This is a genomic window from Leptospira ainazelensis (genome assembly GCF_016918785.1).
Taxonomy (GTDB): Bacteria; Spirochaetota; Leptospiria; order Leptospirales; family Leptospiraceae; genus Leptospira; species Leptospira ainazelensis.
Window position 1 is genome coordinate 1 of the sequence record NZ_JAFFPT010000006.1, and the last position, 57671, is coordinate 57671.

A 57671-nucleotide genomic window follows, 5' to 3' on the forward strand; every position below is an offset into this window, starting at 1 on the left:
CAAATTAATTACGTCACTCAACCGGTCAAACCGTTTTTGAAAAAATTAACCGAATTTTATAAAAATTTTAAATAGGCCAAATCGATCGCAAAGGATTTATCTTTGTTTGATTGTTGATTCCGATTCTAATCAAGATCGTCCAATTCTATTTGGTTTTATCGGGAGCCGGATTTTCAGATGTGATTCTCCGTTCTTCCATTTAAGTAAAAAACATTTCAGGATTATCATCCTGAAGGATTTAACTTCAATGAATCTATATATTTATCCTTCGACAATTCCATTCTTCTAATTCGTTTAATAAGAATCTTGTGAAACGTTTTTGTTAAGCGAAGTCACTTGTCGGGGAGTCATAGAATGAATCATTGGACCGTACAATATTTACTTTTCGCAGGACGAAAGATTTGCTTTCAGTTGCTTCGGCTCATTTGCGTTTTTCTGATTTGTGCAAACTGTTTGGGAAATCGTTCCAGTTCTCCATTTTTCGGTTTTATCGGTTCCATTTTTGATCAAAGCCCCTCCTTTGGTTCTCATTCCGTATCGGGTCAGGTGATCGGACTGAACGGTCCGGGTTTGGTATTAAAGATTCAAAATTCTGAAAATTCAAATTCGGAGACGTTGGCTATTTCTTCGAACGGTAAATTTCAATTTCCCTCGCTCCTTCCGCAAAGATCACAATATACGGTTACAGTGGTCTCCACTCCTCTCGCGCAGGTTTGCTCGGTTCGGAATGCGACCGGACTTATCGCAGCTTTCGATATCGATTCTCTTGTCGTAGTTTGTTCTTTCTCCTCCTATTCCGTTAAGATTAACGTTAGCGGTTTGTTCGGAACAGGACTTGGTCTTGTCGTTAAGAACAACGGAACGAACCCGATTACGATCGATTCTTGCTCTACTTCTTCCTGCTCTTATACGTTTTCCGCTCCGATTGCAGACGGAGGAAATTACGACGTGACCGTTGAAACGCCGATCGGAGGTCCCCCTTCTCAGGTATGTTCCCCGAGCGGAACGAATAGCGGATTGATCTCGGGATCCGACGTCGTCGTAAATATCGTCTGTTCTCGAACTAATTACTTGGTTTCGGTTAACGTAAAAGAACTTACGGGTGACGGACTTGTCATCCGAAACAACGGAGAGGACCGACTCATTCCGAGACCGACATGGACTCCACCCGCGGCGATCCCAGAGGTATTGGATACGTTTACCATTCCGATCGCCGATGGCGGTAGTTATAATATCAGCATTCCGCAACAACCGAGCAGACCGGGTTTGAATCAAACCTGTTCGGTTCAGGCTCCTAGTTCCGCCGTCGGTTTTGTCTGGGGATCCAATGTCACCATTCAGGTGATTTGTTCAGTTAGTTTATATAAGGTTCATCTAAATGTTACCGGACTTTCAGGCAGTAATCTGAAGATTCAAAATAACCTGGAACAAATATCGATTCCGTCTAACGGAACCTACACGTTTTCGACGGAAATTGCCGATCGCGGCGCCTACAGCATAGGTTTTCCGCAACAACCGGGCGCACCTGGTTTGAATCAAACCTGTTCCGTTTTTGGAACCCCGCCCGCCGATCCTCCCTCTGTCGGAACGATCGACGGGAGTGATATAACCGTTTTGGTCCTCTGTTCTACGAATTCCTATGACGTACACATAAAAGTGATAGGGCTTGCGGGAACAGGAAGCGCGACGGGGCCGATCTTCAAAAATAACTCCGAACAAATTCTAATTCCTGCTTCCCCCTCGACGGCGACTTACACGTTTCCGACGAGAGTCGCGGATGGCGGGAGTTATAGGGTTGTGGTCGATCAAGATCCGATCAATCCGAATCAAAGCTGTTCTCCTACAGGCTCGGTTCCTTATGAAGGAAGTATTTCCGGTTCGGGAATTACTGTCGAATATACTTGCGTCACAAATTCTTATTTCGTAAAAGTAAACGTAACCGGTTTGCAAGGACTGGGGTTAAAGTTAACGAATAACGGAGTCGAAGAGTTAAGGTTCGATTCGGACGGAATCGGAACGTTTCCTACGGCGATCACCGATCATTCCAACTATGTCGTTACGATTACCGAACAACCCACGGTAGCTGCGCCCTATTCTTATTTATCTCAAACCTGTTCGTTCGATACAAGTCCGCCTTCGATCGGAACGATTGCCGGTGGATCCATTACCATTCCGGTGGTTTGTTCCAAGGTTTTGGGATTTACATATTTTAATTTTCCGAATTCTTTCACCGGTCTTGAAATGGACGTTTTTGGTATCGTCACTTCTGATTCAAAAATCAAAATCGATCTTCCGTTCGGTTCCGTTTTAGCTAGTTCGGATCCTGCCGCCAATCTCATTGCCGGTTTTGCGCTCTATTCTTCCGGCACTTCAGCTCGTATTTCAGCGGTTCCGCAAATTTCTGAAGTAACGGGAAATCCATTCGACGATATTGGTTCTTTCGTTTATACGATCGTTGATGATTTGATCCCTACGCTTACAAAAGATTATTTGCTTCTGCTCCGAAAAACCATTCCTATTTCGGGAACCGGGATTGGAATGGTTTGTTTTGATAATTCCGGAGGATACTCTTGTGACGACGGCCTGGGAGGTCTTTTGTCAGGATTTCCGGCCCAGTATGGGAATTTTATTTATCAGCGATCTTTTGGCGGACCCGAAACGATCGGCCCATCCTATCATCATACTACGAAGGATAAAATTACGGGACTTGTTTGGAAGACCTGTCTCCAAGGACAAAGCGATGTCACGGCACCTAATTATTGCAGCGGTTCCGGTGTCTCCATGAAATGGCCCGTGGCACAATCCTCTTGTGTTGCTTTGAACTCGGGAAGCGGTTATGCGGGAATTAAAAATTGGAGGCTACCTAAAATTTCAGAGTTGGCAACCTTGGTATTTTACGGCACAACTTTACCACCTTTGATTCAATCGACTTACTTTCCGAACCAAGGAGGAAGTATCGATCTTTGGTCGAACACTCAAAACTCGGATGGAACCGGGTCTTGGTTTCTCCAGTTTTCGGACGGATTCTCCTATGACGCGAATAACAGTTCCGGAGCCGGCGGAGATTCGTTTCGGGTTCGTTGTGTCTCCGGAGGACAGTGGCCTCGTGGAGAAGGACTTTTGACGTCCACTTTGATAGATCGAGGAGACGGAACGATCGAAGATACGCTTACGAAACTACGTTGGCGTAAATGCTCGAAAGGACTTAGCGGGACGGGGTGTTTGACCGGAAGTTTTGCGCCAAGCAATTGGAAGAATGCGCTTTCCCATTGCACCGGTTTGGGGCTTGGTCCCGCCGGAAATCCTTGGAGACTTCCGAGCGTCAATGAACTGAGGACTTTGGTGGACCATAACTTTAACGATCCTGCACTAGTGGAAAGATCGGGAAACTTTTTTCCAAATACTCAAAATGGAGACTATTGGACCGCGACAACGTTTCTACCCGATTCTACGCAGGCATTTATCGTTTCTTTCGCAGATGGGACTGTGGAAGCATATTCAAAAACGGGAGTTACGAAGGAAGTCAGATGTGTAACCGAAAACGAATGAGATATTCGTTATTTCAAACGTGAACAGGTTCCATTCAGTATCCGTTTTTCGAAATTAGAAACGGAACAGACGAAATCGATTTAAACGGAAAAATGAGCTTGGAAAAGAATTTAGGATCGAATACACTTTGCGGGTTTGATCGTTTCGTTTTGACCGTTTTGAAAAAGGAAACCGAATGATTCGTATGATGCTTCTTTTTTATTTGAGTGGCGGACTCGCATTTTTGCTGGGAGTTTCCCAGATCATCAACGGTTTTGCAAAGCGGAATTGGATTCTTTCTAGTTTGTTCTTTTCGATGAGTTTTTTTCTTCTAAAGGGGGTTTTTCTACTCGAAGGATTTTTGCGTGAATATTCTCACTTTTTCTTACTGGAAATTTTCCTAACTCTTTCCGTCGGTCCGCTTCTTTATCTCTATTTTAATCTTTTGATCGGAGACGAAATTCTCCAAAAAAAAAGAATCTATCTGAACTTTATACCTGCGGTTTTTTATCTTCTGTTTTGGATGATTCATACTTTGAAGATCAGTATCGGTAACGAGTCCTTTCGTGATGTCGATTCTAATTATGAAAGCAGTTACGGACTATTGTATGTTTTCGTGCCGATTTCGCCTGCGGTCTACGTTTTCATATTGGCGAGGAAATATTTTCAGATTTTTAAGAACGATTTTTTCAAAGGAGGTTGGCCGATTCATATTCAGGCGATTTTTATTCTAGCTATGATCGCTTGTTCGGTCGGAGTTCTGCTGGGAGTCAGGACTTTGTCGGGAATCGATAAAATTTCGTTCGAAAGACTCTATTGGGCGCTTCTATTATCCTTGAGCGCGATCGTTTATTATACGTTCTTTATCAGCCAGAAATTTCCGATCACATTTAACATTGTTTCAAAAACGATACGAAGAATCCAGTATGAGAGGACCACTCTAAAAAACGTGGACGTAGTTTCGATCGAACAAGGGATCGTCAGATTGATGAAAGACGAAAAAATATTTTTAGAAGAGGATTTGACGCTGAAAAATTTGGCGGATCGATTGTCGATGACCCCGCATCAACTTTCCGAATTTTTGAACGTTCGTTTGAATTTGAATTTTAACAGCTTAATGAACGTTTATCGGATCGAGGAGGCAAAACTCTTACTTCGGCAAAGACCGGATCTGAACGTTCTCAACGTTGCATATGAATCCGGCTTCAATTCCCTATCGGCATTTCATACCGCATTTAAAAGAAACGTTGGAATGAGTCCGAAAAGTTTTAGAAAAAATATAACGGAAGAATCAGGACGTAGTCGCCGGATTGAACCTAAGCGTTGATTCTAAAATAAATCACGTCCCCGTCTTGGACGACGTATTCTTTTCCTTCGATTCTTAACTTACCCTCTTCTTTTACCTTTGCCTGGTTTCCTGCCCGATCTAGATCTTCATAACTCATCACTTCGGCCCGGATAAAACCTTTCTCAAAGTCGGAATGAATCACGGCTGCGGCCTTGGGGCCGGTGCTGTTTACGGGTGTGGTCCAAGCCCTGACTTCCACTTCTCCAGCGGTGAAGAATGTGATTAAACCCAAAAGTTTGTATGCGGTTTTGATCATACGATCCAAGCCGCTTTCAGTTTCACCGATCTCTTGGAGAAAATCGAGTTGTTCGTTTCGGTCGAGACCGGAGATTTCTTCTTCAAAACGACCGCAGAGAATGACGAGTTCGGCGTTTTCTTCTTTTGCCATTTGGCGAATTTGCTGAAGAAGCGGTGTGTCTTTTTTTGCCGCGTCTTTATCGGCGATGTTTGCGACATACATCACGGGTTTGAGCGTGATCAGTTGGAAAGTCTTCGCCAGTTTTTTTTCTTCCTCTTTCATATCCGGAAGAGCGAGTCTTGCGGGTTTTCCGGCCTTTAGAAGATCCAGGATCTTTTCCAAAACGGACGCGATCTCCTGGGCTTCTTTGTTCCCATTCTTCGCATTTTTTGCGGCTCTTTGATACTGTTTGTCGGCGCTGTCCAAATCCGCAAAGATCAATTCAAGATTCACAACCGCAGCGTCGTCGACCGGATTTACTTTTCCGTGAACGTGTGTTACGTTGTCGTCTTCGAAAGCGCGCACAACGTGACAAATCGCGTCCACTTCTCGGATATGGGAAAGAAACTTATTTCCAAGTCCTTCCCCTTGGCTCGCGCCTTTTACAAGACCGGCGATATCGACAAATTCGATGATGGCGGGAACGATCTTTTGAGGTTTTACGATTTCAGCAAGACGATCCAATCTTGAATCCGGAACTTCTACGATTCCCTTGTTCGGTTCGATGGTGCAGAATGGATAGTTTTCCATCTGCGCGCCCGCTTTTGTAAGGGCGTTAAAAATAGTGGATTTACCTACGTTGGGAAGGCCGACGATGCCGCAATTCAGACTCATGGAGTCCAGATTTTCCGGACAGGGGTCAACCGAAAAGTAAAATCGGTTATTCCAGATCCCAGGACTTTCCGGAACCGTCGCCGTTCAGCGAAAAACTTTCCTGTTTCAGACGGATCAACCGGTTTCCGCGAAAGAAAAAATTTAAAACGGAGATTCCATTTGGAATCGAAGGGGACGCGCAGCCCGTGTAATAAATTCCTTCGCTAAAACGCAGATCCTGCGGTTGCGGCAAAAGGCGAATCCAAGATGAATTTTCGGTTTTTCCTTCCAAAAGAGAAGCCCATTCTTCCACGCTTTTTTCTCCCAATAAAAAAGAAACTCGATCGAGTTCGAAAGGAATTTCTTGGGGATCGGTGTTCGTGGAGAACCAAAATTTTAAAGAATCAAAACTCAGTTCCCAAGAAGCCTTTCCCAAAGAAATCGTAGCCATCTCTTCTTTCGATGGTTTTTCTTCCGATTTTGATTCTTGAATTTTAGAATTCTTTTTGTCCTTGGAAGTTTTGCTTTTCTTTTCGTTTAGAGTTTTTCCGGAAACGGTCTTTGACTTTTGCGATTCGGGAGTTTTGGCTTTGTTCTTTGAAGAATTCTTCGCAGACTTGGAAACTTTCGATGAATTTTTTTTTGAAGGAGATTTCTTTTGCTTTTTAGGAGCCTCGACCTTTTTTTCAACGACAAAGGAAATCCAAGGAATGTTTCCGGACACATTGGCGTCGGGCAGATTCTCTTTTGCTTCTTTGGAAAAGATGTAGAGATCATAGCCGTTTTCGGTCGCGTGTGCGAGTTGCTCGGTCGGAGTATCGTTTGCAAAGGCGCCAAAACCCACCAAGAATGCGGTTCCATTCTCCTGAATTCTTTGCGCCTTGAGCCTTTTGAAAAATAAGGAAGTCGATTTGTAATACCGAATCTTATCGGCTTTCAAGGAAGGTTCACAAACGAGCGCGATACTCACCGGACGATCCTTGAGGCCTCCAGTTTCCGAAAATATATGGGAAACTTCGAAGACAAAGAGGATAAGAACCGCGAGAACGACTCGTTTTAAAACCGGATCCTTCATCGAATTAAGAAAAAAGTCCGACCGATTTCAAAAGAGAAGTTTGGAATTTTAGATAATTCTTCTTTTCCATTTCTTCAAAGCGCGCATAACGTGTTTTGTAGTCAGGGTCTTCCGCAGCCAAAACTCCTTTCATATCCGCGAGATGGGATTCTTCTTCCTTGATGATCGATTTGAGGCTGACCGCGATTCCGCTATTTTCGAGGATTTGATCGTATTCCTGATAAAGAAAATCCGCTCTTTCTTCGATGAGATGGGTTACATAGAGATAGGAAAGGACTGATTGTTTTTTGCCTCGGATTCCGGAAGTGTTTAGTCCTTTGAGAACGAGCGCGTCCAGTCTTTGGAAATACGAAAACGCCGGAAAACCGCAGTGAAGATTTTCGGGTTTATAATCCGGACAGGAGCCGGGAGAAACTCGTTCGCTCATCCGTTTGAAAAAATGAGCGTGTCTTGCTTCTTCGGATGCGTGTCTGAGAATCATTTCCCCCATTCCGGAATCGCTTTGGGTCATTAGAATCTTTCGGGATCCCATGTGTTCCAAAAAAGAAATCGTGTTCAACCAGCGGGAATGAATCTTTGGATCTTCTATGATTTTTTTTAAAAAAATACGAATCGACTCCGTTGAAACCGGAACCGCGGTTAGAGTTTGGGTCATAAGCGTATCCTTTTGAGAGCGGAGAAAAAATCATCGATTTTTAAGCTTTCTCTTTGATTTTGTGTAGGAAAAGAATTTTGGAGATCATTTCGATTTTCAACACAAGGCAAGAGTCCGACCCAAACTATGAATTTTAGTCTAACATCCCTGAAGCAGTATGGAAGTCTCATCAAGTTTTCACACACTCTTTTCGCGCTTCCTTTTGCGGGAATTGCATTCGTTCTGGCATTTCTCAAAACCTACGGAAAATCTTTATTGGAATGGTCGATCCTTTCCTTTCTTATCTTGATTTCCATGGTTTTGGCGAGATCTGCGGCCATGGGATTTAATCGGATCGTAGATCGGGATATCGACGCGAAAAATCAAAGAACCGTGGATCGGGAAATTCCTGCCGGAAAAATTTCGACTCGTTCCGCCGTGCTTTTTGTCGTTTTATCTTCGATTGGTTTTTTGATTGTGAGTGCGTTTATCAATTCGATGGCGTTTGCACTTTCGTTTCCGACCCTCTTGATTCTTTTGGGTTACTCTCTTGCAAAACGTTTTACTTGGCTTTGTCACTGGATTCTCGGTTTTTCGATCGGTTTGGCACCGCTTGCGACTTGGGTTGCGATTCGTCAAGAAATCGTCTTAGAGCCCCTTCTCTGGACTTTCGGACTCGCGTTCAACCTTGCGGGTTTTGATATTCTCTACGCGCTTCAAGACCAGGACTTTGATAAAAAGGAAGGATTGTTTTCGGTTCCGGCAAAGTTCGGAAGAAAAAATTCTCTCTGGATCGCTGCGGCCAATCACATTCTTTGTGTCGTTCTTTTATTCGCGGCGGGAATCGTATCCGGTTTGGGGCCGATCTTTTTATTTTTTCTTTTGATCACTTCCTATTATCTTTTCCAAGAACACAAGATTGTGAGACGCTCGGGTGATAATTTTTTTCCGCCGAGGTTTTACCAGATCCATTCTTACATTTCTCTGATTCTTTTTGGAGGATTGCTCGTGGATCGATTTTTTTACGGGGTGATTTTGGGAAGTTAAGGTAAGAATTGGATTCTGATTGGATCCAATATCGAGTCGAACTAACAAAAAGGGATTCCTAAGAATTCTTAAAACGAATCGAGAGTTTTTTTTGAAAAATTTTGAAACGTTCTTTGCAATCGACGTTTGTTTCCAAGGTGGAATTTGTAGGAGCTCTTACGGTTTCTCCTCGAGATAACTTCTATTTTGAGAATTTGCAAAAAACAAAATCGATTCGTTTTTTTCCGATAAAAACCGTGACTAAGATTTTTCAACAGATTAGGAGCTCCGATGAAACTTGTTTTAGGAATGGCCGGTGCGAGCGGCTCCATCTACGCGGAACGATTTATCCGCGCACTTTCCACGATCGAAGGTTCGACTTTTCTCATCTGTAGTCCGGCTTCACTTCGCGTTTTTCGAGAGGAAATGGATTGTAAGGTTTCTTCTTCCAAAGAACTCTTGGAATTTATTTTTACCAAATATAAAATCGCAAATTCTTCCCATCAATTTTTGATCCGTAATTTTTCGGACATCGGAGCCGATATCGCTTCCGGATCCAACCCTTGGAAGGCGATGGTGGTTCTTCCTTGTTCCATGAAAACGATCGCTTCGATTAACGCGGGTTTGACGGAGAATCTGATCGAAAGGGCGGCCGACGTAACTCTAAAAGAAAGGAGAACCCTTGTTTTGGTTCCGAGGGAAGCTCCTTACAACCGAATTCATTTGAAGAATATGTTGGAACTCCACGACGCCGGAGGAACGATTCTTCCCGCCTCGCCCGGATTTTATCAAATGCCTAAAACGTTGGATGATCTGGGAGATTTTATCAGCGAAAGAATTTTTAGACTTTTAGGTATAGAATTGGATCTATATCCGAGATGGAATCCAAAAAACCAAGAAGAGTAACTAACGTTTTGTTAAGCGTAGTATTCGATATCGTGGATTTTTTTCTTCAAAGTGGACGCGTCTTCATAGTTTTCCTTTGAAATCGCGTTGAACTTTTGAAGATAAAGACCGATCAATTCTTCTCCGGTTTGTCCGGGTAAGGAAAGAGCCTTTTTAAAATTATCCAAATCGAATTCCGGATGTTTTGTTGAAAAGTTTTCCACCAATTGATCCATTTTGATCAAGGAAGCTTCTCTTGCGATCCCGGTCGATCTTCTGATCTTTAACGAAAGATTTGCGAGTGCGTCGAGGTATTCCCGGACTCCGCTTTCTTCTTCCGGAAAATGAACCTGTCCGGTTCCGACTTCGCGATTTTTACAGATTTCCACATATTTGATCACTACACTGTTGAATTGATCCATTCTTTCTTGAATGTAATCGTTAGACGCTTCTTTGGAAGCGGGCATTTCGAAATCGCGAATTTTGATAACGTCGTATTTGTCTATATTCTCGGATATGACCCTTTTGAGCTCGTCGTAACTGTCCAGAGAAACCGGCGGGAAAGTTACTACGGGAAAGTTTTCCCCGATTTTCAGAAAGCTCACCACAACGTTAGACGCGATGATCTTTCCTCCGGGGCTGAGAGGGTTTTCACCAAACACGTTGCAATAAACTATTAAATTGCCCGTTGGGTTCTTATCGGATCCCTTTTCAAACTTCAAGGTTCACCTCCCGTCTCATAATGTACAACAGACTCAAATCCTACTATTATTCCCACTTTTTTATTTCTTCATTGAGATGATCGAAGATACTTTTGTAGGCTTGATAGATTGGACCGTTTTTATCTTTTAAAATTACAGGTTTTCCGTCTTCCCCAGCGTTCATGATCTCCATTGTCAAAGGGATGCCACCTAAGAAACGCGCGTCCGAAGAATCTGCCAATCTCTGGCCTCCTCCTTTGCTAAATATGGCAGAAGCATGTCCGCATTTGGGGCAAATGAATTCGCTCATATTCTCTATGACGCCTAAGATCGGAACTTTCACTTGAGTAAACATCGCCGATGCGCGGTTAGCGTCTAACAACGCGACAGACTGTGGAGTTGTTACGATCACGGCTCCGTTCAGATCGATGAGTTGTGCGAGAGAAAGTTGAACGTCGCCCGTTCCGGGAGGAAGATCGATAAAAAGATAATCGAGATCATCCCAGACGATATCGTATAAGAACTGTTCGATGGCCTTTCCGAGCATCGGACCTCTCCAAACGACGGGTTGTTTTTCATCGATCAAAAAAGAGAAGGAAATGATTTTGAGTCCATCTTTTTCAAGTGGATAAATTTTATCTTCTTCGGCTTTTAAGGCAACGCGGCCGTTGACTCCGAACATCTTTCCAACCGATGGACCGTAGATGTCGGCGTCCAAAACTCCCACTTTGTATCCGAGAGAAGCCGCCATAGCGGCTAAATTGACGGTTACGGTTGATTTTCCGACTCCGCCTTTTCCGGATCCGATCGCGATCACATTTTTAACACCCGGAATTTTATTAGAATCATCTAATATGAGTTTTGGATCGACTTCGAATTTGATCTTTACCTTGCCTACACCTTCGAGTTTTGTGAGCGACTGACGGATTTGAGCCTCGAGACCGATCTGAATTCTTCTGTCTTGATTCGGCGTTTTGAGAAGAATGCTAGTTTCCCCTTCCTGAATATCGAGCGCTCCTACCATTCCAAGAGAGACTATGTCTTTCTTGAGTTCGGGATGTTTGATTTTGGTAAGTTCTCTTTGAATTTTTACTGCTTCGATGGCGGCCATTTTATTCCTTTTCTGAATACGAAACTAAGGGAGCTTCCGTAAATTTAGACTGTTCTGGGTTGTAAGTATATCTTTGAATTTTAAGATTTCGTTTTTCGATTTCCAAAAGATGAAATCCGCACTCGTGTCTCGAATCGGAAAGCCGGGTACTGGACGCGGAGTTTACCACATAATACGGCATCTGCTGCCCCGGAACTTTGACCCAATTTGTATGCACGTGGCCGTGTAAAAAAGCGAGAGGTGGAAAACTTTTAAGAAGAGAGGCGATCTCTTCCCGATTTCGCAAACGATGGTGAACCGTCTCCTGTCTTTCTTCCGGGTTCCAGATCGGATGATGACAGACCAATACGTAATCTTCGATCTTTTTTTCCCTAAGAATTTTTTGAGTCTCGGATACGACCTCGGGTTGAATTCTTCCATACGCATCGAGAATCGAAAGAGGCAGACTGGAATCCCACCCTACAAAATATACGCCGCCGATTTTTTTAATACGAATATAATCTGCGTTATGTGAAATGGTATCGCCTGAAAGTTTCGAAAAGTATTTTTCGAAAAGAGGATGTTCGCCTACTGCTTGTTTTGTGTAACGATCGTGATTTCCGGGGATATAAAAAACACGATCCTGAGGAAGTTCGCTTAATATTTTCCCCGCAACCTGAAATTCCTTTTCGTGAGAGACGTTTGTGATGTCCCCGGATATGACGATCGCATCGGGTCTCAAGGTTTCGACACTTTTCAAAATGGAATTCCAAATATAAGAAGGATATTTTTTCTTTCTTCGAAGCGTGTAGTTTAGATAACCTACGATCATCTTTCCTTTTAATTGGAAGAAAGGAATTTGTGTAGGGAAGTGAAGATCTGAGAGGTGAAGAATTTTCATTCGGATTCAAAAAGTTCCAGAATTCCTAAAACGTCGCCCTTGCGAACGATGGATCCCTGCTCTTTTATAATTTGCGTTAGTTTCCCTTTCACCGGAGACTCCATTGGGAAGCAAGCCTTGTCGGTAACGAGCTCTAAAATTTCTTGACCGGGAGTTATGGAGTCACCAAGCTTCGAATTCCAGTGAACGAGTTCGATCTTGTCCGTATCTCCGAGGTCCGGTGTGATCAATTCAAAAATGCCGGATTTTGGTTTCATGATTTAAAACAAACTTGCGTAAAAGACTTTGCGCATCAATGATACCTAAAAAACTCGGTGGGGATATATGGCAAACCAGAAAACAGCGCTCAAAGGGAGCGAGATCCTGAAAAATATCGAGGATCTCAAAAAGAGAAAATTCTTTCACCTTGAGCTCAAAGGTCTGACAAAACCTACGAGAGATATTCTTTCCGAGCTTGTAAACGGAATTTTAGATGAAATCGGAGCCAACCCGTTAGCCGGCTTTCATCTCTTTAGCGGTTTGATGGAAGCGTTGTTAAACGCAATCAAGGCAAACATTCGCCACATTATCTTCCGAGATGAACTCCTAAAAAAATTAGAACAAGGAGAGACCAGTCGTCAAGACGCGGAAGAACTCCTAGAGATCATCATGGAAACCTCGCTCTTACGGGATGCGATGCACCGTTATATCGTACCCGATAAGGTGAAAAAACAGGTTCAAACGGTTCTTTCTTTGGAAGATAAAATCAGAACTAAAAAGAAAGTTTTAACGGAAAGCGAGAAGGTTTTTCTTTCCGACGTTCGCAGCAAGATTGAAAAATACAATATGAACATCTCCTTGAAGATTCGAATCACCAAGGAAGAATTGAGTTTTAGAATTCGAAACGATTCTCCGATCCATCATTTGGATTTTGAAAGAATTCAAGAATCCAGACAAAAACACAAAGAACTTTTCGATCAAGGAAATTCCGCCGATTTTTTTCGCCCCGAATTTTTAAACGAAAAAGAAAGCGCCGGTTTTGGAATTGCGATGATCGACGAAGGATTTTACAGCATCGGTCTCAATCCTCTCGATCTTCTTACGATCACATCCGGAGCGAGAACTACAACGGTGTATATGAAATATCCGATTTCCGGATTGAAAATGGATTTCTGATTTTCTCTTTTTCGAATCTAAGTAAAAATCTCGAATACGATCCGAAAATGAAAAATTTACTTCGGATCGAGGCGGTAGATTTTGCCGCTTCCAAAATCGGTAAGATAGATTTTGCCGGAAGCGTCTTTTCCAAAGGAAGAAATCAAAACCGGCCATTTTCCCAACGTATAAACTTTTTTCGCAGGTTTTCCGGATTCGTCGGGCAAATCTAAGGCCCAGATTCTTCCGGAAACAAAATCCGCAAAAACGTATTTTCCGTTTAACTGCGAAATCGATTTGTTTGAATATACGTAACCGCCGGTGATCGACTGCCCTTCTTCTCTTCCGTATTCGTAGATCGGATCGATAAGACCCTTTTCATCGCAGTTTTGTTTTGGATCAAAGCAATGAGTCGCCTCCTTTGTATTCCAACCGTAGTTCTTTCCTTTTTCGATGATATCCACTTCTTCCCAAAGATCCTGACCTACGTCGGCGAGGATCAATCTTCCTTGGGGATCAAAGCCGTATCTCCAAGGATTTCGAAAACCGTAAGCGAACGTTTCCGGCGCACAACACGAGTCGTTTACAAACGGATTGTCCGCAGGAATCTTATAACCTTTTCCGTTTTCCGTTGTATTTACGTCGATACGCAACATACTTCCGAGCCATGTTTTTGGATTTTGTCCGTTTTCTTTAGGATCGTCTTTCCATCCTCCGTCGCCCCAGCCTACATATAAGAATCCGTCCGGACCGAAGGCGAGTTGTCCCGCGTTGTGATTCGGGTATGGTTGAGCCACTTCCATGATAATTCTTTCGGAAGTAATCTTAGAATTTGGTAAATCTTTTGGAGAAGACACGATCCATTCTGAAACTCGGCTTGTGTCCTTTCCGCCAACTTTCAGAACGTAGTTGAGATAGAGTTTTCCATTCTTTGCAAAATCGGGATGAAAGGCCAAACCGAGAAGACCTTGTTCCGCTTCGGATAATACATTCAAAGTTAATAATATTCCAGTTTCATTTTTTCGGACTTTTCCCCAACGGAGTTTTCCTTTTTGTTCGGCGACAAGAAACGTTTCGGATTCTCCCGGAGGAAATTGGAGGTCAGTAGGTTGTGAAAAACCGGAGGAAACTTCTTTGAGAGAAATGAGAATTTTTTCCTTTTGTTCGTCTTTCCCGGAAAAATTCGGTTGGATGAGATTGGGATCACCTTCTGCCTTGTATGTGTCCGGAGCGCCTAACACTTCTACCAAGGTCTTTTGAACCCATTCGCAACCGTTTGAAAAAATCAGAACGATCGCAAAGGAGAAATAGATAAGAATTTTTTTAAAAGAGATTGGGATACAAAGCATAGCGCAAAGCATCCCTATTTTGGAAAGTTCGTCAAATAGAATCTATACTCTTAGTTTCAAAAATCATTTCTTGAAAACGAAAGATTCAAAGATTCTAATTTTGCTTAGAGAATGTATTGACTCAGATCCTTGTCCTGAATCACACCTTGGAGTCGATCCAGGACATATTTTCCGTCGATTTTTACGTTTCGTTTTTCTTCCGGAAGATCGGGGCCTTCAAAACTCAATTCTTCCAAAAGACGTTCTAAGATCGTATTCAATCTTCGGGCGCCTATGTTTTCGTGTTTTTCGTTCATGTCGTAGGCGATTCTTGCGATCTCTTGGATTCCGTCGGTTGTGAATTCCACACGAATCAAATCCGTTGCAAGAAGCGCTTCGTATTGTCTTGTCAGCGAAGAACGAGGCGCGGTAAGAATTTTTTCTAAATCTTCTCTGGATAATTTTTCCAGTTCGACGCGGATCGGAAATCTTCCCTGTAACTCGGGAATTAAATCCGAAGGTTTGGTCATGTGAAACGCACCCGCCGCGATAAAAAGGATATGATCGGTTTTTACGGGGCCGATCTTTGTGTTTACGGTGGCTCCTTCCACGATCGGTAACAGATCTCTCTGGACACCTTCTCTCGAAACGTCCGCTCCGGTTTTTCCTTCTCTTCCTGCGATCTTATCGATCTCGTCTAAAAAGATAATTCCCATCTCTTCCACTCTTCGAAGCGCTTCTCTTTGTACCTTGTCCGGATCGAGCAACTTTTCCGCTTCGAATTCTTCCAAAGCCTTGAGGGCCTCGGGAATTTTCAGTTTTCGCTTTTTATTTTTTTTGGGGAGCATATCTCCCAGAACATTCTGCAATTGATTGTCTAAGTCGTCTAAATTTCCCGCTCCAAAAACCTGCAACATCGGAATCTGAGAAGCGCTCGGATTCGGCAGATCCAGTTCCACCTCTTGTTCGTCCAGTTTTCCGGTTTTCAATTTTTTTCTCATAAACTCTCTGGTTTCGAGAAAGTGTGTTTTTCTTTCTTCTTCATCCGCGATTGGAGTATTCGAAAAACCTGATATTTGCGTGGAGGTTTGTTTGGATTCTCCCGGAAAGGGGAGCAGAATATCGAGTAAGGCTTCCTCAGCTTTTTGTTTTGCGGTTTCTTCGACCTTGGTTCTGAATTCCTGTTTTACAAGATTCATCGAAATTACGGCAAGATCTCGGATCATGGATTCCACGTCTCTTCCGACGTAACCGACTTCTGTGTATTTTGTGGCCTCCACTTTAAGAAAGGGGGCCCCGCAGAGTTTGGAAAGTCTTCTTGCGATTTCAGTTTTCCCAACGCCGGTTGGTCCGATCATGATGATGTTTTTAGGATAGATCTCTTCCTGCATTTCGGGATCGAGTTTTTTACGGCGAGTTCTGTTCCGTAGCGCGACGGCTACGGCTTTTTTTGCGTTTTTTTGTCCGATGATATGTTCATCCAGCTTGGTTACGATCTGCCGAGGTGTGAGTTCCTCTTCGGATGAAAGGATGAGTTCCTGGTCTTTGTGAGAATCTGTCATATATATTTTTTTTAAAGGATTTCTTCGATGGTAATATGATCGTTGGTGTAGATACAAATATCGGCTGCGATTTTCATGGAAGATTCTACGATCTCTTTTGCGGAAAGTTCGGTGTGATCGTAAAGCGCTCGAGCGGCGGCTAACGCGTAATTTCCTCCGGATCCGATCGCGATCACACCTTCATCGGGAGAAATCACGTCTCCCGTTCCGGAAATCAAAAACGATTCGTCCTTATCGGCTACGATCAAAAGGGCTTCCAATCTACGAAGCATACGATCCATTCTCCATTCTCTTGCGAGTTCGACGGCGCTTCTGGAAAGACTTCCTCCGAATTCCTGCACTTTCTTTTCAAAAAGTTCAAAAAGTGTGAATGCGTCCGCGGCGGATCCGGCAAAACCGGAAAGAATTTTTCCGTCATAGAGTCTTCTTACTTTTTTCGCGGATTGTTTCATGACGGTGTTTCCCATAGAAACCTGACCGTCTCCTCCGATGGCGACTTTTCCGTTTTTACGGACGCAAAGAATGGTAGTGGAACGAATTTTATTTTCTGGCATGGGGATGAGCTTTTCTATAAACCTCTTTGATTTTTTCCTTACTCACGCTCAGATAAATCTGAGTTGTGGAAAGCGAAGAATGCCCGAGCAATTCCTGCACCGCCCTAATATCCGCTCCCGCGTCCAAAAGATCGGTAGCAAACGTATGTCTGAATTTATGGGGAGTGATGGTCTTTTCCCATCCCATTTTTTTTCTTCTTTCATTCAAAATATAACGTACGCCTCGGGTCGTCAGTTTCTTTCCTTTTTGATTCAGAAAAATTTCCTCAGTCTCAGGAAAAAAATGAGTCCTGTATTCTAAATATTTTTCCAGAGAATGGATTGCTTCCTTTCCAAAGTATACAAATCTCTCTTTTTGACCCTTTCCAAGGACTTTGAGAATGGTTAGATCTTTGGAAAGCGCCGAAAGTTTCGCGTTTACCAATTCAAAAACGCGAAGTCCGGAAGAATACAAAACTTCGATCATCGCTCGATCTCGAATATCCAAAATTTCAGACGTTCGTTCCGCTTCGAAACTTAGGATTTCTTCGGTTTCTCCGATTCGAAAGTTTTTTGGAATATCTCTTCGAACCCTTGGAAAACTGATCTGCACCGCGGGATTGGAAGTAACGAGATCGTCTCGGAGCAATACTTTGTAGAAGGTTCGAAGAGAGGATAATTTTCTACTTTGGGATCGTCGATCCAGTCCGTTATTTTTTGCGAGATAAGCAAAGTAAGAACGAATGTCCACGGGTTCGATCTGTAGGATGTCCAACTGTTCCTTTTCACAAAAATCAAAAAAGAATTTCAGATCGATGCTGTAAGCGTTGAGCGTGTTTTGAGAATAATTTTTTTCGATTCTAAGATACGTTATGAATTTTTCAGCCGCCAAGTTCTGAGAAGCCGATGAAAACTGAGGAAGTCGAAATGGATAATCGCCCAATGGAATACTCCGTTTTAAATTGAGTTCGATCGTTTTGAATTTTAATCCCGGTTTTTTTAAGTCCCAAAGGGTTTTCAAACGAACGAAAAAACGGGCGAATCTCTATCTCCTTTTTTGAAAAGGAAGAATATCGACTTCGCCTGTCCTATTTAGTATCGGTGAGTTTCTGAAATCCGTTTTTCCTTTCTCGGATCCAATCGGAGATTTTTTGCAGAGAGGCTTTGACGAGTTCCGGAATTTTTTCCTTTTCCTCCGGTTTAAAATTGGAAAGTACGTATTCGGCCACTTCCGCAGAGTCTGCGGGTTTTCCGACTCCAAAACGAAGACGAAAGAATGAGTTGGAACCCAACTTTTCCACGATATCCCGGAGCCCGTTGTGGCCCGCGTGACCGCCACCTCCCTTCAATTTCAGTTTTCCAAATTCGAAATCGATTTCGTCGTGAATCACAAGAATATTCTCCGCAAGAATTCCATTCTTCTTTGCGATTTCAGCGACGGCTTTCCCCGAAAGATTCATAAATTCCAGGGGTTTGAGATAAAAAAGAGTGATTCCATCCTCGTCGGTTCGCGCGAGAGAATACTTCGAGTTTTCTTGATAACTTCCGGAGGATGAATTTAGAAAAGAATCCAAAATCACAAAACCGATGTTATGTCTATTGTTTGTGTATTTTTGACCGGGGTTTCCGATCCCAACGAGTAACAGTTTTAGGTTTGCCATGGTTGAAGGATCTGATTGAGCATTTTTTCGGTCGCGTGAACGGCTGCAATCGTTTGATCCGGATGTACTCCCATCGTTTTGAAAGTTAGGTCTTCTTCTAAATCCTGGGATTTATTCCAGGTGATCATAGTTTCCACGAGCGCGTCCGTTTTTCCACCCGGAGGGATTCTTACCTCGTAATCGACCAGTTTTGGGACCGTGATCCCAAGTCGATTTGTGATTTTTGTAAGCGCGTTCATGAATGCGTCGTAACCGCCGTCCCCTTCGGAAATTTCTTTATGAACTTTTCCTTGGTATTCGATTTCGATCTGTGCGTGTGGTCGGATTCCGATTCCCGAATGTATATTACAAGACTTGATTGTGATTACTTTTTCTCCGGTTCTTCCGGAAACGTCCGCTATGATAAACGGAAGGTCTTCCGGAGTCACGAGTTTGTTCTGGTCTCCGAGTTCGATCACCCTTTCCAAAACTTTTTGGAGAATCACGTCGCTCAACACCATTCCCAACTGTTTTACGTTTTCGGAGATGCTGGCCTTACCCGCAAGTTTGCCTAACGCGTAACTTCTTTTTCTGCCGAATCGTTCCGGTAAAATCGGATTTGCGTAGAGATTTCCTTTTTTATCACCGTCCGCGTGAACACCGGCGGTTTGTGTAAAAACGTCTTCCCCGACGATCGGACGATTGGCTGAAATTCTTTTTCCGCTAAAAACTTCCACGAGTCGACTCGCTTCTGTGATCGCGGGTTCGTTGATTTGAGTCGTTGCTTCCGATTTATCATGGATCGCCGTGATCAAGGCTTCCAGAGGAGTGTTTCCCGCCCGTTCTCCCAATCCGTTTATGGAAGCGTGTAAACCTCTGGCTCCGGCGCGAATCGCTTCGAGACTGTTTGCAACGGAAAGATCGTAGTCGTTGTGTCCGTGAAATTCAAAATGAAGATTTGGATACTTTTGCACAAGCGAATCTACCCCTCGGAAGGTTTCCGATGGAGAAAGAACGCCTAACGTGTCGGGAAGAAAGATTCTTTCAATATTCTCCTTGCTTAAGTGTTCCACAAGAGACAATACGTAATCGGGACTGTTTCTAAAACCGTTGGACCAATCTTCGAGATAGACGTTGACTCGAAGTCCGTTCTTTCTTGCATATTCGATCACAAAGGAAATATCCGTGAAAAATTCCTTCGGAGTTTTGTTTAATTGTTTCTCTAAATGATGGAGAGAACCCTTGGTCAGAAGGTTCAAAACTTTGGCGCCACTGTCTCGGATCCAATCCACGGTTTTGTTTCCGTCCACAAATCCGAGGAGTTCGATTCTGTTTGTGAGTTTTTCACTTTCGGCCCATTCTATGATTTTTTGAACCGTTTCGAATTCTCCCTTAGAAACTCTGGCGGAGGCGATTTCAACCCGATCTACATTTAATTTTTGTAATAAGAATTTAGCAATATTCAGCTTTTCGGATGTCGAAAAGCTAACTCCCCTGGTTTGCTCTCCGTCTCTCAACGTTACGTCTAAAATCTCCAGTCTGTTTTTTATCATTTGAGATACCTTTTGAGAGTTTCCTTATCGGGACCTAATACTTCGACCAGTGTGGAACCCGGATTGGAAATTCCGTACTGAGAATAGTCCACTTCTTTCAAAAAATCGTGGGATCGAATGGTATCGACCGTTAATTTTTTGAGGATGCCTTCCCCGATTCCGTGGACGATTTCCACGAATGTTTCCCCGGCTAAAAAGGCCTCTTGGATCTCCCTTTCTAGTTTTTCCTGGGCTTCTTCAAACCTCAGCTTTCGGATATAGATCGTTTTTGCTCCGGAATAGCCGGATTTGACGGAATTTTTTTTCATACGATCCGGGCTCACTTCTTACGTACCAGTGTTTTTTTGATTACGAGTACGGAAAACAAAGAATTTCATTTTTTATGCTTTCACTCTCTGAGCGATTCGGTACAATTTTCAATCCATCCCATCTATCAAAATCAGAGGCGGACTCAAGAACAGTGAGCGAAGAACCAGATTCCAAAGCAGAAACGGCAAAGTTAGTCGATAAAAAAAGGATCGCGATCTGCGGGGGAACCCTGGGTCGTGAGAATCGGTATTATATTCGCGGTCAGGTTGTGGACGCGGGAATCACGGAAGAGATGCGGGATGATTCTCGCTGGGATCTTTTGACCGGTTTGTTCGATGGTCAGGATCTGGAAATTACTCCGTTTTTGGATTACGGTTTGGAGCCGGTTCGAAAACCGATCTTAGTCGCGGAGATTTGGGACGAATCGGAGACCCTGGTCCATCAATCCCCGGAGATCAAAGGAGACGACGGAGGATTTTTCTTTCACGAATTTACAAAACCTTTACCACCCGGAAAATATTCCTTTCGAATTCTTTTTAAAAAATTGGATTCCTACAGACAGTTTACGAAAGACATCGCCTATCTCAACCAAAAGGGAAAGAGCGAAATTTCCGGAAGTTCTCTGATCGGAAAGGGAAAGCTTAGAATTCTTCCCGAAAATTTCACCGGTTACGTGACAACTTCCGATATCGATCAGACGTATCTCGCGACGGACATCCATTCCAACAAGGGAAAACTTTCCACGTTATTCGAAACACCTCAGCAAAAACTAGCACTTCCCGGAATGCCCGCGCTTTATCGGGAAATCCGTCTTGCGACCGAGGATTCTCCGCTTTGTTTTATTTCCGCCAGTCCTCATTTTTTTAGAAGAACCCTTTTATCGACGATCCGAAGCCATTCGATCGAGACGGAATCTTTACACCTCAAATACTTGGAAGGAACGATCAAAGGAATCGTGGAAAAGTTTTGGGATTCCGTCACACATCCTACAAAATTTATCACCGACGGAATTTTGGGATCGATGGAAAGAATCCGAAAGTTTGCCGGCGCTTCGTTTCAGAGTTTGTTTGATCAGATGAGTTATAAACTCACAATTCTTCTTCGAGATCGTTTGTATCTTCCGACTCAGTCCAAAGAAATTTTGATCGGAGACAATACGGAAAGCGATTATCTGATCTTTCTTTTGTATCAGTACATTCTTTCGGGAAAGATGTCGGGAAAAGAATTGGAAGACTACTTGTATCGTCTGAACTTTTTAGGACGTGACGCGATTACGAGAGACGCAGCCAAAACGATCGCGGAACTCGGCGCTGAAAATCGTAAGATCCACGGGGATCTGAATTCGGTGGCTTTGGTGCTCATCAACAAAACCACACACGGCCCCGAGGAAGAGGAGATGCACTGGAATGTCCAAAGCGCTCTTCCGGCGGGAATCGATCCGTTTAAACAAAAGGATATTCATTCTTATATTCTTACCGAAGGAGCTCCGGGGTTCGCCGTCGTTCTACAAGACAACGGGATCTTGGATACTTCCGCCGTTTTTCGAGTAGTCGCGGATATGGCGGGAGAATGGATGGAAGGAAAAGTAATCGATCCGCCCGCTCTTATGGAATGGATCCAGAATCTCACGCTTCCGGGCGATTATCAGGATGAAAAGGATCTGATCATAGAAGGACTCAAAAAAGCGCTCGATAGAGAAGAGATCACCTAAGAATCATGCTTTAGTAGATTCTAATCTGTGTGAGTTCCTACATTCTTGAACTTCGAGACAGGATCTTCATTGTGTTGCGAGAACGCGGCGGTGTTTTTTGGAAAAAAAGTTGTAAACTGACTTCAAGTCCGTCTCGAATAAAATTTTACGAAGGATTTTTTTTAAAAAACTCTAAACGACGGAGCTCGAGCGGACTGCCGTTTTTGATTGGATATCTTTTAACCTAAGATTTTTGATCTGCGGTTTTTTTCTGTTTTCGATACCAGAAGAACAAAATCGCGAGAAGGATCATCAGACCGAAGATGATTCTATTATAAATTTCTAAAAAACCCAAAACGGCTTCCCAATGGGAACCGAGATAGAATCCGGAAAAGATCAACATACCGCACCAAAGAAAAACGGCGATCGTAAAACATCCGAAAAAAACGATCGGATTCATCTTTACCATTCCTGCGACGATGGAAACAAAAAATCGAATTCCCGCCGAAAACCGGCTAAACAAAACGACCGCGATCGCGTTTCTATGAAACCAGGACAGGGTTTTTTCGATCGATTCTTCATCATAGAGAGAATCTTTGAACGGAAATTCTTTCTTTTTCACCCAATGCAAAAAGACGTTTCCGAATCGATACATTACCCAGGCGCCCAGGATATTTCCGAACAATGTGCTCGAAACAAGCGCAAACCAACCAAAGGATTCCAAATTCCTCGCGACCAAAAAACCGCCAAAGACGGTGATCGTATCTCCAGGCCACGGTGGAAAAACGTTTTCGGCAAAATTAGAGAACGCAAAAAAGAGCCAGACTAAGACCGGATCGGTTTCCGAAAATCGGGTGAGAATTTGAATCAGTGTTTCCTGAAAAGTCATGAAGGATGAATAAAAGAATTGTCAGTGATGGCGGATAAGGTTCAAGTAAAAAAAGTGAACCCTACTCGTTTCCATTTTTTACTCCTTTTTCTATTCGGCGTTTTTACGGCGCCGATCTCCGTCTTTTCCTCCGATTCCAAGACGGAATTGTATCGTTATAACAAATTGACTCTGCAGAATCATCCGGTTCGAAATCCGAGATCCCTTCCCGTCGAGTTTGTTCCGGAAGGCGCCGCTTTGATCCATTCTACGGAGTTAAAATCGGAACGGGGATATTTCGATACGAAAGAATCCTTTCTTCTATTCACTCACGCGTTTAAGAAAAAACAAATGGAAGTCTATTACGCTTCGATTTTTAAATCTCTCCATTGGAAAATTTTGCAGGAAGAGATCACGGATCAAAAGACCGTGATTATGGCGGAAAGTCAGAATAAAAAAGTGGTAACGATTCAGATCGAAGCCGTGGACGCGGGAAGCAGAATCAAACTCTTCTATAAAAAATCAGGCGGTTAAAAGATGATCGAACCTGTTGTTCCATTCAATCCCGAACCGGGAAAATATACGTTCGTGATTTTTTTCTCGATCCTTTTTATCTTTGCGATCGGAGTATTTTTTCTAGTATTTCGTCCCTATCTTTATTCTTCATTGATGGCTTTGATCCTCTATCTCGCGACGAGAAGACAATACAAACTGCTCAAGGAATATCTCGGCGAAAGATTCCAATGGCTCGTTCCTTGGATTATGATCACTCTCGTTTCCATGCTCGTTCTCATTCCTTCCTATTTTGTCATTCGTACTCTCATCCAGGAAGCCCTTTCGATTCTATTCAAATTAAGAATTTCGTTAAGCGAAGACAAGATGATCGAAACCTTGATGAACTTTGCGATGCTCACCGACTTTATCACGGACAACGAATTCTTCTGGGTAAAAGTTCCGGAAATCTATGGAGAATTCGCCGAAAACTACGTCGATATTTTGAACCTCGACAGCATCTACGGAATTTTGAGCAACGCTTCCTCTTTTATCTTGGGAAATATAGAATTGCCGACCGGAATTCTGATGAATCTGTTTTTCGCACTTTTAGTCCTATTTTTTCTTTATCAGGACGGAAAAAAAGTCGAAAGATTCATTTTGGATAATCTTCCGTTTTCCAGACAGCTCGAAGAACAAGTGGGAAGAAAGGTCACTTCCGCAGTGCAAACGGTAATCCGCGGAAACTTGATCATTTCCATTTTGCAGGGAACCGCCGTTTATATTCTTCTTTTGATCGCGGGAATTTCGAGTCCTTTCTTATACGCGAGTTTGGCCGCCTTCTTTTCCATCATTCCCGTAGTAGGAACCTCGGTAGTATGGCTTCCGATCGGACTCTATATTCTATTTTTGGAAAACAATCCGATGATGGCGATTTTTTTTATGGGAAGCGGTCTTTTTTTCTATTTGGCTCTTGAGAATTTCGTAAAACCGAGAATGCTCGATAAAAAATTACAGGTACATCCCCTTCTCATTTTTCTTTCCCTGATCGGAGGAATCAAAGAGTTTGGAATCATGGGACTCGTAATCGGTCCCGTGGCCGTCACGTTAGTCGTCATTCTTTGGGATTTTTGGAGATTGTATCGGAGAGAATTGATTTTAAACAAGGGGCATCGGTGAACTGATTGGAAGATTCCAAACCTCTTTCCGTCACGGAAGTAACGAGGATTCTCAAAAATCTCATCACAGGATCCAAAGATCTAAAAAATATCTGGGTCCGGGGGGAAATTTCCAATTACAGCAAAGCCAACTCCGGTCATATCTATTTTTCCCTCAAAGACGCGACCTCTTTGGTCCGTTGTACTTTTTTCAACTATTCCAATAAGAATTATTCGGGCAAACCACTCAGCGACGGAAAGGAAATCCAAGTCTACGGAACGATCACACTCTACGAGGCCGGAGGTTCCTACAACCTCAACGTATCCAGAGTGGAAGAATTGGGTCAGGGAGACATTCTTCTTCAGATTGAAAAACTCAAACAAAAACTTTCAGCGGAAGGAATCTTTGATCCCGAGAAAAAAAGAAGAATTCCTGCGTTTCCAAAAACTCTTGGAATCGCGACTTCACCTTCCGGAGCTGCGATCGAAGACATCATCAAAGTGGCCAGATCCCGATTTCCGGGAATCAATATTCTCATAGCTCCTTGTGTGGTTCAGGGAGAAGACGCTCCCAACTCGATCGTAGGCGCCATCGAGGAATTGAATCGTCCGGAATGGAACGTGGACGTAATCATCGCGGGACGAGGCGGCGGAAGTTTCGAAGATCTGATGGCATTTAACGACGAAAAGGTGGTTCGAGCATACGCAAATTCCAGGGTTCCTATCATTTCGGCGGTAGGACATCAGACCGACGTTTTGTTAAGCGACTTTGCCGCCGACTTCGCGACCCCGACCCCGACGGCTGCGGCGGAACACGCCGTCCCAAAAGAAGAAGATATTCTTCAATTTCTTTCGCAATTGGAAGGAAGACTTAAAACTTCTCTAAACGCCAGGGTTTCTTCTAGTAAGGACCGTCTGCGTTTGTTATCGGGAAAGTATATTTTCAAGGAACCGATGCAGCTCTTAAATGCGAGAAGCCAACGAGTGGACGAAATCGGAATTCGGTTGCAAAAAGCGGTTCAAAATAAATTGGATCTTGCCAAGGTTCGGATCGAACGTTATACGAATCTGACTCCGAGAATTCAAAACATTCTTTCCCATAAAAGACAAAGGGCGGAATTTTTGACCTCCAAGGTGGAGGATCTTTCCCCCGCCTCTACGATGAAACGCGGCTATTCCATCGTACGAAATACAAAAGGAAAAATCATCAGTTCTCCGGAACAAACAAAACCGGAGGAAGAATTACAAGTATTGCTTGCGGGCGGAACGATGCAAGTGATCCGAAAAGGAAAATAAAATGGCAGAATCAAAATCTAAAATTTCATTCGAAGAAGCTCTTTTGGAACTTGAACAGATTGCTGAAAAACTGGAACGCCAGGATTTCAGTCTGGAAGAATCGCTCAAAGCCTATGAACGCGGAATGGAACTCAAAAAAATTTGTCAGCGAATTTTGGATACGGCGGAAGGAAAAATCGAAGCGCTGACCAAAGACGAATCGAAAAAAACGAACAAGACCGGATTTCGTGGGGACACGAAACCGGCAACCACCGAGAATAAAACTTCCGATCCAGAAGATCTATTCTGAGAGGGGCGATTTGTAGTTTCGAAAAACGATAAATCCGTCTTTATCTTGAACCTTGCAAAAATATAGAAGTTCCCCGTTTAAATATAATATTATAAGAATGGAATATTTCATTTTGAAACAGGGGTTCTTCCGATTCCTGGCGGATTCGCCTCTTTTTCGAAGAGATTCAAGCCGAACTTTCGGATTTTGAAGTAGCAAAACTGTTTTTTTATTCTTTAGATTCTTTAAACTTTCCTTTGAAAAAACGAAAACACAAAGCCAAAAGACAAACGATTAACATTCCGTATCCGATAAAAACAAACATCAGTTTGATCGCTGTGATTTTTCCGGTAAACAAGGCTAAAGGTTCCGAAACCATAGGCCATGAATATAAAAAGTAAAACATAAGGGAATTTTCGATCCAATCAAATACCAGAAATCCGAAAGGAAGAAGATTGAATAAAACCGGAAGTTTCCAATACAAAGCCACTCTTGAATAAAAAGAACCGATCATAAGACCGACCGCGATTGGTAAAAACATATCCAAAACGTCCTGCCAAAAATACAAAGAACGTCCGACTTCTCCGTAAAATCCAAATACTTCGATCGTATCCTTTGCCGATGAAAATGGGCGAAAGTCCATTTTTAAGGGAAGACTTTGACCGGAAGGAACCGGAGTCAACTGTTCCAAGAACTGCATCGATCCGGAGATTAGAATCGAAGCCAAGGTAAAAAGAAAGATGTTTTTACCGGAAGAATTTTTTGCAATCCACTCGCTGATCGAAGATAAAAATCCTATTTTCATAACAACCTCTTTTGGAAATTCTTCGGATTAAAATCCGTTTTGGAAAGAAAATAAATTTCCAAGAGAATTTCAATCCATATATTCCAAAACTCTGAAAAGAATATTCATTTTTTTGCATGAGATTGATCTAAAATCACACGCGAATTTTATGTTGGTATTCTAATTATAGATTAGAGTTAAAAGATTTTCGAAAATGAAGGAAAACATCCAAAAGAAAGCAAATTGAATTCTGAACTTGTCTTATTGAATTAGAAATCGGATTTGGACAAAACAAAATACAAAATTGTTTTCTAAACTCCGTATCCAAATTCAAAAAGAATGCGAGGAACTGATGTTATTGAAAGTCTTGAAGTGGACCGGAGTAACCCTTTTACTGATAATTGCGGTCGGCGTAATTGCAACGGCGTTACGACAAAACATACGATATGAGGCGCCCTATCCCGACGTAAAGGCTTCGCTGGATCCTGCCGTTATCCAGCGAGGCGAAAGACTCGCTTATGGAGCGGCTCATTGTGTGGATTGTCACAAAACCTTCGAATCCGATTTTTCGAAAACCGATCCACGGCCGAGTCTATCCGGTGGTCGAAAGTTCGAGTTGCCCGTTGGTATTTTTTATGCGCCGAATATAACCCCTGATTTTGAAACCGGAATCGGAAGTTTTTCCGACGCTGAAATCGCGAGATCCCTTCGTTATGGAGTTCATCCGGATCATACCGTGGTGTTTGATTTTATGCCGTTTCACAATACGAGCGACGAGGATCTATCGGCGATCCTATCCTTTTTACGAAGTCTCAGACCGGTTAAACATCCGATTCCAAAACACGAACTCAATCCGATCGGAAAGTTTTTGAAAGCCTTTGTGGTAAAACCCGCTGGGCCCAAGGGAGAAGTGTTAAAATCAATAAAAGTCGAAGATAGCATTGTTTATGGAGAATATTTGGCAAACAGCGTCGCCAATTGCAGCGGTTGTCACACGAAAAGAAATATGATCGGAGAATATATCGGTGAGCCCTTTGCGGGTGGAGCTCCTATGAAAGATTCGGACCCGAGTAAAGAATCTCTGATCCCACCCAACCTAACTCCACATGTGGAAGGAAGGATCACAAATTGGACCGAAAAAGAATTTATAGCGCGTTTTCGTCAAGGAAGATCGATCGGCCACAGTCATATGCCTTGGGAAGCCTATGCCTCTATGAACGATTTGGAACTCAGAGCCATTTTTAAATTCTTAAAATCGCTCAAACCGGCAAAAAATGAACCGTAAAGGATTCCTCCATAGTCGGCATATCCTTACCCACAAAGTTGTTTGAATCTTAAGAAAAATATGTCGTAACAACGACAGTCCTCCGTAAAACGAAAGCCCCGCCCTGCGACGCGATCCATAGAGAGAAGCGCATTGAGTTGGTACAAAATTTTAGGAAGTAGTTTTGAAATTTGATTTTCCGGGAATTGTAGATTGTAACCTTGATTCCCGGAAAATTTCATTCGATACAGATCAAGAATTGAGTTGGTTTGTATGAAACCTGATGCACATTCACATTTTTATATTTTGGCACAGTAGGTTTCATTCTTTTTTTGGGATAAAATTCGGCGAAAATCAATGTCAAATCCTATATTTGACAAACAGAATATTCAATTTTTAGAATATTCTTCTTTGGTCGTTTCCGATTAGGCAGGGAAAAATTTTCGAATAAAAAGATTCAGGGAAAATTCGGTCATTTTCCAGATTCTTTTTAAAAAATACTACACAAAAGAGAAGTTTTTCGGGAACCAAATGTTTGGAACTTCGTCTAAAAAGAACCAAAGAAGGGAAAATTGCCGTTATAGGCTGAGGCGACAGAAAGGTGGCTCCCCCTGCTGGGCTCGAACCAGCGACCCAGTGATTAACAGTCACTTGCTCTACCGACTGAGCTAAAGGGGAGTATCCTCGGTAGTTAGGCCTATATTTTCAAAATGGGGTAAGCACGCAACCTTAATTTGTCGCATTGGGCTGTGTTTTTACAACTTTTTGTAGGAAAATTTTTGAAACTTAGGAGAAAAGAGAGCCAAAAAAAGCTTTGGATCATTTTTCCTTTTTCTTAGAGTGACATAATCCCTTCTTACTAGTCTTACGGAGTCTGAGAGCAAATTTATGAAGTTAAACCGCCATTTTACGGCCCCCAAAAGTGGAGAATCGTCCGAAATTCGTTGGGCGAAACGCAATTCCAAGATTTCCAATCCGGATGGATCTAAAGTTTTCGAAGCAAACGACATCAAAGTTCCTGAGGGTTGGTCCCAGGTTGCCGTTGATATTCTTGCGCAGAAATACTTCCGTCGAAAAGGAATTCCAAAGTATTTGAAAAAAGTACAAGAGGAAGGGATTCCGGAATGGCTTCAAAAATCGGTTCCTGATACAGAAAAATTGGAATCTTTAAAACCGGAAGATCGTTTTGGCGGTGAGACCAGCGCTCTGGAAGTTTTTAACCGGCTCGCCGGATGTTGGACCTATTGGGGATACAAATATAAATATTTCTCCGATGAAGAAAGTGCAAAAGTTTTCTATGATGAAATCGTCTATATGCTCGCGACTCAGATGGCGGCTCCGAATTCCCCTCAGTGGTTCAACACAGGTCTGAACTGGGCATACGGAATTGATGGTAAATCGCAAGGTCATTACTATGTGGATCCAGCGACTGGTAAACTTGTAAAATCTGCTTCCGCATACGAACATCCCCAACCTCACGCTTGTTTTATTCAAAGTGTGGATGATGATCTCGTCAACGAAGGTGGAATCATGGATCTTTGGGTTCGTGAGGCTCGTCTTTTTAAATACGGTTCCGGAACGGGAACAAATTTCTCCAATCTAAGAGGTGAAAACGAACCACTTTCCGGTGGAGGAAAGAGTTCCGGTTTGATGAGTTTCTTAAAAATCGGTGATCGTGCCGCAGGAGCAATCAAATCCGGTGGAACGACTCGTCGTGCAGCGAAGATGGTTTGTCTCGACGTAGATCATCCGGATATCGAAAGTTTTGTGGATTGGAAAGTGACCGAAGAAAAGAAAGTCGCTTCTCTTGTGACGGGTTCGATGTTAAACAACCGTCATCTCAACGCGATTATTTCGGCTTGTTATGAGATGGAAGGAGACGATCGTTTTGATCCTAAGAAAAATTCTTCCCTGAAAAAAACCATCGTAGAAGCAAAAAAAGTTTTAATTCCCGATAACTACATCAAACGTGTGATCGATCTTGCGAAACAAGGTTACAAAGAAATTCTTTTTGAAGAACTCACGACCGATTGGCAATCCGACGCTTACAATACGGTTTCCGGTCAAAATAGCAATAATTCCGTTCGTCTTACGAACGAGTTCATGACTGCGGTTGAACAAGACCAGCCTTGGAACTTATATTTCAGAACCGAAAAAGAAAGAGCAAAAGCGGAAGGTCGTAAACCTAAGGCTTCGGAAACCTTGAGAGCCAGAGAACTCTGGGAAAAGATTTCTTACGCGGCTTGGGCGAGCGCCGATCCAGGAACCCAATATCATACCACCATCAACGAATGGCATACTTGTCCGGAAGACGGCACGATCAACGCGTCAAACCCCTGCTCCGAATATATGTTCTTGGACAATACGGCTTGCAATCTCGCTTCCGCGAATTTGCAAAAATTTGTGGATTTGGAAACTTTAAACTTCGACGTAGAAGGCTTTCGTTATCTCTGCAAACTCTGGACGATCATTCTTGAAATCTCCATAACGATGGCGCAATTTCCGTCCAAGGAAATCGCTGAACTTTCTTATAAATTCAGAACTGTTGGTCTTGGTTACGCAAACCTGGGCTCCATTTTGATGATTCTTGGAATTCCCTATGATTCGCAAGAAGCGATGGCGATCACCGGCGCGATTTCTTCTATCATGCACATGACCGCGTATGCAACTTCTGCGGAAATGGCGAAAGAACAAGGCCCTTTTGCCGGATATGCGAAGAATAAAAAACACATGCTTCGTGTGATTCGTAATCATAGAAGAGCGGCGTACAACGCACCTTCCGGAGACTACGAAGGTTTGACGATCACTCCGGTGGGAATCAATCCTGCGTTTTGTCCTTCTTATATGTTGAAGGCGGCTCAAGAAGATTCCGATCTCGCCCTTGCCTTGGGTGAAAAACACGGTTATAGAAACGCACAGGTAACCGTGATCGCTCCTACCGGAACGATCGGACTTGTGATGGATTGTGATACGACCGGAATTGAACCCGACTTTGCATTGGTGAAATTCAAAAAACTCGCGGGTGGCGGTTATTTCAAAATCATCAATCAATCCGTTCCATTTGGTTTGAAAAAATTAGGGTATTCTCCTTCCGAAATCGAAGCGATCGTAAACTATTGCAAAGGTCACGCGACTCTAAACGGCGCTCCTGTGGTCAATACACAAGCTCTGAAAGAGAAAGGTTTTACGAACGAGATCCTCGAAAAGGTGGAAGCATCCCTTCCTCTCGCTTTCGACATCAATTTCGCGTTCAACAAATTCAACTTAGGCGAAGACTTCTTAACGAGAAATCTCGGAATCGCCAAAGAAGTTTTTGATATTCCGGGTTTTTCTCTGTTGGAATATCTCGGTTTTTCCAAAGACGATATCAACAAAGCAAACGACTACGTATGCGGAACGATGACGATCGAAAACGCACCTTTCTTGAAAGAGAAGGACTATCCCGTTTTCGATTGTGCAAACAAATGCGGGAAGTATGGAAAGAGATTTCTTTCCTACGAATCTCATATCCGTACGATGGCTGCGGCTCAACCGTTTATCAGCGGTGCGATTTCTAAAACGATCAACCTTCCGGAAGACGCGGTTGTAGAAGACGTGAAAAACGCCTACTTCCTTTCTTGGAAAATGATGATCAAAGCAAACGCCCTTTACAGGGACGGATCTAAACTTTCTCAACCTCTCAATTCGGTATTGGAACTCCTCAACGGAATCGAAATCGAGGAACAGGACGAAGTAAGAGAAGCGATGATCTCAAGAGATCCGGTTCAGATCGCGGAAAAAGTAATCACGAAGTATATCTCTCACAGGAGAAAACTTCCAAGCAGAAGAGCGGGTTATACTCAGAAAGCGATCGTAGGCGGTCACAAGGTTTATTTAAGAACCGGCGAATACGAGGACGGTCAGATCGGAGAGATCTTTATCGATATGCACAAGGAAGGAGCGGCGTTTAGAAGTTTGATGAACGCGTTCGCGATATCCGTTTCCTTAGGTCTCCAGCACGGGGTTCCCTTGGAAGAATACGTGGATGCTTTTACATTCTTCAAATTCGAACCGAACGGAATCGTATCCGGAAACAAACACATCAAGATGAGTACTTCCGTAATCGATTATATCTTCCGAGAACTTGCGATCACCTATCTTGGAAGATACGATCTTGGACAAGTTGCTCCGGAAGATTTGAGAGGGGACGAAATCGGTTCCAAAAGAGCTACCGCGGAATCGAACATCCGTGAGAAAGAAACCGCAACCAACGCTGCGGTTGCCGAAGCTCCTCCTAAAAAAGAAGTGGAGACCATTTCTTATTCGCAGATGATTTCGAAAGAAAGAGCCCCTGCTCCGACTGGAATCGCTTTGTTGGAAGAAGTCAAACTCGCAAAAATCAAAGGTTATACCGGTGATTCTTGCTCCGAGTGCGGATCTTTCGAGATGGTAAGAAACGGATCTTGTCTAAAGTGTATGTCCTGTGGATCTACCACCGGATGTTCTTGATTTCGATTTTCTAAGACAAAAACGCAAAAAAAGAATATTCTTTATCAGTGTTTTTAAAATTGAATCGGCCTTGGATGAGTTTTCATTCAAGGCCTTTCTTTATGTAGGAGGATTCTAAGTTTTACTTTTCTCACGTAAGAAAACCGTTTGTGTCGATATGAAATCGATTTCGAGAATACGATTCGAGTCCGATCCTTTGGTTCGTTCCTTCCTTTTGCCAAAGGATTAAAAGACGATTTTTTAAATGAATGTGATCGATTTCTTGATCAGGGATCATATCTAAAGCAGAAAACAAAAGATGTCGACTGGACTTTGTGCCACCGGCTTTGTCATTATAGTCCGCTTCTCGAAAACCCGAAACTACCGTCACAGGGCCTATCTCCGGAAGAATCAAATCGCGAATCACTCTTAAAGTTGGTAAAATGTTCGGCCATACGGTTCGAGGTGGAATCGCGAAAGGTTGGCTCTGAGTCTGTCTCCAATCCGTGCCCTGTCTCAGAAGTTGTTCAATGGGAACAACATTCAAAATTTTGTGTTTTCGAAGAAATGTTTCAAAGGCGAGAATTTTCTTTTGGTTTCCGGGAAGTTTTCTAAATTCGTTCCACTGTTCTTTGGAAGGTGGCGTATGCGGTTGAAAATTACAGAAAAAACAAAATAGTAAAAACGGAAAAAAAATAAAAATTCTCTGAAGGAGAAGTTTGTTCATAACATCTATGAATAAGAACGTAAAACTGAGGAACTAATTAGCCCAAAATTCATTTTTGATCCAATCAAGCGGACCTTGCATTATTCTCCGTAAAATAAGTAACTACGGCGTCGCCGGAGGACCCGTTAACCCCGGAATCTTCGCCTCCGGTTTGCCGATAGTTCCCATCAAAGGAATACATTTACCTCCACTCTGTTTTTCTAAAAGAGTCAGCATATCTTCTATATCCTGTCTTTCTAAAGCAAAGTTACGATCCAATTCCAAACAGATTCTCAAATTGAGTTGAGAGAATTGAATACTTTCGGATAAACGAATGTTTCCGGTGATATCAAAACGAGCGATCGACGTATCCAGAGTAAAATCGTTAAAAATAAGATTTCCATCTTTCAGATTCAGTTTTGTCAAAAATTTCTTAATCGTTATGTTTTTGAGTTCGCCGAGGAGAGGAATTTCCGGTAGTTCCATAATCATGCCGGATGAACCGGCTGGAATTTCAATGTCGAAATTTCCACCCATTCTCGCGATTCCTAAATCCAGATTTTCAAACTTTCCCTGCCCTTCGATTCGAGGAATTTTTGCAAAAGGACCGTTCTCCGTGTCTATCTTCAGAGATAAGATTTTAAATTTTCCATCGAACTTACGTTTCATAAGTCCGAAAAGGGAAGTTTTTAAAACCGTTTCTTCGGATTTGATTTTTAAATTGGAAGGTGTAGTAATCTCCAAAGTATCCAGAGTGACATTTCCCAAAAAGGAAATACTCAGGTCGCGAAAGTTGACGATGGTTCCGGTTTTTGTAGAAGAGGTATTCAAAGAACTGCGGATGATTTCATCCAATGGAAAAAGTAAAATTGTGAAAATCAAAAAAGAAAAAACTCCGGTTCCGATCAAATAGAGTTTTTGTTTGAGAGTGAATCGAGGCGAGGCCTCTTCCTCTTCTTGAAGTTCCAGAGTTAAGAATTCTTCTTCCTCCGGTGTGAGGGCCGTTTCTTCCTGGAATTCCTCTTCTTTTTTCATCGTTTATTACCTTCTCTACTATAGCTGGATAACTTCAGGTTGACGTCGTAGACTTCTTTTCCCTGAAACGGTTTTCTAAAGTTGAGGTATTCTACTCTTGCATTGATCATCTTATTCTTTTCGATATCGTAGACGAATCGAAAAATATTATCGAGTGTGACCGATCTAAAATTGATATCGATCGTCGTACGTTTGTATTTTTTATCTTCGATCGCATAAGAGTCTTTCATCGTCGAAATTTTTTCTTTTAATCCGTATTTTAGAAAAATTTCGTCGAGTTTGGCGTAGATAGCGCTTACGTCGGAATCTCCTCCGGAAGAATCGAGTGAACGAAAGTCGTTGTATTCTTGAATGATCTTGTCTAATTTTACGGGAGCGGTTCTGGAATCCTGAACTCTTTCGGTCAAACCTTGACGAATGTTCACGATCTTTTGAACGGCTAAGAATACGATCAGCAAAAGAATTGCGCCGATTCCGACGAGGACGATCAATCTTTCTCTGGGTTCTAATTTTTCGAGCATAATGATATTAAAAAGATTCCTCCGCGCCGACGGGCTTATTTACAACCTTCATCGTGATCGTAAAGGAAACTTTATACGCCTTTACACCTTGCATAAGTCTTTTGTTCGTAACTTCTATATCTTTGAACATCGGAGATTTTTCCAGGGATCTTTGAACAACCCCGATTTCGCTGAATTCGTTCACCCTTCCGCCGATTTTCACCAAGTCTTGGTCGTAATCAAATTGATCCAACTGAAACGGTTGCATATCGGACGCGGGAAAGTTCATCGAAAGTTCGAAAAGAATGTCGAGGATGCTCGGTTTACTCAAATAGAGTCTGTAGATTTCGGTCTTTTTTTTCTCGTCGTTTTTGAGTTTTGTGGCGTATTCTAAAATGTCCACGTCTTCGGGGGCCGATCTTCCAAATCCCCTTTGAAATTTTTCGGCAAGAAGTTTTTCGCTAGCGCTTAACTTTCTTTTATCTATGACGATTCCGACGAAAAAAACCGTAATAAGAATAAAGAGTGATACTCCTGAAAAAATCAAATGAGGCAGAAACTGATCGAAGTTTAGAATATTCTTATTGATCCGTTTGACGTGAGGAGTGCTGATAAAATCGATTTTATCCTTTTTTGCTAAACCGAAATGATAACCCATTCCAAAACAGGTTGAAAACGTATCTCCGTCGAGGGAAAGGAAATCGTATCTTCTTGTGATGAGGCCGAGGGAATCTCCGAAAACTGAATCGATTCCTCTGATTTTGCTTCCTCCTCCGGAAAGATACAAAACTTCGGGTCTTTCGGTTTCGTTCATCGAAACTATACTTCTGTGGATTTCGGAGGAGAGTTTTTCGGCGAACTTGGAAACGCTCTGAAACGATTTTTTGATATCCGCAACTTTGAGTTTGAATTCTTTTGCAAACAGATTTAAACCGTCGTCTTCTCCTGAAAACGGTTCGAACTGAAGAGAAAGTTTAATCGCTTCGGCTTTTTCAAAAGGAATTTTTAGATCGGAAGCGATCTGTTCCGTGAGAGTATCTCCGCCCATGGAAATGTATCTCGTATGAGCCACCTTCCCTTCGGAAAGAATATTAAGAATCGTGACTCTACCTCCGATGTCGGCTTGGGCGCAATTCTTATAAGTAATTTCTTTGTTTGTATGTTCGGCGATGATCGTGGACAAACTCACCGAATCGACAAACAGACCTCTGAAAACGATGTTCGTATCTAAAAAGGGAAACGTGATAAAGTCGAGTTCGGAGTGATGAGCGCAATATGCGATTACGTCGGATTTTTCTTGATCGATTCTCCAGATACTTCCGGTCACTTCCACCGTTTCCATAGGAAACGGAATCCTATTTTCCACTTCGAAAGGAATGACTTCACGAATCGCTTTGACGGTTGTCAGAGGAATGTGCAATTCTCGAACAAAAAGCCGATCCAGAGGAAGGTTGAGGACGATGCTCGTTTCTCCGGGAAAGTAAGAATTGATAAACCGGAGAATGTTGTGGCGATACTCTTCCTCTTCTCCGTGAGAGATGCTCATGATTTCGGAACGAAGAATGCTCAGTTTTCCGAGGACTTTTTGGAAGAGAACTCCTTTGATCGTGCTCGTTCCGTAGTCGATTGCAAGAAATTGATCGTAAATAAACATCTTACTTTTAGTCTTCCATATAATAGAGCATTGTGCTGTTGGTAAGATCGAAGATTCCGGTGATTCTTCGAATGGTCTTGCCAACTTGGCCCACCGCTACGATTCTAAAAATTTCGCCCTTGGTCTTGATCCTTCCGCCGGAAACGTCAGTTCCTTCTCCGGCGAGTTCCTTATAGAGAGTGAGACCGCCCGCCGTTGGAACTTGAAATTCCTGAAACTTCTCTATGTCCTTCAGCTCTTTGATAAAACCGCCCTGCTCCAATTTGAATTTGAGAATTCGCATTGCTGCCTGTTTGGTCATAAAATCTGATAAAGACATCAAAACAAAATAAGGCGCCGCGTTCAAGTTGATTCTATCGTCCGAATTTTGTCCGGAAGGAATATACGCCGTGATATTGTTCGCCAAAACGAAATCGCTGTCGCCGATAAGAGCCTTTTCCTCTTCGGACTGAAACGCGTTCGAATACTTCTCCTGATAGTCGGCCGGCTTTAAGGAACCGTATACGAGTCCCCGATCGAATCCTTTTACGGAAACGAGTTCGGAAACGGAATACATAAATGAATTCTTATTCTTACGAGGCGGTTTTAGGGAGGAATAGTAACCGTCCTCAGCCCCGCCTCCCGTTTCCTGAAGGTCGGTATCCATCCAATCGAAGATCGGGAAAATTTTTTCCCTTTTGATTCCGAGTTTGTCAAAGAGTCGAGAAACCATTTCCACAGCCCGCGCGTTCTGCTGATTATCATCTTGGTTGAGGAGCGTGTTGAGATTGATCTTTCCATCTTCGGAACTGATCTTGTAATAGATAGTTCCTCCCCCCATCGGAAGCGGAGGCGGGTTGAGGGCGATTCCGCTTTTGTAGAGGTATTCTTCGGGGATTTTTTTAAGAGCGCCTAACGCACCTTGAAAACCGGCTTTTGCAAGTAAAAGCGCTCGAAATCCGTTAGCGTCCGAATAAGCGATATTAAGCTCTCCTCCGGCCCTTTGTGCGAATTCGGTCGCCGTATAAAAGGAGGCCGTTCCGATCGCCATGACGAGAATGACTACCATAAATCCTTCTCTCGATTTTCGTAATCCTCGAAACGAGGAGAGTTTATATTTTAAATTCTCCATCGCGAAAGTATTTAAGAATATAATAATTTTATTATTTAAAAAGAATTCCCGGAAACGCGAGCGTTTCATAGCGGACCTCCCTTTTGCCGGAATTTACGATCATCTCGATTCGAATGAGTCTCGGTAAAACCTTTGTCAGTTTAGAATCCCATTCGTCTTCCCATTTGGCGCCGGTTCTGGAATACTTGAGTTGAAAACTTTTTACGTGACTTAAAAGCCTGTATTCGGTTCCGCCCGATTTCGGATAACGATCCACCATCTCGTCCTCTCTTCGAATGAGATAATTGTAATCCGGTTCTTCGGGCATCGGTTTGAGATAGAATCCGACCTCTCGTACTTCCGGCATGGATGTTTCTTCGGAGTTGGGATGGGTCGCCGCAAAATCCAAACGGTCTTTACGATCGATTCCCCTTCCGTCGTTTTTTCCGACGAAGATCAGTCTTCTTTGTGTTTGATGAAAATATGCCATAGAGATCGTACTTCGAACATTCTCCATAGCCAAAAGAATATCCCTTTTGGAAGCGCCTCCGGGGGAAGAGGATTCTCTTGAAATTTTAAGAGCCGTATAGTACGTAGAAAAAATTCCCGTAAAGATAACGCCCAAAATCATTACCACGATCGAAATTTCGATCAAAGTAAATCCTTTGCGAAAGAATTTTGAGCGCATTTTTTTCATTTTAATACTGAGCCGATTTGAACGTTTCCGCGGTATAAGATTCGGTTCCGCTTCCCGTAGGATAATTGATTGTGACTTTGATTCTAAAAACCCGAATGATTCCGGCCGTCGAAGCTCCTTGATTTGCTTGTCCGGATCTTCTCATTATGAGTTTGTTCATCTCGGAATCTCTTCCTCCCAAAAGGTCTTCCGGTTTTTTCCCTTCTTTACCCGCGAGTTTAAGAAGATCCATATCCTCTTCTCCGATCTGAGTTTTGAATGTATAACCGGGATAACCCGGAATTTCCCCGCTCGTATTATCGGATTGAAGGACGGAAACCGAGTCGATCTGAGCCATTTTGATTTTAGCGAGATGAACCGCGTTTGACATAACTGCAGCGAGTCTTTGTTGTTTGATCCCGTTTGCAATCACCATATAAGTATAAGTCATCGCAATTCCGGCTAACGCAAGAGCTATAGAAACCTCGATCAGGTTGAAACCTTTGCGAAAAGAATTTCGAAAAGGAGTGGAAAGGAATTTAAAGCTGCTGCTGTTCGTTTTCATCCTGCTGCTCTTTCCAATTCTTATCGTTTCCGAGGTTCGAAGAAGTGTGAAATTGTTCTCCCTCTAAAACGGAAACCTTTCCTCCGTATCGATAGATGATCAAAGTTCGATAGATGGACGGATCGTTTCCCAAGTGAACGCTGTAGTCTGCGGCGATTCCAAGATAGGTAAAAGGAACTTTGACAACTCCCTTCGTATAACGAAAACCGCGGATGTCAGTGATGTCTATGATTTCGGAATTATAAGGAAGTTTTTGCGGTTTAAAAACCAAAACTTCTTTGAGTCCGCTCTCGTCTCGGAGGAGTTTTTTCACTGTGTAGGTATCGTTTTCGATATCCAATTCTAAAACCATTGTTGTGTTTGTAAGAATCGATTTGCGATAGCAGAATTCGGCTGCTTGTTTGAGGGTTTGAGCCGCGTCGGTACCGGAAGGAACTATGAAGTTTGCCGCTGTAGTTGCAAGAATGCTAATCAACCCCGCGAGGATCGCGATTACCACGATCAACTCGATCAGGGTGAATCCTTTCCGGATATTTCTTGTTTTCATAACCGGAAAGGAGAATGGAGTTTATTTTCTGCGGAAGTCGGAAGGGTATTCGTCTTCGTTGAGAATGTTGAAGTCAGCATTTTTGCCTTCTCCGCCTTCTTTTTTATCTTTACCTAAGGTGAAGAGCTGAACGTCGCCACCCGCGTCCCTTTTGAGTTTGTAAGAAGTTCCCCAAGGGTCGTTGATCGCGCCTTTTTTGCTCAGGATCGGTTTCCAATCTTCGGGAACCTCTCCCGTAGTCGGTTTTTCTACCAAAGCCTCGAGTCCCTGTTCGTCGCTCGGATAAGAACCATATCTTTGAGCGTATCTTTCCAGATGAGATTGTAACTCGTAGGCGTCTTTTTTGAGTTTTAATGCAGCCGTATCGTCGCTGATTTCACCCGGGCGAAAATTGGAATAAACAAGAGCGATGAGCGCTCCTAAGATGATCACGACAACAGCGAGTTCTATCAGTGTGAGACCTTTTCTGTATTTTCTTTTTAATTTGGACAGATTCAATTGAATTCTCCTTATTCTAAATTATATATTTTGAAGTTGTTGCGTCAAGTTGTACATTGGGACCATGATCGAGGCCATAATCGTTCCAATGAGAAGACCCATTACCACAATCATGAGCGGTTCCATGGATTGTGTCATCGTTTTAATCGCGGTGTCCACTTCGGTATCGTAAATATCGGCGAGTTTGTTCATCATTTCCGGAACACGATCCGAGACTTCTCCGGCGGCGATCATACCGATCACCATCTGAGGAAGAATCACCGATCCGCTAAAGGAAGCTGAAAGTTTTTCTCCTTCCTTGATTCGATCCACCGCGTTTTTGATCTCTTCTCCAAAGATGGAATGATCCACGATCCGTTCCACGATCGAAAGGGTTGTGATCAAGGGAACACGGTTGCTCAGAAGAATTCCGATGTTTCTCGCAAAACTACTCACCAAAACCTTACGAGCCAAAGAACCCAAGATCGGAACCTTTAGAATAAATTCGTCCCAGTTTCGTTTTCCCTGAGGAGTGTTTTTATAATAGATAAATCCCACGATTCCACCAAAACCCAACGCAAGAAGGAGCCACCAAAACCCGATGAGAATATCGGAAACTCCGATGACAATACGAGTGATGAGTGGAAGTTTTGCGTCGAACTGCAAAAACAATTCTTGAATCTGAGGAATGACGACGGTCAATAAAAAGATCGTTACGAAGATCGAAAGAGAACCCATGATAAAGGGATAAACCATCGCGACCTGTACTTTTGCTTTGAGTTCGCTGGACTTCTCTTCCAATTCAGCGAGTCGAGTCAACGTCGCTTCATAGTCGCCGGTTTTTTCGCCGACCGCGACAAGCGAAGGAAACTGACTGGGGAAAACGTCCGGGTGTTTTTTCATCGCCTCGGAAAGGGAAGATCCTTCGGTGATGCTCGCTTGCATTCCCGTCAGAACTTTTCTAAAATTCTGATTATCAGTTTGTTCAACGATGCTCGCGAGAGATTTGTCCAGAGGAATTCCTGCGCCGAGCAAGGTAGCGAGTTGTCTGGAAAAAAGCCCAACTTCTTTTCTTGGAATTCTATAAAAATACTTAGCTAAAAACGGAAAAAGTTCCCTGTCTTTTTTTTCGGAATCTTCGGAGATGTTGCGAACATAAAGACCTTTGTTTTTTAACTTGGAACGGGCCGCTTGGAGGGAAGCCGCGTCGATGATTCCCTTTTCTTCTTTCCCCTTTTTGTTAAACGCTACGTAAGAATAAATTGCCATTTTGTTTAAGTGACTCTGAGCACTTCGTCTATCGTTGTCACGCCGTCGATAACCTTTCGAATTCCATAATCTTTAAGAGTTTTGAAATTGTGTTCCCTTGCGATTTCGTTCAATTTACCGGCGTCACTTCCATGAAGGATAGCCGTTTTGATATGAGAATCCACCAATAAAAGTTCGTAGATCCCCGTTCTTCCTTTGAACCCCGTTCCCATACAATGAGAACAACCTTTTCCTCTGTAAAGGGTTCCGTTTTTCAGGCTCTTTTTGGGAATTCCGATCGATTCGAGTTCGGATGCGGTCGGTTTATAAGTTTCCTTACAATGAGCACAGATTACTCTCACAAGTCGTTGCGCCATAAATCCAAGAACGGTCGAGGTGATTAAGTAAGGTTCGATTCCCATATCCACAAGACGCGTTGCGGCGCTCGCCGCGTCGTTTGTGTGAAGTGTCGAAAAGACCAAGTGGCCCGTAAGGGAAGCCTGGATCGCGATCCTCGCGGTTTCTTCGTCCCGTATCTCCCCCACCATGATCACGTCCGGATCCTGACGAAGAATCGCTCGAAGACCAGTCGCGAACGTAAGTCCGATTTTCTCCTGCATCTGCATCTGAGAGATTCCCTCGAACTGATATTCGACAGGATCTTCACAAGTGATGATGTTTCGTTCCTCGGTATTCAATTCGCTAAGCGCGGAATAAAGAGTCGTGGACTTACCGGAACCCGTAGGACCTGTAACAAGAATGATTCCGTGCGGTTCGATTATTAAGGAGCGGATCGTCTTTACGAGTTCCGGATAAAAACCCATCGTATCTAAAGAATACTTCTGATCGGTTTTGTTCAAAAGTCGCATCACGATTCTTTCTCCGAACTGACAAGGGATCGTGGAAACGCGGATATCGATATCCTTACCGGTCAATCTGAGTTTGATTCTACCGTCTTGAGGAAGTCTGTTCTCCGCGATATTTAAGTTCGACATGATCTTGATTCTGGAGGAAATTCCCGCGTGATACGATTTCGGCGGACTAAGCACGTTATGCAAAATACCGTCCACACGATAACGTACGATGAGGGATTTTTCATAGGGTTCAATGTGGATATCCGAAGCCCTTTCGTTCACCGCTTGAGAAAGAATGACGTTGACCATCTTGATGATCGGCGCGTCGTCGCTTAGGTCGAGAGAGTCGTTTTCAAAAGCCTCCGCGAGTTCGGAAAAACTTCCTTCCATTTCGTTTAACATCTCTTTTGCGGCGGAGGAAGTTGTATCGAAATGCGAATGGATGATCCGCATGATTTCCGGTTCGGGAGCGAGAATGAATTCTACATTGTATCCTTTAAGGAAATTACGAGCGTCGTCCATCGGATGTAGATCGGATGGATCGGAAACCGCGATCCGGATCGTCTTTTTGGAAAGTTGAAAAGGAACGATTCTGCTTCTTTGAATGAGTTTGAGAGGAATCTGTTGAAAGACTTCTTCCATTCCGGAGAATTCTAATTTTTCACGAAACTCAAGCTGATAGAGTTTAGAAAGCGCACGGAGAATATCCGATTCTCCCGCGATTCCTTTTTTTTGAATGATATGACTGAGAGGAAGGTTATTCTTTTTTTGAACCTTCAGGGAATCTTCCAGATCTTTTTCGGATATGATCCCCTCTTCGATTAGGATATCTCCGAGAGTTTTCAACTTAGTCCCCTCTTTCTTTGATTTCTTTTTCTTTGTTGAGGATTCTTTCTCTTTCGAGTTCGTATCTTTCTTGTTGCATTTTTTTCTTCACAGTCATCTTATCCGCGTTCTCTCTGCTATCGAGGATATGTGGAGTGATAAAAACCATAAGGTTGGTTTTTTTTAATTTTTCGGTAGTTCTTTTGAACAAATGCCCCAAATACGGGATGTCGCCGAGGAAAGGGATTTTGATAATCCGTTTTTGTTTGTCCGTAGAAATCAAACCGCCGATTACGATGGATTGGGTATTTTCGATCGTGACCGAGGTTTTGATCTCTCGACGATTGAACGTCGGATTTCCTCCGGCGAGAGCGATCTCCGCGATGTTTTTGATTTCTTGAAAGAGTTCTAACGTGATCTTATTGTTTTTGTTTACGTGTGGTGTGAACTTGAGTTTGATCCCGGTCGGACGGTATTCGTAGTTGTCCACCGTAACCGCGTTTGCACCGCCCGTTCCCGCGTTTCTACTTTGGGTTCTTACGGGAACATCTTGTCCTACGCTGATCTCGGCTTCCTGATTGTCCACGGTCAAAACCTGAGGCGCAGATAAAACGTTGAAGTTTTCGTTTCCTTGGTTGGCGCTCAAAATACCGATGATCTGCTCGGAGCCGGCCTTTAAAAAACCCAAAGAGAAACCGCTCAAGGTATTGATGTTCGGGTTTACCTGTCCGTTCGAGTTGATGATATTTCCTTCTTTCGAAAGACCGGTATTGAATTGTCCGTAGGCTTCACTCTTATATCTCCAGTCGATACCGAAGTCGTTGAGATCGCTGGAAGTCAATTCTACGATCAAAACTTCTAACAAAACCTGTTTTCGAGCAGAATCCAAAACCTTGATGATCTTTCGGATCTCGGTCCATTCCGAGTTAGTCGCCGTCACGATCACTGAGTTGGATTCTTTGTGACCGACCGCTTTGATTTTTTCAACCTTTGCCGGAACCTGACCCTGAGCTTTTTTTTCAGGACTCAATTCTTCCGTTTGTACAACCGGATTGTCGAGCTTGACTAACGTGGCGGCGATCTTTTCAGCCTCGCTGTGTTCCAGAGTGTATATATGAACGTCGCCTGCGGAAGAAACCGCTCCCGGTGTGGCCTCTTCCAACTTTTGGTCGAGTTCGTTGACTAAGAGTAAGAGTTTGTTGATGTCGGCAGCGGAACCGGAAAGAACGATCGTGTTCGTATTCTTATAAACGATCACGTCCGTATTGGGAGAAGTCAGACGTTTGAGAATCGGTTCCAATTCTTCCGGTTTAACGTTTTCAACCGGGATGATCTGTGTGATATTTCTATAATCTCCGACTTCGGTTTCGGGAATCAATTCCTTTCCCACGCGAACGATCGGCGATCTGGCGAGTGCGTCCTTGATTTTTACGATGGAGATGAGATCGGGTTCTTCCACAACTCCGAAACCGAGGGACTCTAAAACCGACTTCATAAATACGAATGCGTTTTTGATTGGAATTTCTTTTTGAGAAATGATCGTGATTTTTTTACCCTTTAAACTTTCATCCAGGAGAATGTTTTTTCTGAGGATCGCGCTCATTCCTTTTAAGAAATCGTTGAGTTCGGTGTCTCTCCAGTTTGCATAAAAAGTTCTTTCTGCGGGTTCTTCCGGAGAAGTCGCAGATTTCGTTTTAACGGAAACCTTCTTTTTATTCTGGGGAAATACGGGTCTATCCCATACCAAAAGTACGAGCAGAAGAATGGAGAAGATTCTAAAGAATGGAAGTTGATTGGTTGTTCCGGGCATTTTTTTTAGTTTCTGATAATAAATTCGTAGGTGAGAATCTGGCTACCTCTTTCCACATCTACCGTAATCTTATCGGCAGTTTTTACGGCTCCCCAGATTTCTAACATTTTTTCGGTTTCCGTCAAAGGCATTCCATTGACTCGTTTGATCGTATCTCCGTTTCTTGCGCCCAATGCGTAAAAAATATGGTCCGGAGAAACGCTGTAGATCTTGTAACCTGCGATTTTACCGTTGATCAAAGCCGGACCGAATCTTGCATTCTTATACAAGGCGGCCGGATCCTTGAGCTTTCGGTTGACGTCTTGTCTCGAAAGAACTTTGCGAATCGTATCGGCGGAAGCGGTTTGACCGGGATCTCCTTTTGGAGCTGCGTCTTGACCGAGTTTTGCTCTGGCTTCTCCGGGGGTTTGGCCGATTTCTACTTTTAGAGAAATTCCTCCCTTTTCTAAAACGACGTAGTTAAGCGCGATCGATCGAATTTTATAACCGGCCACGGTCTCACCGGTTGCAAACTCTTGTGCATCCGGTTTTCCTTTTTCAACGATGGTGACACGGGCAAAGGACCAATGTCCGCTCAACGTTCCGGTGACTCGCATTTCCTCGCCTTCTCCCGTATCCGGAGGAGCCGTGGAAAGTTCGCCTTCCGTCGCAATCTCTCCGGCTCTCGAAGCGATTCCGCGAATCAGATTTCCTTGGACCATTTCTTCATAAGACGACAGGGCTCGGTTGGTTTCAGGACCTATCTTTCTGGTCGGATTGAGATTGCCGCTTGAGGTTTGAACGCTGGGATTTAAGAACGCAAGAATCACCGCTCGCAAAAGATACGAAAGTGAATAAGAAAAAAAAAGGATCACAGGAATGAGAGTATAGAATGTGTTCTTCCTGAGTTCTAAAAAAATCGCGTTCATTGGAATCCGATCAGTAAATTTCTTTCAGAGATTTGAATCACATCCGATTTCGAAAGGATGTTAAAGTCTGGCAAATTTACCTGGATCTAAAGGGGTCACAATTTTCAAGGTCTTTCTTAAGGCCGCTTCCGGATTGATCCGATTTCCGTTTAAGAATACTTCGAAATGCAAGTGAGGACCCGTTGCCGATCCGGTTCTGCCAACGGCACCTATGACCGTCCCCGCGCTCACTCTCGTTCCCTGCTCGATTGTAATTTTTGCGCAATGGGCATACATGGTTTTGTAACCGTTTTCATGATCTATGATGACCGTATTTCCGTAGCCTCCGTTTACGCCGGTAAAGGAAACTACTCCGTCCGCAGACGCTAAGATCGGAGAACCCTGTGTCCCTCCGAAATCGACTCCGCTATGATAACCGCCGGACCCGGTATGAAACGGATCCTTTCTTCTCCCAAAACGAGAAGTCATCTTTGCGTTAACGACCGGCGAAACAAAAACCTTTCGAAACTCTACCTTTTCTCTACTCGCGTTTCTCACTTGAACCGGGATGGAAATATTTTGCCCGACTTGTAGCGTCGAATTTTTCTTGAGACCATTTGCGGAACTCACCTTCTGAACCGAGGTTTTCATGATCTTGGCGATTTTAAAAAGAGTGTCTTTCGGTTTTACGACGTAATTTTTATAAACGACGCCGCTGTGGCTTACTATTTTGGAAGAGATAATCCGATTGACGCTGATAAAACTCGGAAGTTCCAGATTGGATTTGTCTTTATGATAGTTGAGAGAGTATTTCTCTTCTTGCCAGTTCTCGGGAGATTGAGAGAACAATTGTTTTATTTTACGTTCTTCTTTGTCCGTAAAAAAGGAGGAATCCTTATTTGTGTACTCGGAAATTTCCGCGTCGTAATTCTTCAATGGATCAGCTCCCAAAGAAGAAGACAGAACCAAAGAGGAGATCAGGGGAATCAAAAAAAGTTTTCCGTTCACCTTCTTAGTATCGGACAAGCGTGCAGCCGATCTTGAACCACCTCTTCGGGAGGATCTATTTTTTCTTTTTGTATTCCACGAGTTCATTAGCTATCAGTTTATCCAGATCCTCTATCGTTATCTTCTTTCCGCCGTATTCATCATTCAATTGATAGATGATCATCCTTCCGATGGCGTATTCTCTTTTGTGATCCGCAGGATAACACTTAATCTTCACCATCGAAGGTGTCGATTCGATATAGATCTTAACGAGCATCCCTTTTTTAAAGGTTTCCGTATTGGAGACCTTCTTGTCTTGGATAAGGTAATAGGTCTTATCGATGTAGTGTTCGTTGATCTGAGCAACGACATCTTTGCGAATCAATCGGTTTCCACAGCCTGCAAGAAAAAGAATGACCCCTGAAAGCAGGAAAACCGTGATACGAAACATTTCAGTGCAAAATTACAGAGGGGGAAGGTATTTGAAACTAGTTTTTTTAGAATCCTTCTCAAATCCCTTTAAATTTTCCAAGAATCCCTCTTTCTGACTACTCTTCCTCTCAATATCCCGCACCCATAAATGAACTGGAATCATTGGAAGAATTTGTGGTAACAACGAGATGCTCCCCGCCAACCCGAGGTCGATGTGTATGATTTTTGGATGGGCAAGCGGGAAGTGAAAGGTTCCGAGTAAGACCGACTCGAGGATTTTTTCCTCCTTTCTAATTTTAGAGAAAAAGGTTCATTTTTCAAAAAAAAGTTTTAGGAATGGGAGTTTCCGTTCACGAGCAGGAACCGTAGGTTTTGGAGGGTCATGAATGAAAAATACATGGATTTGTTTGACCGGTGCGAATTTGGAAGGATTGGAAGCTTTTTCGGTGTCCGTTGAAATCAATTTAAAACGAGGATTGCCGAGATTTATGATCACTGGTCTTGCGGCTCAGTCGATAAGGGAATCCGCCGAGCGAGTTCGAGTCGCTTTGGAAAACAGCGGTTATTCTTGTCCGTTTCAAAACATTCTTGTAAACCTAGCTCCAGCCGGAAGAAAAAAGGAAGGAACCCTTTTGGATCTTTCGATTGCCTGCGGAATTTTGGTTCTCACGGGTCAGATTTTTCCTTCGGGAAAATTAAAAAGAACACTTCTTTTGGGAGAATTGGGTTTGGACGGATGTCTCAAACCTTTAAAAGGAGTTCTGCCCATTCTTTCCGGAATTACCTCCGAAAAATACGATACAGTGATTCTTCCGTTTCAAAATAAGGAAGAAGCGGCTCTCCTCAAAAAGTTCGAAGTCTATGGGATATCGCATTTGAAAGAATTGGAGGAAGTTTTGGAAAATCGAAGAAATCCTGAAATCAAATCTGCGATTCAAGTGAAGGTTCCGTCCATCCCAAAAACCTTTGAGTTGTATCAAGACCAGATGGTGGCGTTTCGGGCGATTCAGATCGCTGCCGCAGGTTGGCATCATATTCTTCTCACAGGACCGCCAGGAACCGGAAAAAGCCTCTTGGCGAGGATGTTGGGACTTCTTCTTTCCCCTCCGGGAGAATCGGAAGCACTGGACATTCTTAGAATTCAATCGTCTCAGTTTCCTCTCAAAGAATTGTTTGTGGAAAGACCATACCGATCTCCGCATCATACGGCTTCCGATATTTCTTTAGTCGGAGGTTCTAAGGATTTAAGAATGGGAGAAGTAACTTTGGCCAATCGTGGTGTTCTTTTTTTAGACGAACTTTCGGAATACAAATCCGGAGTTTTACAGGCGCTCCGGGAACCGATGGAGGAAGGTTGGATTACGGTTTCGAGAATCAGCGGCACCGTAATCTTTCCGGCACATTTCCTTTTGGTTGCGGCCACGAATCCTTGTCCCTGCGGGTTTTACGGAGTGGAAAAAGGCTCTTGCGGTTGTAACGCGCAAAGGATCAAAAAATACCAAACCCCCTATTCCGGTCCGTTTCGAGATCGAATCGATCTCGAAGTTCAAATGTTTCCTTCGAATGAAAAAGATAGGAAGAGAATCCAAATCGATCTTCAAGAAACGAGGGATCGAATTTACGAAGCTGCGGAAATCCAGAATCGAAGATATCAATCCGATGGAATTTATTTCAACGGGCAACTTAGAGGAGAATCGGTGAATCGGATTCTTAAATTTAACGCCGCTTGCGAGGATATACTCGAAAATCAGATTCGACTTCGCAGACTTAGTATTCGAAAGTTCAATCAGATCCGGAAAGTGGCGAGAACGATTGCCGATTTGGAGGCAAGCGAGGTTGTGGAGGAAAGGCACCTTCTAGAGGCCCTGAATTTCCAGAACGCCGGAAATTACGGAGAAAACAGGGCCGTCGCTTAATTCCCGTTAAGCGAGAAGTTCATTTGGAAAGAAAATGGGAGATTTCCATCGCTATCTTATCGATTGCAAAATCGATATAACTCGGGTCTTCCAGTTTCTTTTTGTAATCTTCAAATTTTCGCTTTTTTACCGGCATTCCCCTTTTACGGAGAATGACCGGATCCGGTCCGAAATCATCTGATTCGGCCAGATTTCCTAAAATCGGGATGCTCTTCATAGTTACTTCCTTGTAACGATTTAAGGCTCTCTTCCTTGAGAACCCGCAGACAATTTAAGAATTCGGTGCTTGTTGGAAGTACCTTAATGCACTATTTCAAAAGAGCTGAGGATAATATTCACATCCCTTTTTTGAGTTTATAAAGACAAGATCGAATGAGACAAAATGATTTTGAAAGGTAAGATCTTGAGATAAAAAACCTTCCGCCGCCATTCTCATCCTATGTTGTTTTCTTTGATTGAGAGAAAGTCGAGGATCGAATATCTTAAATTCTCTCCAATACTTAACCTCGATAAAGTGGAGCGAATCTCCATTGGAGGAGATTATGTCGATTTCGCAGCGGGAAAATCGGAAATTTCGTTTGAGGATTTTGTGACCTATAGAAATCAAAAAATCGCAGGCGAGAGTCTCACCCTCTGCTCCTTTCTGTTTTCGTAAGTCTCGCAAAGAAAAAAATCAGCCGGTGATTTCCTGTAGGTCGACGGGACGGGAAATAAAAAGATTCGTATCCCTCAAAAGATCGACTAAAATGAGATTTCGGACCATCTCACCATATTCATCTTTTATAATGCGAATGCAAGGTCGAATCGGTTTGTCCGGATTGGGTCCCAAGACCACCCCGATTCTTTTGTCCGAAAGTTCCACACAGGAGCCGACCGGATAAAGGGAGAGATGGTTTAAAAGAGAACGAACCAGCTTCAGATCGAATTTTCCAACGTCCATACTGATCATCGATTTGATCGCTTCGTGAGGAAGGATCTTTTTCCGATGAGGTCTGTTCGTAACGAGCGCTGAGAAGTTATCCGCGATCGCGTAGATTCTTGCTTGCTCCTCGATCGCAGTCGAGGCCAATTTTTGAGGATAACCGTTTCCGTCGTATCGTTCGTGGTGTTGGAGGGCGACGATCGCTAGATTGTTTTTGAGTTTCATTCTTTGGGAAAGAATCTGATAACCCAAAATTGTATGTTTCATGATCGTCTTAAATTCTTCGTCCGTAAGTTGTTCGTTCTTTTCGGAAACCGTCGCGGGAACCTTGCACATGCCGATATCCGCGAGCAAACAGGATATTCCCAGATCGATCATTTTTGGTCTGGAATATTCCAACAACTTTCCCATAATCAAAGAGTAGAAGGTCGCGTTTGCGATTTGATTGTAGAGATAATATCCGCTTGGATTGTTCGAAAGAATCAGGTAAGAAATATTTTGATTGGCGCGAACAAAGTCCGTGAGCTTTTCCGCGATTTCTCTTACGGGGGTCACTTCCAGGGGTTTTTCTTCTAAGGTTTTTTTGAAAACGTCCTGAAGAATTTGTGTAGTTTCTCGGTAAAGGTTGCTAAACGTCACTTTGATTCGGTTGAGGTTATCATAGATCGCCTTGAGAGGCTGAAGATCGTCGTCTACGATCGTATTTACGATGATATCGTCGAAACTCGTTTCCAGTTGATCGGAGTCGACGCTATTTGCTGCGGAATTTCCGATCAGAAGCAGTTCTCCTGCTGTCATCACCTCTTGGATTCCAAATTTATTCAATCGATCCAGGTCGCTATCGGTAACCGGGGTATTGGAAGTGATAAAAAGGTTCTCCTTATCTAAATAGACGGGTTTTGAAAACCTCATTCCCGGTTTGAGTTCGGAGACGGCAAACTTTTTCATTTTAAACCTTCCTCTTTCCCGAAACTGGATCCAACTCCAGGATCATAGAAAAAATTGCACCCACCGCTCTATACAAATTTTCCGGAATTTCCTGACCGACGGGCATTTGGGAAAGAGTTTCGGCAAGAATCGGGTTTTCCACGATAGGAACCAGGTTTCTTTTGGCGATCTTTTGAATGATATCACCCAATAAACCGGAAGCAGACGCGGTGATTACGGGAGCGTCGTCCTTTTGGGGTATGAATTTAAGTGCCACACTGATCATTTACGCATTCCATTCCTTCTGAGTAAGAGAAGGTTTATAAAGTAGATTATACCCTTGGAAACTCACAGAAGACTCATTCAAGATTCGCTTAAATTTTTCTTTGTTTTTACAAGCATGCAAGTACATTTTAAAATTATCAAAAGTAGCGTTGATTTGAAGATCCTCCGCTGAGATTTCTTTCCATAAGAATAACACAAGGGTCTTCCCGGTTTTTTCAGTTTGAATGCAAAACAGAAATTTTTTCTGTTCCTGTTTTCCGTCAAACGTTCCTTCGGCATTTCCTTCCGGAAGCTCCCAACGAAAATGAGGCAATTCCGGACTCCATTCCATAAATGGATAGTATGATTTCAAAACTCGTAGAAGCGAAGTTTCCACTGAATGATCCGACGGATTCTGTCCTATCATTTTTTCAGACAAATCTCGTATGCTCATTCCGATTCCTTGGAGCTTTGAGAGCGGACTTTCGGTTCCTGACAATTCTCGTTCGACAATTTTTAGCTCGACTCCCTTTTTGCCCGACTTAGCGGCTAACGTAAGAATTTCCCCCACGAACAAAGGGGTCGTATCGGAACTCGTCTTGATTCGTTTTCCCGCTAAAAAAATCCAAGCCCCTCCCGGAAAAATTTCCTGAACTATCCCTTTGACCCTTTTATCGAAGGAGAGGTTCTGGAATCCTGATTGATCGAGTTCGGCATCCTTGCCAAAAAGAAGGCGCAGATTCCCCGCCGGAAAATTCGCAGAAAGTTTCATGAGAATCCGTCCTGCCCTTGAATACGAAAGAATTGAATCATGATACGGGTCTTATAAGTTTCGGACCTTCTTTCCGAATAGCTTCGGAAAATTAATTTCCGAATTACGATCCGAAATTATAGGAATTTTCCGGTAAAACTTCTTCTATGAATATCGGAAAGCCCGTGACGAACAATCAGTTCCTCATGAAGTTTTGTTCCATATCCTTTGTGTTGTTCGAATTGATAACTCGGATATTCTTTGGAAATCGAGATCATATATCGATCCCGACTGACCTTTGCGAGAATGGATGCGGCGGCAATGCTGACGATTCTTAGATCCCCTTTTGTATAAAAAACGGATCTGCTTTTAAGAAAACTCCACTCGGGATATCGATTGAAGTTATAATTCCCATCGATCAAAAGTTGGAGCGGAAGTGTGGAATTGGAAACTCGAATCGCCAACTTGGCGCATTTTCGAATTCCCTCTAAAACGGCACGATTGATTCCTTCCCGATCGATGTAGTGAGGACTTAAGAATGTTCTATAAGAGATCTGCGCGTTTTTAAGAATTTCAGGATAAAGAGCTTCCCGTTTTCTCTCTGAAAGTTTTTTGGAATCGGTCAAACCTCGGAGGATTTTTCCTTCCAGAATTTGTTCCAGTGTATTTTTGGAAAAAGAGACAAGTGCAACAGAAAGAGGCCCCGCATAAGGACCTCTTCCAGCTTCGTCGATTCCGCAGGGAATGGACTCTGAGTAGAACCGGAGTTCCTCCGGTTCAAATTTGGTTTTTGTTTCCGGCAAACCGGATTATTCTGCCGCCGGAGCCGCAGTTTTTGCCGCAGCAGCCGAATCTTCTTGAATTTGTCTCTTTCTATCTTCGCTCACGAGAGTTTTACCACCCTTGAGTTCTTTGATACGAGCCGCTTTTCCGGCAAGATTTCTGAGATAATAGAGTTTCGCTCTTCTTACTTTTCCTTTACGGATCAATTCGATCTTTGCGATTCTTGGCGAGAAAAGAGGGAAAATTCTTTCCACTCCGATATCGTAAGATACTCTACGAACGGTGAAAGTTTTTCCGTTTGCTTCGTTCGCGATGGAAATTACGACACCTTCGTAAACCTGAACTCTTTCTTTTCCGGACTCGACGATTTTATAATGTACTTTAACAGTATCGCCTACCGCAAAGTTTTGTTTTCTTTCTGCGTCCGGAGTTAATACTTCTCTTAAAAGTTGATTCATAATTTCCTCTCTTGATCGGGGTCGATCTTCTTTCTATTTTGTTCCCTCCACGCTAAAATGGAAGCGTGGTTGCCGCTGAGCAGGACGTCAGGAACTTTCCATCCATTGTATTCCGAGGGTTTTGTAAATTGCGGATATTCTAAAATATCGGGATGGTTATGAGACTCATCCAGCAGGCTTTCCCCTGCTCCTAAAAAACCCGGCAGAAGTCTGGACACCGCATCCGCTATACAAATGCTGGCCAAATCCCCGGCAGATAATACATAATTTCCAAGGGACATTTCCATGTCAACTAGATGTTCCGCTACACGATGATCCACCCCTTCGTAGTAACCGGAAATAAACGTAAGAGGTTTTCCGGCTTCTTTTAACTTCGTTGCAATGCCTTGATGAAACGGAATTCCGGAGGGAGAAGTAAGAATGACGGTGCCTTTGTCTTCTCCGAGAGATTCCAGCGCCTTGTGAATCGGTTCGACTCGGAGAAGCATTCCCGGACCACCGCCATAGATCGTATCATCGACACGGTTGTGTTTGTTTCCGGCGAAGTCGCGCAGACGAACCAGGTTGACTGAAAAAACTCCAGACTCGATCGCCTTTTGCTGGAGGCCTTCTGAAAAATAAGATCGAATTTTATCCGGAAAGAGCGTAATGAAATTAAACTTCATTCCAAACCTCCGGTTGAATCAGAGCAATGGTTTTTTTTTCTAAGTCAACATCTCCGACGTAGATTTGGATAAAGGGAATGAGAATTTCCGGTCCTTCGTTTTGGGCAAACGCAAGAATGTGGTGCGCGGGGTTGTCTAAAACTTCCCGCAAGGTCCAATTCAATTTTTTTCCGGATTCGTCAATCGCCTCGAGTCCGATCAAATCGGAGATATAAAATTCATCCTTGGTTTTGATTTTCGGAAGCAAGTGAGCCGGCAAAAAAAGAATTCCACCCGTTAGTCTTTCCGCTTCTTCCGGAGAATTGATTCCTTCGATTCGAACGATAAATTTGCCCGTATGCGGTTGTAGTTCGAGAAGTGTTAAATCTTTTTCCGGAAAGTGAGGATCCGGTTTTCTGAGCTTTAGTTGAATGGGAAGTTTGAATTCTGTGAGAACACTTTCTCTCACGTTAAAACGAAGAAACCCTTTGATTCCAAAGGGTTTTCCGAGTTGGCCGAGTGAAATCCAGCCTTCAGTCAATGATTTCGAGCGAGAAGTTTTTTCCTGCTTTTACGGAAGCCGCAGTAAGAATCGCGCGCAGGGATTTTGCAATACGACCATTCTTACCGATTACCTTCCCCACGTCTTTTGGGGAAACGCGAAGTTCGATGATGTTTTGCTCTTCTCCTTCGATTTCCCGAATTACGATTTCTTCGGGAAATTCAACGAGAGAAGCAACGATGTACTTCAGCAATTCTTCCATTACTTCTTCAGCGTTGTTTTGTATTCAGCCCAAATGCCTGCGTTTTTAAACAGGTTCAAAACGGTTCCGGTCGGTTGAGCTCCGTTTTTCAGCCAAGTAAGAATTTTTTCCTTATGGAAGGTAGTCTGTTCTTTGATTTGTGCTGGATGATAGTGACCAACGATATCTACGAACTTACCGTCTCTAGGCGCTCTGCTATCGGCGGCAACAATTCTATAATGAGGGTCGTGTTTGGTTCCAGTTCTTTGTAATCTAAGCTTTACCAAGGGATCGTTTTCCTTTTATCATTTTTTCCCTACAAAGATGTAAGGAAAAAGAATGCATGATTTTTACCAATATTGGACAATATGTCCCCCTGTCAAGAAATGATCCTACAAAAATGCACGCTCAGGATTTTGCCAGGGTTTTGAGATGTTTTGCGTTCTCTACTGGATTTCCGGTCTTATAAAGTCCTGCACCGACTACCACGATATCTACCCCATTCTTCTTTAACTCTTGGATATTGGTGTCGTTTACCCCGCCGTCCACTTCGAGTTCGATCGGTCTGGAACCGATGAGTTCCTTTGCTCTGCGGATTTTTTCCATTCCGTTTACGATAAACTTTTGTCCGTAAAATCCGGGTTCAACGGTCATGAGAAGAATCAAATCGATATAAGGAAGAACGTTCTCTAAAGAAGAAACGGTCGTTCCCGGATTGAGAGAAACTCCGACCTTGGTTCCGTGGGACTTGATTTCCTGGGCCAAGCGCACCGGAAAATCCGTGGTCTCGATATGAAAGGTGATACAATAGGGACTCAGTTCGTAATATTTGGAAACGTGGTTTTCCGGTTTGGAAACCATCAAATGAACATCGAGAGGAATGGAAGTCAGGGCCTTTACTTCCTTACTCAGAGCTTCTCCAAAGCTGATCTGAGGAACGAAGTTTCCGTCCATCACGTCCATGTGCATCAGATCGATCGCGGAAGGATCGTAATCGGGAACCGTCTTACCAAGTTCCGTAAGTTTTGTCGCTAAAATCGATGCGGAAATTTTCAAAGTTCACTCTCGTAGGATTTGGATTTTACTTTGGAATCGGTTGCGTCCAGAAGAGTTAACTTTACACTTCCCTTTCTATAGAACACGGTCTGAAATTTTTCTCCATCTTTGAGGTTAACCGGAAGCGTCAGAACCTCGGCAACGTCTTGATTCTCCGGTTTGACGACGGCCTTGTATTCTCCGTTGTCTCCGACTTCGTAGGAAAAAAGTTCGTATCCGCTTTCCACCGCAAGTTCGGGTTCGAAGTAGAATACTTTGAAACGGATTTCATCCCCTTCCATTCTCGCCGATTGAATGAGTCCGTTTTCGGTGCGAACTCTTGTGTTTACGATTTCTTCCACCCTACTCTTGATTCCGGAACGAGTGAGGCTTTTTTGAACGAGCGGAAAGGATGCACCTTGAAACGAGACAGGAGCAAATTCTTCTTTTGTCTTAGAAGGAGCCTTGGTCACGAGTAAGAATACTTTTTCCCGGGAAGTCATATTCTTCCCCGGTTCCGGGATTTGATCGATGACCGTGTTCGGAAGTTGGTCGGCTTGAGGTTCGATATAAGTGATTCCGCCGATTTGTAATTCTACGTAAGTTTCTCCCGCGAGAACCTTCTGAAGATTGGCCCTTGCAGAATCGATGGACTGTCCGCGAACGTCGGGAACCAGAAGTCGATCCACACCCGTGTTGACCGCGAGGACGATCTTACTTCCGGCTTCGATTTCTCTTCCAGGCCGTATGGATTGGTAAAGAATGATTCCGTCGGTTTTGTCAGGATAACGTTTGTTTTCCAGACGCACCTTCAACTGAAGACGATTGAGTTCGTTGTGAACTTCGGGATATGACTTTCCGACCAGATCGGGAACGATGACCTTTGCTGTACTTTTGGTCCTAACGAATACGACTAAGAATGCGGCGCTGAAAAATAACAAAAGACCCGCCGCTAAGAATAAGATATAACCCCCGATCGGAAGGTATTTCTCTTTGATTTGTTCCTGATTCACCCGAATGTTTCCCCTTCTTGGATTCTGAAACCGTTGAGAAAATCGGATGAGGACATCCTGTTCTTGTTTTCCGGTTGTAATTCCAGAATTTCCAAAAATCTACCATCACCACACTGTGTAAGAAGGCCTTTTTTGTCCAATCGTTTCAATTTGCCGGGCGCAGGAGGAAGTTCCGCCGGAAGTTCGCTGGGTTTGGATCTAAGAATGTTGAGACGTTTTTCTCGAAACTGAGTCGTTGCGACCGCGTCCGGAAAGAGCGCGCGGATTCGATTGTGAAGATCGTTTGCGTTCAAAGACCAATCCAGAATTCTATCTTCCGCTTTGATCTTTCCGCAATAGGTTGCTTGGGAAGAATCTTGCGGAGTTGCGGAGAAAGGCTTGCCGTTAAATTCTCGAAGTAAGTTAAGAATGGTCGTAATTCCCGCTTGGGTGATCTTATCCATCAGGGTTCCGGTATTGTCTTCGGAAGTAATGTCCACTTCTTGATACGCGACGATATCTCCTTCGTCCATCTTTTCGGTGATGTATTGAATGGTAATACCCGATTTTGTATAACCCTTCCAGAGTGCGGTCTGCACAGGAGAAGCTCCTCTTAGATCCGGAAGAAGGGAGCCGTGTAAGTTGATCGATGTGAGAGGAGGATGTCTAAAAACTTCGGAAGGAAGAATCGAACCGTAAGCAAAGATGATATAGAGATCGGCGGGAAAGGAGCCGAAGTCTGCGAGAGCCTGTTCTTTTTCTTTTTTGACGGACTCGTATTGGAACACCGGAAGTCCGTGTGCGAGCGCGATCTTTTTGACAGGACCGGGTTCTGGGGTTCTACTTCTTCCCTTGGGTCGATCCGGATTGGTGACGACAAAAAGAACTTCGACGATCTTAGAATCGAGCAACGCTTGTAAAAGTTCTGCGGAATGTTCCGGGGTTCCAAAGTATCCGATTTTCATACTTATACCAAATCCAAGGGATCAAAGTCGATTTCAAGATATACTTTTTTCGAAAGTTTCAAAGGACGAACTTCTTTTTTGATGATCTCTCTCCAATACTGGATCGAAGACGTTTTGAGAATGATATGATTTCGAAAGTTGGAATCGATTCTATAAAAAGGACAAGGCGCTGGACCGAGCAAGACCGTATCCTTGGATGGAAAGAATTTTTTAAGAGCGTTGAAAACGAGTTCGATCGTTTCCAAGGAAACGGCCTCGTCTTTGGATCTCGAAACGATTCGGATCAATCGAGAGAACGGCGGGTAGAAAAGCTCTTTTCGAACGGGAATTTCAGATTCATAAAATTGAATATAGTCTTGGGTCATCGCCATCAGGATGACCGGGTGATCGGGCG

59 protein-coding genes and 1 tRNA gene (1 of these 60 running past the window's edge) are annotated in these 57671 nt (G+C 43.3%); 13 read left to right on the plus strand and 47 right to left on the minus strand.

The window, feature by feature from the left end:
* Window positions 1–453: 453 nt before the first annotated feature.
* Together JWG44_RS01090 and JWG44_RS01095 are read left to right on the plus strand one after the other, a co-directional pair.
* Entirely contained in the window at window positions 454–3549 is a 3096-nt protein-coding gene (locus JWG44_RS01090) for an Lcl C-terminal domain-containing protein (RefSeq protein ID WP_205273126.1), read from the plus strand.
* 175 nt (window positions 3550–3724) lie between these two features.
* The gene (locus JWG44_RS01095) at window positions 3725–4855 is read left to right on the plus strand and encodes an AraC family transcriptional regulator (RefSeq protein WP_205273127.1); all 1131 of its coding nucleotides are present in this window, start codon (window positions 3725–3727) and stop codon (window positions 4853–4855) included.
* On the opposite strand, the gene ychF is transcribed toward JWG44_RS01095, so the two are convergent.
* From ychF to JWG44_RS01110, 3 genes are read right to left on the minus strand one after another with little or no spacing between them, the layout of a single operon-like run.
* Window positions 4845–5948: a redox-regulated ATPase YchF gene (gene ychF / locus JWG44_RS01100; RefSeq protein ID WP_205273128.1), complete on the minus strand. Its 1104-nt coding sequence runs from the start codon at window positions 5946–5948 to the stop codon at window positions 4845–4847. The two genes, JWG44_RS01095 and ychF, sit on opposite strands and share 11 nt — an antisense overlap.
* Before the next feature lie 46 nt (window positions 5949–5994).
* Entirely contained in the window at window positions 5995–7002 is a 1008-nt protein-coding gene (locus JWG44_RS01105; protein WP_205273129.1) for an LIC11612 family fibronectin-binding protein, read from the minus strand.
* Between the two features lie 4 nt (window positions 7003–7006).
* A complete protein-coding gene (locus JWG44_RS01110; protein ID WP_205273130.1) occupies window positions 7007–7657 on the minus strand; it encodes a ferritin family protein in 651 nt (216 codons plus the stop codon).
* Window positions 7658–7783: 126 nt separating this feature from the next.
* Here JWG44_RS01110 and JWG44_RS01115 point away from each other — a divergent pair, with 126 nt between their 5' ends.
* Window positions 7784–8683: a 4-hydroxybenzoate octaprenyltransferase gene (locus tag JWG44_RS01115; RefSeq protein ID WP_205273131.1), complete on the plus strand. Its 900-nt coding sequence runs from the start codon at window positions 7784–7786 to the stop codon at window positions 8681–8683.
* Between the two features lie 270 nt (window positions 8684–8953).
* Window positions 8954–9568 (plus strand): UbiX family flavin prenyltransferase, encoded by a 615-nt coding sequence (locus JWG44_RS01120; RefSeq protein ID WP_205273132.1) that lies wholly within the window; start codon window positions 8954–8956, stop codon window positions 9566–9568.
* An 11-nt stretch (window positions 9569–9579) separates the two neighbouring features.
* On the opposite strand, the gene JWG44_RS01125 is transcribed toward JWG44_RS01120, so the two are convergent.
* From JWG44_RS01125 to JWG44_RS01140, 4 genes are read right to left on the minus strand one after another with little or no spacing between them, the layout of a single operon-like run.
* On the minus strand, window positions 9580–10269 hold the full coding sequence (locus JWG44_RS01125; RefSeq protein WP_205273133.1) for a hypothetical protein: 690 nt from the start codon (window positions 10267–10269) through the stop codon (window positions 9580–9582).
* A 46-nt stretch (window positions 10270–10315) separates the two neighbouring features.
* A complete protein-coding gene (locus JWG44_RS01130) occupies window positions 10316–11359 on the minus strand; it encodes an Mrp/NBP35 family ATP-binding protein (protein ID WP_205273134.1) in 1044 nt (347 codons plus the stop codon).
* Window position 11360: 1 nt separating this feature from the next.
* Window positions 11361–12239 carry a metallophosphoesterase family protein gene (locus JWG44_RS01135; RefSeq protein WP_205273135.1) on the minus strand — a complete coding sequence of 293 codons (879 nt, stop codon included), beginning with the start codon at window positions 12237–12239 and terminating at the stop codon, window positions 11361–11363.
* A complete protein-coding gene (locus tag JWG44_RS01140) occupies window positions 12236–12496 on the minus strand; it encodes a lipoyl domain-containing protein (RefSeq protein WP_205273136.1) in 261 nt (86 codons plus the stop codon). The genes JWG44_RS01135 and JWG44_RS01140 overlap by 4 nt, the downstream gene beginning before the upstream one ends.
* Before the next feature lie 67 nt (window positions 12497–12563).
* Here JWG44_RS01140 and JWG44_RS01145 point away from each other — a divergent pair, with 67 nt between their 5' ends.
* A complete protein-coding gene (locus tag JWG44_RS01145) occupies window positions 12564–13394 on the plus strand; it encodes a hypothetical protein (protein WP_205273137.1) in 831 nt (276 codons plus the stop codon).
* A gap of 56 nt (window positions 13395–13450) precedes the next feature.
* Here the strand turns inward: JWG44_RS01145 and JWG44_RS01150 are convergent, their stop codons facing one another.
* The 7 genes from JWG44_RS01150 to JWG44_RS01180 form a co-directional block, all read right to left on the minus strand.
* The gene (locus JWG44_RS01150) at window positions 13451–14722 is read right to left on the minus strand and encodes a PQQ-dependent sugar dehydrogenase (protein WP_232371423.1); all 1272 of its coding nucleotides are present in this window, start codon (window positions 14720–14722) and stop codon (window positions 13451–13453) included.
* 104 nt (window positions 14723–14826) lie between these two features.
* Window positions 14827–16263 carry an ATP-dependent protease ATPase subunit HslU gene (gene hslU / locus JWG44_RS01155; RefSeq protein WP_205273139.1) on the minus strand — a complete coding sequence of 479 codons (1437 nt, stop codon included), beginning with the start codon at window positions 16261–16263 and terminating at the stop codon, window positions 14827–14829.
* 11 nt (window positions 16264–16274) lie between these two features.
* Window positions 16275–16817 carry an ATP-dependent protease subunit HslV gene (gene hslV, locus JWG44_RS01160; RefSeq protein WP_205273140.1) on the minus strand — a complete coding sequence of 181 codons (543 nt, stop codon included), beginning with the start codon at window positions 16815–16817 and terminating at the stop codon, window positions 16275–16277.
* Complete coding sequence (gene xerC, locus JWG44_RS01165) at window positions 16804–17739, minus strand: tyrosine recombinase XerC (protein WP_205273217.1); 936 nt, start codon at window positions 17737–17739, stop codon at window positions 16804–16806. Before xerC ends, hslV begins: the two co-directional genes overlap by 14 nt.
* Window positions 17740–17884: 145 nt before the next feature.
* Window positions 17885–18457, minus strand: coding sequence for an aminoacyl-tRNA hydrolase (gene pth, locus JWG44_RS01170; protein WP_205273141.1), 573 nt, complete (start codon window positions 18455–18457; stop codon window positions 17885–17887).
* The gene (cimA, locus tag JWG44_RS01175) at window positions 18445–19989 is read right to left on the minus strand and encodes a (R)-citramalate synthase CimA (protein ID WP_205273142.1); all 1545 of its coding nucleotides are present in this window, start codon (window positions 19987–19989) and stop codon (window positions 18445–18447) included. Before cimA ends, pth begins: the two co-directional genes overlap by 13 nt.
* The gene (locus JWG44_RS01180; RefSeq protein WP_205273143.1) at window positions 19986–20297 is read right to left on the minus strand and encodes a Smr/MutS family protein; all 312 of its coding nucleotides are present in this window, start codon (window positions 20295–20297) and stop codon (window positions 19986–19988) included. The genes cimA and JWG44_RS01180 overlap by 4 nt, the downstream gene beginning before the upstream one ends.
* Window positions 20298–20449: 152 nt before the next feature.
* Here JWG44_RS01180 and JWG44_RS01185 point away from each other — a divergent pair, with 152 nt between their 5' ends.
* Window positions 20450–22009: a phosphatase domain-containing protein gene (locus JWG44_RS01185; RefSeq protein WP_205273144.1), complete on the plus strand. Its 1560-nt coding sequence runs from the start codon at window positions 20450–20452 to the stop codon at window positions 22007–22009.
* Between the two features lie 223 nt (window positions 22010–22232).
* Here JWG44_RS01185 and JWG44_RS01190 read toward each other — a convergent pair whose 3' ends face one another.
* Window positions 22233–22877, minus strand: coding sequence for a DedA family protein (locus JWG44_RS01190; RefSeq protein ID WP_205273145.1), 645 nt, complete (start codon window positions 22875–22877; stop codon window positions 22233–22235).
* 24 nt (window positions 22878–22901) lie between these two features.
* On the opposite strand from JWG44_RS01190, the gene JWG44_RS01195 reads away from it, so the two are divergent.
* Genes JWG44_RS01195 through JWG44_RS01210 form a run of 4 tightly spaced genes read left to right on the plus strand, consistent with a single transcriptional unit; the run spans window position 22902 to window position 26090 of the window.
* Window positions 22902–23390, plus strand: coding sequence for a hypothetical protein (locus JWG44_RS01195; RefSeq protein ID WP_205273218.1), 489 nt, complete (start codon window positions 22902–22904; stop codon window positions 23388–23390).
* 3 nt (window positions 23391–23393) lie between these two features.
* A complete protein-coding gene (locus JWG44_RS01200) occupies window positions 23394–24527 on the plus strand; it encodes an AI-2E family transporter (RefSeq protein WP_205273146.1) in 1134 nt (377 codons plus the stop codon).
* A 5-nt stretch (window positions 24528–24532) separates the two neighbouring features.
* A complete protein-coding gene (gene xseA, locus JWG44_RS01205) occupies window positions 24533–25801 on the plus strand; it encodes an exodeoxyribonuclease VII large subunit (protein WP_205273147.1) in 1269 nt (422 codons plus the stop codon).
* Window position 25802: 1 nt separating this feature from the next.
* Complete coding sequence (locus tag JWG44_RS01210; RefSeq protein ID WP_205273148.1) at window positions 25803–26090, plus strand: exodeoxyribonuclease VII small subunit; 288 nt, start codon at window positions 25803–25805, stop codon at window positions 26088–26090.
* 208 nt (window positions 26091–26298) lie between these two features.
* On the opposite strand, the gene JWG44_RS01215 is transcribed toward JWG44_RS01210, so the two are convergent.
* A complete protein-coding gene (locus JWG44_RS01215; RefSeq protein WP_205273149.1) occupies window positions 26299–26874 on the minus strand; it encodes a hypothetical protein in 576 nt (191 codons plus the stop codon).
* A gap of 331 nt (window positions 26875–27205) precedes the next feature.
* Between JWG44_RS01215 and JWG44_RS01220 the strand changes: the two genes are divergently transcribed.
* Complete coding sequence (locus JWG44_RS01220; protein ID WP_205273150.1) at window positions 27206–28138, plus strand: c-type cytochrome; 933 nt, start codon at window positions 27206–27208, stop codon at window positions 28136–28138.
* A gap of 581 nt (window positions 28139–28719) precedes the next feature.
* Here the strand turns inward: JWG44_RS01220 and JWG44_RS01225 are convergent.
* Window positions 28720–28795 (minus strand) — tRNA-Asn (locus JWG44_RS01225).
* A gap of 210 nt (window positions 28796–29005) precedes the next feature.
* Between JWG44_RS01225 and JWG44_RS01230 the strand changes: the two genes are divergently transcribed.
* On the plus strand, window positions 29006–32605 hold the full coding sequence (locus tag JWG44_RS01230; protein WP_205273151.1) for a vitamin B12-dependent ribonucleotide reductase: 3600 nt from the start codon (window positions 29006–29008) through the stop codon (window positions 32603–32605).
* Between the two features lie 130 nt (window positions 32606–32735).
* On the opposite strand, the gene JWG44_RS01235 is transcribed toward JWG44_RS01230, so the two are convergent.
* The 15 genes from JWG44_RS01235 to JWG44_RS01305 form a co-directional block, all read right to left on the minus strand.
* Window positions 32736–33311, minus strand: a complete 576-nt coding sequence (locus JWG44_RS01235) for a D-Ala-D-Ala carboxypeptidase family metallohydrolase (protein WP_205273152.1) — start codon at window positions 33309–33311, stop codon at window positions 32736–32738.
* Window positions 33312–33413: 102 nt separating this feature from the next.
* Window positions 33414–34325 (minus strand): type II secretion system protein GspN, encoded by a 912-nt coding sequence (gene gspN / locus JWG44_RS01240; protein ID WP_205273153.1) that lies wholly within the window; start codon window positions 34323–34325, stop codon window positions 33414–33416.
* Window positions 34322–34846 (minus strand): hypothetical protein, encoded by a 525-nt coding sequence (locus tag JWG44_RS01245; protein ID WP_205273154.1) that lies wholly within the window; start codon window positions 34844–34846, stop codon window positions 34322–34324. Before JWG44_RS01245 ends, gspN begins: the two co-directional genes overlap by 4 nt.
* A gap of 7 nt (window positions 34847–34853) precedes the next feature.
* Window positions 34854–36479, minus strand: a complete 1626-nt coding sequence (gene pilM / locus JWG44_RS01250) for a cell division protein FtsA (RefSeq protein WP_205273155.1) — start codon at window positions 36477–36479, stop codon at window positions 34854–34856.
* 7 nt (window positions 36480–36486) lie between these two features.
* Entirely contained in the window at window positions 36487–37590 is a 1104-nt protein-coding gene (locus tag JWG44_RS01255) for a type II secretion system minor pseudopilin (RefSeq protein WP_232371428.1), read from the minus strand.
* A gap of 31 nt (window positions 37591–37621) precedes the next feature.
* The gene (locus tag JWG44_RS01260) at window positions 37622–38257 is read right to left on the minus strand and encodes a type II secretion system protein GspJ (RefSeq protein ID WP_205273157.1); all 636 of its coding nucleotides are present in this window, start codon (window positions 38255–38257) and stop codon (window positions 37622–37624) included.
* Between the two features lie 10 nt (window positions 38258–38267).
* Window positions 38268–38810, minus strand: a complete 543-nt coding sequence (locus JWG44_RS01265; protein WP_205273158.1) for a type II secretion system protein — start codon at window positions 38808–38810, stop codon at window positions 38268–38270.
* Window positions 38785–39357 carry a pilus assembly FimT family protein gene (locus JWG44_RS01270; RefSeq protein WP_205273159.1) on the minus strand — a complete coding sequence of 191 codons (573 nt, stop codon included), beginning with the start codon at window positions 39355–39357 and terminating at the stop codon, window positions 38785–38787. The genes JWG44_RS01265 and JWG44_RS01270 overlap by 26 nt, the downstream gene beginning before the upstream one ends.
* Window positions 39358–39378: 21 nt before the next feature.
* Entirely contained in the window at window positions 39379–39855 is a 477-nt protein-coding gene (gene gspG / locus JWG44_RS01275; RefSeq protein ID WP_205273160.1) for a type II secretion system major pseudopilin GspG, read from the minus strand.
* 21 nt (window positions 39856–39876) lie between these two features.
* Window positions 39877–41103: a type II secretion system F family protein gene (locus JWG44_RS01280; RefSeq protein WP_205273161.1), complete on the minus strand. Its 1227-nt coding sequence runs from the start codon at window positions 41101–41103 to the stop codon at window positions 39877–39879.
* 5 nt (window positions 41104–41108) lie between these two features.
* A complete protein-coding gene (gspE, locus tag JWG44_RS01285) occupies window positions 41109–42782 on the minus strand; it encodes a type II secretion system ATPase GspE (protein WP_205273162.1) in 1674 nt (557 codons plus the stop codon).
* 1 nt (window position 42783) lies between these two features.
* Entirely contained in the window at window positions 42784–44571 is a 1788-nt protein-coding gene (gspD, locus tag JWG44_RS01290) for a type II secretion system secretin GspD (protein ID WP_205273163.1), read from the minus strand.
* Window positions 44572–44576: 5 nt separating this feature from the next.
* The gene (locus tag JWG44_RS01295) at window positions 44577–45479 is read right to left on the minus strand and encodes a general secretion pathway protein GspC (RefSeq protein WP_205273164.1); all 903 of its coding nucleotides are present in this window, start codon (window positions 45477–45479) and stop codon (window positions 44577–44579) included.
* Between the two features lie 60 nt (window positions 45480–45539).
* A complete protein-coding gene (locus JWG44_RS01300; protein ID WP_205273165.1) occupies window positions 45540–46553 on the minus strand; it encodes a M23 family metallopeptidase in 1014 nt (337 codons plus the stop codon).
* On the minus strand, window positions 46522–46896 hold the full coding sequence (locus tag JWG44_RS01305) for a type II secretion system-associated lipoprotein (protein ID WP_205273166.1): 375 nt from the start codon (window positions 46894–46896) through the stop codon (window positions 46522–46524). The genes JWG44_RS01300 and JWG44_RS01305 overlap by 32 nt, the downstream gene beginning before the upstream one ends.
* 367 nt (window positions 46897–47263) lie before the next feature.
* On the opposite strand from JWG44_RS01305, the gene JWG44_RS01310 reads away from it, so the two are divergent.
* Entirely contained in the window at window positions 47264–48793 is a 1530-nt protein-coding gene (locus JWG44_RS01310; RefSeq protein ID WP_205273167.1) for a YifB family Mg chelatase-like AAA ATPase, read from the plus strand.
* Window positions 48794–48812: 19 nt separating this feature from the next.
* On the opposite strand, the gene JWG44_RS01315 is transcribed toward JWG44_RS01310, so the two are convergent.
* From JWG44_RS01315 to priA, 15 genes are all read right to left on the minus strand, one after another.
* The gene (locus JWG44_RS01315) at window positions 48813–49010 is read right to left on the minus strand and encodes a hypothetical protein (RefSeq protein ID WP_100787307.1); all 198 of its coding nucleotides are present in this window, start codon (window positions 49008–49010) and stop codon (window positions 48813–48815) included.
* Window positions 49011–49106: 96 nt separating this feature from the next.
* Window positions 49107–49457: a YraN family protein gene (locus tag JWG44_RS01320; protein WP_205273168.1), complete on the minus strand. Its 351-nt coding sequence runs from the start codon at window positions 49455–49457 to the stop codon at window positions 49107–49109.
* Window positions 49458–49466: 9 nt separating this feature from the next.
* A complete protein-coding gene (locus JWG44_RS01325) occupies window positions 49467–50663 on the minus strand; it encodes an HD-GYP domain-containing protein (RefSeq protein WP_205273169.1) in 1197 nt (398 codons plus the stop codon).
* 1 nt (window position 50664) lies between these two features.
* The gene (locus JWG44_RS01330; protein ID WP_205273170.1) at window positions 50665–50928 is read right to left on the minus strand and encodes an EscU/YscU/HrcU family type III secretion system export apparatus switch protein; all 264 of its coding nucleotides are present in this window, start codon (window positions 50926–50928) and stop codon (window positions 50665–50667) included.
* Complete coding sequence (locus tag JWG44_RS01335) at window positions 50929–51678, minus strand: hypothetical protein (RefSeq protein ID WP_205273171.1); 750 nt, start codon at window positions 51676–51678, stop codon at window positions 50929–50931.
* A gap of 116 nt (window positions 51679–51794) precedes the next feature.
* Window positions 51795–52460: a ribonuclease HII gene (locus JWG44_RS01340; protein WP_205273172.1), complete on the minus strand. Its 666-nt coding sequence runs from the start codon at window positions 52458–52460 to the stop codon at window positions 51795–51797.
* 6 nt (window positions 52461–52466) lie between these two features.
* On the minus strand, window positions 52467–52898 hold the full coding sequence (rplS, locus tag JWG44_RS01345) for a 50S ribosomal protein L19 (RefSeq protein WP_205273173.1): 432 nt from the start codon (window positions 52896–52898) through the stop codon (window positions 52467–52469).
* Window positions 52895–53563, minus strand: coding sequence for a tRNA (guanosine(37)-N1)-methyltransferase TrmD (gene trmD, locus JWG44_RS01350; RefSeq protein ID WP_205273174.1), 669 nt, complete (start codon window positions 53561–53563; stop codon window positions 52895–52897). Before trmD ends, rplS begins: the two co-directional genes overlap by 4 nt.
* A complete protein-coding gene (rimM, locus tag JWG44_RS01355) occupies window positions 53553–54083 on the minus strand; it encodes a ribosome maturation factor RimM (protein ID WP_205273175.1) in 531 nt (176 codons plus the stop codon). The genes trmD and rimM overlap by 11 nt, the downstream gene beginning before the upstream one ends.
* Window positions 54076–54306: a KH domain-containing protein gene (locus tag JWG44_RS01360; RefSeq protein WP_000391865.1), complete on the minus strand. Its 231-nt coding sequence runs from the start codon at window positions 54304–54306 to the stop codon at window positions 54076–54078. Before JWG44_RS01360 ends, rimM begins: the two co-directional genes overlap by 8 nt.
* Window positions 54306–54572: a 30S ribosomal protein S16 gene (gene rpsP / locus JWG44_RS01365; protein WP_100787298.1), complete on the minus strand. Its 267-nt coding sequence runs from the start codon at window positions 54570–54572 to the stop codon at window positions 54306–54308. Before rpsP ends, JWG44_RS01360 begins: the two co-directional genes overlap by 1 nt.
* 121 nt (window positions 54573–54693) lie before the next feature.
* Complete coding sequence (rpe, locus tag JWG44_RS01370) at window positions 54694–55341, minus strand: ribulose-phosphate 3-epimerase (RefSeq protein WP_205273176.1); 648 nt, start codon at window positions 55339–55341, stop codon at window positions 54694–54696.
* Entirely contained in the window at window positions 55338–56333 is a 996-nt protein-coding gene (locus tag JWG44_RS01375) for a PASTA domain-containing protein (RefSeq protein ID WP_205273177.1), read from the minus strand. Before JWG44_RS01375 ends, rpe begins: the two co-directional genes overlap by 4 nt.
* On the minus strand, window positions 56330–57277 hold the full coding sequence (gene fmt / locus JWG44_RS01380) for a methionyl-tRNA formyltransferase (protein ID WP_205273178.1): 948 nt from the start codon (window positions 57275–57277) through the stop codon (window positions 56330–56332). The genes JWG44_RS01375 and fmt overlap by 4 nt, the downstream gene beginning before the upstream one ends.
* A 2-nt stretch (window positions 57278–57279) precedes the next feature.
* Window positions 57280–57671: the 3' end of a replication restart helicase PriA gene (gene priA / locus JWG44_RS01385; protein WP_205273179.1), read on the minus strand. The gene runs 1552 nt beyond the window's last position; 392 of the gene's 1944 nt are visible here — the last part of the coding sequence; the start codon falls outside the window, past its right edge; its stop codon occupies window positions 57280–57282.

Coding starts and splice junctions, on each gene's coding strand:
- JWG44_RS01095 (WP_205273127.1), top strand. CDS start 3,725: ATGATTCGTATGATGCTTCTTTTTTATTTGAGTGGCGGACTCGCATTT.
- ychF (WP_205273128.1), bottom strand. CDS start 5,948: ATGAGTCTGAATTGCGGCATCGTCGGCCTTCCCAACGTAGGTAAATCC.
- JWG44_RS01105 (WP_205273129.1), bottom strand. CDS start 7,002: ATGAAGGATCCGGTTTTAAAACGAGTCGTTCTCGCGGTTCTTATCCTC.
- JWG44_RS01110 (WP_205273130.1), bottom strand. CDS start 7,657: ATGACCCAAACTCTAACCGCGGTTCCGGTTTCAACGGAGTCGATTCGT.
- JWG44_RS01115 (WP_205273131.1), top strand. CDS start 7,784: ATGAATTTTAGTCTAACATCCCTGAAGCAGTATGGAAGTCTCATCAAG.
- JWG44_RS01120 (WP_205273132.1), top strand. CDS start 8,954: ATGAAACTTGTTTTAGGAATGGCCGGTGCGAGCGGCTCCATCTACGCG.
- JWG44_RS01130 (WP_205273134.1), bottom strand. CDS start 11,359: ATGGCCGCCATCGAAGCAGTAAAAATTCAAAGAGAACTTACCAAAATC.
- JWG44_RS01135 (WP_205273135.1), bottom strand. CDS start 12,239: ATGAAAATTCTTCACCTCTCAGATCTTCACTTCCCTACACAAATTCCT.
- JWG44_RS01140 (WP_205273136.1), bottom strand. CDS start 12,496: ATGAAACCAAAATCCGGCATTTTTGAATTGATCACACCGGACCTCGGA.
- JWG44_RS01145 (WP_205273137.1), top strand. CDS start 12,564: ATGGCAAACCAGAAAACAGCGCTCAAAGGGAGCGAGATCCTGAAAAAT.
- JWG44_RS01150 (WP_232371423.1), bottom strand. CDS start 14,722: ATGCTTTGTATCCCAATCTCTTTTAAAAAAATTCTTATCTATTTCTCC.
- hslU (WP_205273139.1), bottom strand. CDS start 16,263: ATGACAGATTCTCACAAAGACCAGGAACTCATCCTTTCATCCGAAGAG.
- hslV (WP_205273140.1), bottom strand. CDS start 16,817: ATGCCAGAAAATAAAATTCGTTCCACTACCATTCTTTGCGTCCGTAAA.
- pth (WP_205273141.1), bottom strand. CDS start 18,457: ATGGCAAACCTAAAACTGTTACTCGTTGGGATCGGAAACCCCGGTCAA.
- cimA (WP_205273142.1), bottom strand. CDS start 19,989: ATGATAAAAAACAGACTGGAGATTTTAGACGTAACGTTGAGAGACGGA.
- JWG44_RS01180 (WP_205273143.1), bottom strand. CDS start 20,297: ATGAAAAAAAATTCCGTCAAATCCGGCTATTCCGGAGCAAAAACGATC.
- JWG44_RS01190 (WP_205273145.1), bottom strand. CDS start 22,877: ATGACTTTTCAGGAAACACTGATTCAAATTCTCACCCGATTTTCGGAA.
- JWG44_RS01200 (WP_205273146.1), top strand. CDS start 23,394: ATGATCGAACCTGTTGTTCCATTCAATCCCGAACCGGGAAAATATACG.
- JWG44_RS01210 (WP_205273148.1), top strand. CDS start 25,803: ATGGCAGAATCAAAATCTAAAATTTCATTCGAAGAAGCTCTTTTGGAA.
- JWG44_RS01215 (WP_205273149.1), bottom strand. CDS start 26,874: ATGAAAATAGGATTTTTATCTTCGATCAGCGAGTGGATTGCAAAAAAT.
- JWG44_RS01220 (WP_205273150.1), top strand. CDS start 27,206: ATGTTATTGAAAGTCTTGAAGTGGACCGGAGTAACCCTTTTACTGATA.
- JWG44_RS01230 (WP_205273151.1), top strand. CDS start 29,006: ATGAAGTTAAACCGCCATTTTACGGCCCCCAAAAGTGGAGAATCGTCC.
- JWG44_RS01235 (WP_205273152.1), bottom strand. CDS start 33,311: ATGAACAAACTTCTCCTTCAGAGAATTTTTATTTTTTTTCCGTTTTTA.
- gspN (WP_205273153.1), bottom strand. CDS start 34,325: ATGAAAAAAGAAGAGGAATTCCAGGAAGAAACGGCCCTCACACCGGAG.
- JWG44_RS01245 (WP_205273154.1), bottom strand. CDS start 34,846: ATGCTCGAAAAATTAGAACCCAGAGAAAGATTGATCGTCCTCGTCGGA.
- pilM (WP_205273155.1), bottom strand. CDS start 36,479: ATGTTTATTTACGATCAATTTCTTGCAATCGACTACGGAACGAGCACG.
- JWG44_RS01255 (WP_232371428.1), bottom strand. CDS start 37,590: ATGGAGAATTTAAAATATAAACTCTCCTCGTTTCGAGGATTACGAAAA.
- JWG44_RS01260 (WP_205273157.1), bottom strand. CDS start 38,257: ATGCGCTCAAAATTCTTTCGCAAAGGATTTACTTTGATCGAAATTTCG.
- JWG44_RS01265 (WP_205273158.1), bottom strand. CDS start 38,810: ATGAAAACGAACAGCAGCAGCTTTAAATTCCTTTCCACTCCTTTTCGA.
- JWG44_RS01270 (WP_205273159.1), bottom strand. CDS start 39,357: ATGAAAACAAGAAATATCCGGAAAGGATTCACCCTGATCGAGTTGATC.
- JWG44_RS01280 (WP_205273161.1), bottom strand. CDS start 41,103: ATGGCAATTTATTCTTACGTAGCGTTTAACAAAAAGGGGAAAGAAGAA.
- gspD (WP_205273163.1), bottom strand. CDS start 44,571: ATGCCCGGAACAACCAATCAACTTCCATTCTTTAGAATCTTCTCCATT.
- JWG44_RS01295 (WP_205273164.1), bottom strand. CDS start 45,479: ATGAACGCGATTTTTTTAGAACTCAGGAAGAACACATTCTATACTCTC.
- JWG44_RS01300 (WP_205273165.1), bottom strand. CDS start 46,553: ATGAACTCGTGGAATACAAAAAGAAAAAATAGATCCTCCCGAAGAGGT.
- JWG44_RS01305 (WP_205273166.1), bottom strand. CDS start 46,896: ATGTTTCGTATCACGGTTTTCCTGCTTTCAGGGGTCATTCTTTTTCTT.
- JWG44_RS01310 (WP_205273167.1), top strand. CDS start 47,264: ATGAAAAATACATGGATTTGTTTGACCGGTGCGAATTTGGAAGGATTG.
- JWG44_RS01315 (WP_100787307.1), bottom strand. CDS start 49,010: ATGAAGAGCATCCCGATTTTAGGAAATCTGGCCGAATCAGATGATTTC.
- JWG44_RS01325 (WP_205273169.1), bottom strand. CDS start 50,663: ATGAAAAAGTTTGCCGTCTCCGAACTCAAACCGGGAATGAGGTTTTCA.
- JWG44_RS01330 (WP_205273170.1), bottom strand. CDS start 50,928: ATGATCAGTGTGGCACTTAAATTCATACCCCAAAAGGACGACGCTCCC.
- JWG44_RS01335 (WP_205273171.1), bottom strand. CDS start 51,678: ATGAAACTTTCTGCGAATTTTCCGGCGGGGAATCTGCGCCTTCTTTTT.
- rplS (WP_205273173.1), bottom strand. CDS start 52,898: ATGAATCAACTTTTAAGAGAAGTATTAACTCCGGACGCAGAAAGAAAA.
- trmD (WP_205273174.1), bottom strand. CDS start 53,563: ATGAAGTTTAATTTCATTACGCTCTTTCCGGATAAAATTCGATCTTAT.
- JWG44_RS01360 (WP_000391865.1), bottom strand. CDS start 54,306: ATGGAAGAATTGCTGAAGTACATCGTTGCTTCTCTCGTTGAATTTCCC.
- fmt (WP_205273178.1), bottom strand. CDS start 57,277: ATGAAAATCGGATACTTTGGAACCCCGGAACATTCCGCAGAACTTTTA.